The organism is Bradyrhizobium sp., assembly GCF_047605465.1.
In the GTDB taxonomy this organism is placed as follows: Bacteria; Pseudomonadota; Alphaproteobacteria; order Rhizobiales; family Xanthobacteraceae; genus Bradyrhizobium.
This window is the reverse complement of record NZ_JASGFS010000017.1, coordinates 1-57671: the sequence shown is the minus strand read 5'-3', so window position 1 is coordinate 57671 and position 57671 is coordinate 1. Positions and strand designations below refer to the sequence as shown.

General features: G+C 64.7%; 54 protein-coding genes (1 of these 54 running past the window's edge). 25 read left to right on the top strand and 29 right to left on the bottom strand.

All coding sequences use genetic code 11. From position 1 onward, the window contains the following. From QM712_RS16110 to QM712_RS16095, 4 genes are all read right to left on the bottom strand, one after another. Positions 1-1120, bottom strand: the 5' portion of a protein-coding gene (locus QM712_RS16110) for a hypothetical protein (RefSeq protein WP_415024100.1). 281 nt of this gene lie to the left of the window's left edge; only the first 1120 of its 1401 coding nucleotides appear in the window; it begins with the start codon at positions 1118-1120; the stop codon falls past the left edge of the window. Between the two features lie 161 nt (positions 1121-1281). After that, on the bottom strand, positions 1282-2658 hold the full coding sequence (locus QM712_RS16105; protein WP_415024099.1) for an ATP-binding protein: 1377 nt from the start codon (positions 2656-2658) through the stop codon (positions 1282-1284). Positions 2659-2772: 114 nt separating this feature from the next. Beyond that, positions 2773-3447, bottom strand: coding sequence for a response regulator transcription factor (locus tag QM712_RS16100; protein WP_275194347.1), 675 nt, complete (start codon positions 3445-3447; stop codon positions 2773-2775). Positions 3448-3671: 224 nt separating this feature from the next. Next, positions 3672-3827, bottom strand: coding sequence for a hypothetical protein (locus tag QM712_RS16095; protein WP_415024098.1), 156 nt, complete (start codon positions 3825-3827; stop codon positions 3672-3674). Positions 3828-4052: 225 nt separating this feature from the next. Here QM712_RS16095 and QM712_RS16090 point away from each other — a divergent pair, with 225 nt between their 5' ends. The 4 genes from QM712_RS16090 (at position 4053) to QM712_RS16075 (ending at position 6079) form a co-directional block, all read left to right on the top strand. Next, positions 4053-5039, top strand: a complete 987-nt coding sequence (locus QM712_RS16090) for a Ku protein (RefSeq protein ID WP_415024097.1) — start codon at positions 4053-4055, stop codon at positions 5037-5039. A gap of 56 nt (positions 5040-5095) precedes the next feature. Continuing rightward, complete coding sequence (locus tag QM712_RS16085) at positions 5096-5332, top strand: hypothetical protein (RefSeq protein ID WP_415024096.1); 237 nt, start codon at positions 5096-5098, stop codon at positions 5330-5332. A 197-nt stretch (positions 5333-5529) separates the two neighbouring features. Continuing rightward, positions 5530-5712, top strand: a complete 183-nt coding sequence (locus tag QM712_RS16080; RefSeq protein ID WP_415024095.1) for a hypothetical protein — start codon at positions 5530-5532, stop codon at positions 5710-5712. A gap of 202 nt (positions 5713-5914) precedes the next feature. After that, complete coding sequence (locus QM712_RS16075; protein WP_415024094.1) at positions 5915-6079, top strand: Flp family type IVb pilin; 165 nt, start codon at positions 5915-5917, stop codon at positions 6077-6079. Between the two features lie 183 nt (positions 6080-6262). Here QM712_RS16075 and QM712_RS16070 read toward each other — a convergent pair whose 3' ends face one another. The 7 genes from QM712_RS16070 to QM712_RS16040 all read right to left on the bottom strand — a co-directional run bounded on the left by QM712_RS16070 (position 6263) and on the right by QM712_RS16040 (position 14415). Continuing rightward, positions 6263-7135, bottom strand: coding sequence for a TonB family protein (locus QM712_RS16070; RefSeq protein WP_415024093.1), 873 nt, complete (start codon positions 7133-7135; stop codon positions 6263-6265). 4 nt (positions 7136-7139) lie between these two features. Further along, on the bottom strand, positions 7140-7598 hold the full coding sequence (exbD, locus tag QM712_RS16065) for a TonB system transport protein ExbD (protein WP_415024092.1): 459 nt from the start codon (positions 7596-7598) through the stop codon (positions 7140-7142). A gap of 4 nt (positions 7599-7602) precedes the next feature. Next, on the bottom strand, positions 7603-8562 hold the full coding sequence (exbB, locus tag QM712_RS16060; RefSeq protein WP_415024091.1) for a tonB-system energizer ExbB: 960 nt from the start codon (positions 8560-8562) through the stop codon (positions 7603-7605). Between the two features lie 36 nt (positions 8563-8598). Next, positions 8599-9207, bottom strand: a complete 609-nt coding sequence (locus QM712_RS16055) for a biliverdin-producing heme oxygenase (RefSeq protein ID WP_415024090.1) — start codon at positions 9205-9207, stop codon at positions 8599-8601. A 19-nt stretch (positions 9208-9226) separates the two neighbouring features. Further along, a complete protein-coding gene (locus QM712_RS16050) occupies positions 9227-12718 on the bottom strand; it encodes a TonB-dependent receptor domain-containing protein (protein WP_415024140.1) in 3492 nt (1163 codons plus the stop codon). 180 nt (positions 12719-12898) lie between these two features. Further along, on the bottom strand, positions 12899-13846 hold the full coding sequence (locus tag QM712_RS16045; protein WP_415024089.1) for a FecR family protein: 948 nt from the start codon (positions 13844-13846) through the stop codon (positions 12899-12901). Positions 13847-13917: 71 nt separating this feature from the next. After that, positions 13918-14415, bottom strand: a complete 498-nt coding sequence (locus QM712_RS16040) for an RNA polymerase sigma factor (protein WP_415024088.1) — start codon at positions 14413-14415, stop codon at positions 13918-13920. Positions 14416-15219: 804 nt separating this feature from the next. Between QM712_RS16040 and QM712_RS16035 the strand changes: the two genes are divergently transcribed. Together QM712_RS16035 and QM712_RS16030 are read left to right on the top strand one after the other, a co-directional pair. Then, positions 15220-16908, top strand: coding sequence for a thiamine pyrophosphate-requiring protein (locus tag QM712_RS16035; RefSeq protein WP_415024139.1), 1689 nt, complete (start codon positions 15220-15222; stop codon positions 16906-16908). Between the two features lie 61 nt (positions 16909-16969). After that, on the top strand, positions 16970-18646 hold the full coding sequence (locus tag QM712_RS16030) for an alpha/beta hydrolase (RefSeq protein ID WP_415024138.1): 1677 nt from the start codon (positions 16970-16972) through the stop codon (positions 18644-18646). 7 nt (positions 18647-18653) lie between these two features. Here the strand turns inward: QM712_RS16030 and QM712_RS16025 are convergent, their stop codons facing one another. Further along, the gene (locus QM712_RS16025; protein WP_415024087.1) at positions 18654-20240 is read right to left on the bottom strand and encodes an MDR family MFS transporter; all 1587 of its coding nucleotides are present in this window, start codon (positions 20238-20240) and stop codon (positions 18654-18656) included. Positions 20241-20405: 165 nt separating this feature from the next. Beyond that, positions 20406-20921, bottom strand: a complete 516-nt coding sequence (locus QM712_RS16020) for a YcgN family cysteine cluster protein (RefSeq protein ID WP_415024086.1) — start codon at positions 20919-20921, stop codon at positions 20406-20408. Positions 20922-21214: 293 nt separating this feature from the next. Here QM712_RS16020 and QM712_RS16015 point away from each other — a divergent pair, with 293 nt between their 5' ends. The 3 genes from QM712_RS16015 to QM712_RS16005 are packed head-to-tail and all read left to right on the top strand — an operon-like array spanning position 21215 to position 24672. Further along, entirely contained in the window at positions 21215-23503 is a 2289-nt protein-coding gene (locus QM712_RS16015; RefSeq protein ID WP_415024085.1) for a transglycosylase domain-containing protein, read from the top strand. A 9-nt stretch (positions 23504-23512) separates the two neighbouring features. After that, on the top strand, positions 23513-24091 hold the full coding sequence (locus tag QM712_RS16010; RefSeq protein ID WP_415024084.1) for a DUF1214 domain-containing protein: 579 nt from the start codon (positions 23513-23515) through the stop codon (positions 24089-24091). Next, entirely contained in the window at positions 24088-24672 is a 585-nt protein-coding gene (locus QM712_RS16005) for a DUF1254 domain-containing protein (protein WP_415024083.1), read from the top strand. The genes QM712_RS16010 and QM712_RS16005 overlap by 4 nt, the downstream gene beginning before the upstream one ends. Before the next feature lie 12 nt (positions 24673-24684). On the opposite strand, the gene QM712_RS16000 is transcribed toward QM712_RS16005, so the two are convergent. After that, positions 24685-26232, bottom strand: coding sequence for a hypothetical protein (locus QM712_RS16000; RefSeq protein WP_415024082.1), 1548 nt, complete (start codon positions 26230-26232; stop codon positions 24685-24687). Positions 26233-26501: 269 nt separating this feature from the next. On the opposite strand from QM712_RS16000, the gene QM712_RS15995 reads away from it, so the two are divergent. Both QM712_RS15995 and QM712_RS15990 read left to right on the top strand, forming a co-directional pair. After that, a complete protein-coding gene (locus QM712_RS15995) occupies positions 26502-27398 on the top strand; it encodes a GNAT family N-acetyltransferase (protein ID WP_415024081.1) in 897 nt (298 codons plus the stop codon). Positions 27399-27506: 108 nt separating this feature from the next. Beyond that, on the top strand, positions 27507-27800 hold the full coding sequence (locus QM712_RS15990; protein WP_415024080.1) for a hypothetical protein: 294 nt from the start codon (positions 27507-27509) through the stop codon (positions 27798-27800). 56 nt (positions 27801-27856) lie between these two features. On the opposite strand, the gene QM712_RS15985 is transcribed toward QM712_RS15990, so the two are convergent. The 4 genes from QM712_RS15985 to QM712_RS15970 are packed head-to-tail and all read right to left on the bottom strand — an operon-like array spanning position 27857 to position 32732. After that, entirely contained in the window at positions 27857-28621 is a 765-nt protein-coding gene (locus QM712_RS15985; protein WP_415024079.1) for a hypothetical protein, read from the bottom strand. A 2-nt stretch (positions 28622-28623) separates the two neighbouring features. Next, positions 28624-28824 (bottom strand): hypothetical protein, encoded by a 201-nt coding sequence (locus QM712_RS15980; protein WP_415024078.1) that lies wholly within the window; start codon positions 28822-28824, stop codon positions 28624-28626. A 12-nt stretch (positions 28825-28836) separates the two neighbouring features. Beyond that, positions 28837-29280 (bottom strand): Ig domain-containing protein, encoded by a 444-nt coding sequence (locus QM712_RS15975; protein ID WP_415024077.1) that lies wholly within the window; start codon positions 29278-29280, stop codon positions 28837-28839. 29 nt (positions 29281-29309) lie between these two features. Then, positions 29310-32732 (bottom strand): CHAT domain-containing protein, encoded by a 3423-nt coding sequence (locus QM712_RS15970; RefSeq protein ID WP_415024076.1) that lies wholly within the window; start codon positions 32730-32732, stop codon positions 29310-29312. Positions 32733-32874: 142 nt separating this feature from the next. Between QM712_RS15970 and QM712_RS15965 the strand changes: the two genes are divergently transcribed. After that, the gene (locus QM712_RS15965; RefSeq protein ID WP_415024075.1) at positions 32875-33846 is read left to right on the top strand and encodes a dienelactone hydrolase family protein; all 972 of its coding nucleotides are present in this window, start codon (positions 32875-32877) and stop codon (positions 33844-33846) included. Here the strand turns inward: QM712_RS15965 and QM712_RS15960 are convergent. Both QM712_RS15960 and QM712_RS15955 read right to left on the bottom strand, forming a co-directional pair. After that, entirely contained in the window at positions 33816-34577 is a 762-nt protein-coding gene (locus tag QM712_RS15960) for a hypothetical protein (protein ID WP_415024074.1), read from the bottom strand. The genes QM712_RS15965 and QM712_RS15960 overlap by 31 nt on opposite strands. 8 nt (positions 34578-34585) lie before the next feature. Continuing rightward, the gene (locus QM712_RS15955) at positions 34586-34774 is read right to left on the bottom strand and encodes a hypothetical protein (protein WP_415024073.1); all 189 of its coding nucleotides are present in this window, start codon (positions 34772-34774) and stop codon (positions 34586-34588) included. Positions 34775-35025: 251 nt separating this feature from the next. Here QM712_RS15955 and QM712_RS15950 point away from each other — a divergent pair, with 251 nt between their 5' ends. Next, the gene (locus tag QM712_RS15950) at positions 35026-36000 is read left to right on the top strand and encodes a DUF2336 domain-containing protein (protein ID WP_415024072.1); all 975 of its coding nucleotides are present in this window, start codon (positions 35026-35028) and stop codon (positions 35998-36000) included. Positions 36001-36025: 25 nt separating this feature from the next. On the opposite strand, the gene QM712_RS15945 is transcribed toward QM712_RS15950, so the two are convergent. The 4 genes from QM712_RS15945 to QM712_RS15930 form a co-directional block, all read right to left on the bottom strand. After that, positions 36026-37996 (bottom strand): oleate hydratase, encoded by a 1971-nt coding sequence (locus QM712_RS15945; protein ID WP_415024071.1) that lies wholly within the window; start codon positions 37994-37996, stop codon positions 36026-36028. Positions 37997-38155: 159 nt separating this feature from the next. Beyond that, positions 38156-38500 carry a DUF1491 family protein gene (locus QM712_RS15940; RefSeq protein ID WP_415024070.1) on the bottom strand — a complete coding sequence of 115 codons (345 nt, stop codon included), beginning with the start codon at positions 38498-38500 and terminating at the stop codon, positions 38156-38158. 58 nt (positions 38501-38558) lie between these two features. Then, the gene (locus tag QM712_RS15935; protein WP_415024069.1) at positions 38559-39260 is read right to left on the bottom strand and encodes a peptidoglycan-binding domain-containing protein; all 702 of its coding nucleotides are present in this window, start codon (positions 39258-39260) and stop codon (positions 38559-38561) included. Continuing rightward, a complete protein-coding gene (locus QM712_RS15930) occupies positions 39253-41094 on the bottom strand; it encodes a PAS domain-containing sensor histidine kinase (RefSeq protein ID WP_415024068.1) in 1842 nt (613 codons plus the stop codon). The genes QM712_RS15935 and QM712_RS15930 overlap by 8 nt, the downstream gene beginning before the upstream one ends. Positions 41095-41501: 407 nt before the next feature. Here QM712_RS15930 and QM712_RS15925 point away from each other — a divergent pair, with 407 nt between their 5' ends. Both QM712_RS15925 and QM712_RS15920 read left to right on the top strand, forming a co-directional pair. After that, positions 41502-41939, top strand: a complete 438-nt coding sequence (locus QM712_RS15925; RefSeq protein WP_415024067.1) for a DUF5330 domain-containing protein — start codon at positions 41502-41504, stop codon at positions 41937-41939. A gap of 68 nt (positions 41940-42007) precedes the next feature. Then, positions 42008-42436 (top strand): SufE family protein, encoded by a 429-nt coding sequence (locus tag QM712_RS15920; protein ID WP_415024066.1) that lies wholly within the window; start codon positions 42008-42010, stop codon positions 42434-42436. A 181-nt stretch (positions 42437-42617) separates the two neighbouring features. Here the strand turns inward: QM712_RS15920 and QM712_RS15915 are convergent, their stop codons facing one another. Beyond that, the gene (locus QM712_RS15915) at positions 42618-43034 is read right to left on the bottom strand and encodes a MucR family transcriptional regulator (protein WP_415024065.1); all 417 of its coding nucleotides are present in this window, start codon (positions 43032-43034) and stop codon (positions 42618-42620) included. Positions 43035-43196: 162 nt separating this feature from the next. Next, positions 43197-44051, bottom strand: a complete 855-nt coding sequence (locus tag QM712_RS15910; protein ID WP_415024064.1) for a DUF308 domain-containing protein — start codon at positions 44049-44051, stop codon at positions 43197-43199. 310 nt (positions 44052-44361) lie between these two features. Here QM712_RS15910 and QM712_RS15905 point away from each other — a divergent pair, with 310 nt between their 5' ends. Then, positions 44362-46011, top strand: a complete 1650-nt coding sequence (locus QM712_RS15905; RefSeq protein ID WP_415024063.1) for a glycosyltransferase family 39 protein — start codon at positions 44362-44364, stop codon at positions 46009-46011. 172 nt (positions 46012-46183) lie between these two features. Further along, a complete protein-coding gene (locus QM712_RS15900; protein WP_415024062.1) occupies positions 46184-46963 on the top strand; it encodes a class II aldolase/adducin family protein in 780 nt (259 codons plus the stop codon). Between the two features lie 317 nt (positions 46964-47280). Here QM712_RS15900 and QM712_RS15895 read toward each other — a convergent pair whose 3' ends face one another. From QM712_RS15895 to QM712_RS15885, 3 genes are all read right to left on the bottom strand, one after another. Then, on the bottom strand, positions 47281-48678 hold the full coding sequence (locus QM712_RS15895) for a M20/M25/M40 family metallo-hydrolase (RefSeq protein ID WP_415024061.1): 1398 nt from the start codon (positions 48676-48678) through the stop codon (positions 47281-47283). Between the two features lie 40 nt (positions 48679-48718). Further along, a complete protein-coding gene (locus QM712_RS15890; RefSeq protein WP_415024060.1) occupies positions 48719-50047 on the bottom strand; it encodes a glycosyltransferase family 87 protein in 1329 nt (442 codons plus the stop codon). A gap of 162 nt (positions 50048-50209) precedes the next feature. Continuing rightward, positions 50210-51832, bottom strand: coding sequence for a helicase HerA-like domain-containing protein (locus QM712_RS15885; RefSeq protein WP_415024059.1), 1623 nt, complete (start codon positions 51830-51832; stop codon positions 50210-50212). Between the two features lie 341 nt (positions 51833-52173). On the opposite strand from QM712_RS15885, the gene QM712_RS15880 reads away from it, so the two are divergent. From QM712_RS15880 to QM712_RS15845, 8 genes are all read left to right on the top strand, one after another. Continuing rightward, the gene (locus QM712_RS15880) at positions 52174-52539 is read left to right on the top strand and encodes a DUF2267 domain-containing protein (protein WP_415024058.1); all 366 of its coding nucleotides are present in this window, start codon (positions 52174-52176) and stop codon (positions 52537-52539) included. Positions 52540-52563: 24 nt separating this feature from the next. After that, entirely contained in the window at positions 52564-52971 is a 408-nt protein-coding gene (locus QM712_RS15875; RefSeq protein WP_415024057.1) for a DUF4332 domain-containing protein, read from the top strand. Between the two features lie 109 nt (positions 52972-53080). Then, on the top strand, positions 53081-53941 hold the full coding sequence (gene folP / locus QM712_RS15870) for a dihydropteroate synthase (RefSeq protein ID WP_415024056.1): 861 nt from the start codon (positions 53081-53083) through the stop codon (positions 53939-53941). Continuing rightward, positions 53938-54306: a dihydroneopterin aldolase gene (gene folB / locus QM712_RS15865; RefSeq protein ID WP_415024055.1), complete on the top strand. Its 369-nt coding sequence runs from the start codon at positions 53938-53940 to the stop codon at positions 54304-54306. Before folP ends, folB begins: the two co-directional genes overlap by 4 nt. Next, complete coding sequence (gene folK, locus QM712_RS15860; protein WP_415024054.1) at positions 54306-54797, top strand: 2-amino-4-hydroxy-6-hydroxymethyldihydropteridine diphosphokinase; 492 nt, start codon at positions 54306-54308, stop codon at positions 54795-54797. The genes folB and folK overlap by 1 nt, the downstream gene beginning before the upstream one ends. A gap of 81 nt (positions 54798-54878) precedes the next feature. Then, entirely contained in the window at positions 54879-56750 is a 1872-nt protein-coding gene (locus QM712_RS15855) for a methylmalonyl-CoA mutase family protein (protein WP_415024053.1), read from the top strand. Then, a complete protein-coding gene (locus QM712_RS15850; protein WP_415024052.1) occupies positions 56747-57211 on the top strand; it encodes a GFA family protein in 465 nt (154 codons plus the stop codon). Before QM712_RS15855 ends, QM712_RS15850 begins: the two co-directional genes overlap by 4 nt. Before the next feature lie 34 nt (positions 57212-57245). Beyond that, the coding region (locus tag QM712_RS15845) for a methylmalonyl-CoA mutase family protein (RefSeq protein ID WP_415024051.1) at positions 57246-57671 on the top strand (426 nt) is incomplete at its 3' end.

Genomic DNA, 57671 nt, shown 5'->3' with positions numbered 1-57671 from the left:
CGATCAGGGCCGCGGTTTCCTCGACCTCGGTCGTGTCGATCCGTGCTCCCGGCGGAATATCCTTCTCCGCCCGCTGGCGCAGAATGCGGCGAACGCGGCCGGGAACGCTGTCGATCTCCGACTGCAGCGCATTGGAGATGTCGGCCCGGATCGAGGTCAACTGCTTGCCCCAGGCGGAATCGTTGCGCAGGTCGAGTTCGGTGCGCAGGCCCCTCACCCCGTCATGCAGCGCCTTGAGATTGTCGGCGACATTGTCGAAGTGGCCGCGCTTGATGTCCATGCGCAGCATCGCGGCGAGGCAGGACAGATCGTGCAGGGCGATCGTGACGGCCACGCCATAGGGCGTCGCCGCGACGCGGATTTCGTCGTCGGACGCGGCGATCTTGATGGCGAGACGGATGATCTGCCACGGTGCCGTCATCCGTTGCACCACCATCGACAGCGCAAGCGGCAACACCTGCGGAGCCTGGAGCGCGGGGATATTGAGCGCGGCCGTGACCGATGCGATCTGCGATTCGCCGAAGGCGCGCAGGAACCGCGGCAGCTTTTCGTTCAGGGTCGCGAGGGCCTCGCGAACCTGGAGCACGGCTCCGATCGAGTAGAGATCCTCGATGACGTTGGGCGGACCGACGCGGGCGAGCGCGCGCGACTTGTCGCCGCCGCCCGGCCCGATCAGTTCAAAGATGGCATCGGCCGCCACGGCCTGAAGCTTCTGCGCCAGAGCTTCGACCTGCCCCGCATTGTCGCCCGGCATGCGCGACAGCGCGGTCTCGAATTCGTTCACCTTGTCGGGGGCGCCGTCGCGGCCGAGCCATTGCCAGATCGGGTGCAGCGAAGAACGGCGGATCTGTCCGACCCGGATCGGAACGCCGGGTTCGACCAGGAAAGGTTCCAGAACCTGGAACAACAGCCGCGACAAATCGTCGGTACGCGGCGGCGCGGCCTCCTCGACCTCGGTCTTGCGGACGATCTTGCGCAACTGCTCGAGCACGAGGGTTGCCACCGCCGTGTCCTGGCCGCGCTCCAGCGCACGCTCGAACTCCCGCATCAGCAGCGCCTGCGACTGCGGCGGGAGCTGCGCGAGATATTCTCTCAGCCGCTCGATCGATGTCTGGCTCATGCGCCCGGATAATGCACGGTAAAATGGCGGACGTGGGATGCGTCCGGGCGCGATCATAGGAGCGCCAGCCTTAAGAAGCCGTTGAGGAAGTTGCTTCGAATACCGCCACTCACCTGCGGATCGGGCACGACCGGTCCTGGAACCCGTGCCAAATCAAGGCACTAGATTCCCGGGAGAAGCAGTTCGGCCCGCAGGCCCCCGATCGGCGCGCTCCCGAGCGAGAGGCTGCCGCCATAGAGCGAGGCGAGATCGACCACGATGGACAGCCCGAGCCCCGATCCGGGCTTGGACTCGTCGAGCCGCTGGCCGCGCCGCGAGACCTGGGCGCGCTCGGCCTCCGACAGGCCGCGTCCGTCGTCGTCGACGATGATCCGCAAGCGTGGGCCGGCGCCGGGCTGGTCCGGCGTCTCCACCAGGACCTCGATGAAGACGCGCGAGGCCGCCCATTTGCAGGCATTGTCGACGAGGTTGCCGACCATCTCCTCCAGGTCCTGCCGCTCGCCACGAAATCTGGCGGACGGCGCGGCCTTGGCCTCGACCACGATGCCGCGGTCGCGATGGATCTTCTCCATGGTCCGTCGCAATGCTTCGATCGCGGGCGCGACTTCGGTCACGGTCGCCACGACCGAGACCCTGGCCGCGATGCGCGCGCGTTCCAGATGATGGGCGACCTGATCGCGCATCACGTCGGCCTGCTCCATGACCTTGGCGGCGAACGGATCGGCGGCGTGTGCGCCCGCCTCGTTCACGATGACCGAGAGCGGCGTCTTGATCGCATGCGCGAGATTGCCGACATGCGTGCGGGCACGCTCGACGATCTCGCGATTGGCATCGATCAGGGCATTGGTCTCGCGCGCCAGCGGCGCGATCTCGACCGGGAATTCGCCTTCGAGCCGCTCGGCCCGTCCCGAACGGATGGCGGCGATGGACTCCGAGATGCGCTTCAACGGAGCCAGACCGAAGCGGACCTGGAACACCGTGGTCAGCAGCAGCACGATGCCGAGCGCGGTGAAGGTGCCGCCGAGATAATAGTCGAAGCTTCGCGTCTCGTCGAAGATCTCGGTGGCATCGCCGGCGACGCTGACGAGATATTTGCCGTCGGCGCCGAGATCGACCGGACGTTCCACCATCCGCAGATTCTGCCCCTCGGGTCCGTCGACATAAGCGAGCCGGATGCCGGCGGCGGTGAGCTCTGTGCCCTGCTCCTCCAGCTTCGGCAGCTTCTTGTCCCAGAGCGAGCGCGAGGAGCGCACCTCCGGCTTTTCGGTGTCGGTGCGGGTGATCTGCCAATACCAGCCGGACAGCGGCAGCTCGAACAGCGGCTCGCCGAGCGACTGGAACTGACGGTCCGGCGGCTCGTCCGGGGTCGCGACCTCCGCGATCAGGGTGCGCAGATAGAGATTGAGGCGGCGGTCGAACGCGCGCTCGGTCGCGTTCTTGTAGACCGAGGACAACACGACGCCGGTGATCGCCAGAATCACCACGAGCCATGCCGTCGCCGACAGGAACAGGCGGTTGGCAAGCGAGCTAGCGGCCATCGGAACGATCCCGTGGGGCGCAGGATGTCAGGTCGTCTGAGATCATGACCCGACCAAGGCCCCTTGCCGGGCCGCCCGTCAAGCCCGGGAGGTGTCAAGTTGGGGACGGACGCGTCAGGCGCCGGGCGCGGCCGGCGGGGTCAGGAGATAACCCAGGCCGCGCACCGTCTGAATGATGTCGACATCCAGCTTCTTGCGGATGCGGCCGACGAACACCTCGATGGTGTTGGAGTCGCGGTCGAAGTCCTGATCGTAGAGATGCTCGACCAGTTCGGTGCGCGACACCACCCGCCCGGAATGGTGCATGAGGTAGGCCAGAAGCCGATATTCGTGCGAGGTCATCTTCACGGGATTGCCGGAGACGCTGACCCGGCCGGTCCTGGTGTCGAGCGTGACCGGGCCGCAGCTCAGCTCGCTCTGGGCATGGCCGGTCGAGCGGCGCAGCAGGGCGCGGATGCGTGCCAGCACCTCTTCCAGGTGAAACGGCTTGGCGACGTAATCGTCGGCGCCGGCATCGAAGCCCTGCACCTTGTCGCTCCAGCGGTCGCGCGCGGTCAGGATCAGGACCGGCATGGTGCGGCCGTTGCGGCGCCAGGCCTCAAGGACGGAGATGCCGTCCTTCTTCGGCAGGCCGATGTCGAGCACCACGGCATCGTAGGGCTCGTTGTCGCCGAGATAGTGTCCCTCTTCGCCGTCGAAGGCGCGATCGACGACATAGCCCGCATCGGTCAGCGCCTTGGTGAGCTGGCGATTGAGATCGGGGTCGTCCTCAACAACGAGCAGGCGCACGCTTCTCTCCAAAGATAGACTGCACAATCGACCGCCAGAGATGATCAATTCCGGCGTGAACTGAATATGAACGCGGGGAACCGCCGGACGTTACTTTTTGGTCATATCCACCCGCCCAGCGCAACTGTGCCCGCCAGGCGGCCGGACGAGCCGGCCGCATGACGGGCACAATGTGCCGCTTTGCGCGGCGAGTCGGAAGGTCCGAATACCCGGCCGGTCTGCCGTCAGGTCCGGAAAAACACGAACCAGATGACGGCGAGGATCAGGATCGCAAGCCCGGTCGAGATGGCGAGCAGAGCCGCCACCGAGGGCCCGAGTTCGCCCTGACGTGCTTCGGTCGGCGTTTCAACGATCTGACGATGCTCTCGCGTAATTGCCATGGTGACCTCAATCTCTGGCTGTCGCGCCCAATCGCCGCGACCTCCTCGCGGCCTTCTGTCACGAGCCAACGCCCGATTACGGACGATGTTCCGAACACGGGTGGGAACGGCGAGCGTCCGGGCGGCGGTTAACGCAGTTGCCAGATTCCGCTGCCGCGCTTGCTATGATTCGCAGTGCCCCGGTGGTATCCTCATCAGCTGTGCCCGTTGCGTTTGGAGTAGCCCATGGCCCCCCGCGCCAATTGGAAGGGTTTTCTGCGTCTGTCGCTCGTGACCTGTCCGGTCGCGCTGTATCCGGCCACTTCGGATACGGAGAAGGTCTCGTTCAACCAGATCAACCGCAGGACCGGCCACCGGATCAAGTACCTCAAGGTCGACGCCGAGACCGGGGACGAGGTGACCTCCGACGACATCGTCAAGGGCTACAAGGTCGACACCGACACCTATATCGAGATCAGCAAGGACGAGCTCGACGACATCGCGCTCGACTCGACGCACACGATCGAGATCGACGAATTCGTGCCGAAGACCGACATCGACAACCGCTATCTGATCCGCCCCTACTACCTCGTGCCGGACGGCAAGGTCGGGCATGATGCCTATGCGGTGATCCGCGAAACCATCCGCAGCATGAACAAGGTCGCGATCGGCCGCGTGGTGCTGACCAACCGCGAGCACATCATCGCGCTCGAGCCGCTCGAGAGCGGCCTGATGGGGACCCTGCTGCGCTATCCGTACGAAGTGCGCAGCGAGAAGGACTATTTCGACGACATCCAGGACGTGAAGCTCACCAAGGACATGCTCGACCTCGCCAAGCACATCGTCGAGAAGAAGTCCGGCGCGTTCGAGCCCGAACTGTTCGAGGATCACTACGAGACCGCCCTGATCGATCTCATCAACAAGAAGCGCAGCGGTGCGCCCATCGCGGCCAGGGCGACGCCGAAGGCCGGCGGCAACGTCATCAACCTGATGGATGCGTTGAAGAAGAGCCTCGCAAGCGAGAAGGATGCGGCGCCCGTCGCGAAAGCGGCCAAGGAGCCCGCCAGAGAGACCGCCAAGGGCAAGAAGCCCAAGAAGCGCATCGAGGGCCAGCGCGAGATGCTGCTGCCCATCGCCGGGAAGGGCGGCAAGGAAGCTGCGGGCAAACAGGCGGCCCCCAGGAAGGCCGACAAGCCGGTGCGTGCCCCTGCCCGCGCCAAGAAGGCCGGATAGCGGCGGCTCCGGAGCAAGACGCGTCGTGAGCTCATCGAGGGAGCGGCCGGCCTGACATGCCCTGGTCGGCAGCGTTCGACGATCCCATCGCCCTGCGCAACGGCCGCAAACTGCTCACGCTGCAGCAGGCGGCCGACTACATCATGCAACTGCCCGAAGCCGCACAGCGCGAACCGCGCTGGCAGACCGCCATCGAAACCCTGATCAATGCGGCAGAGACCGGCGGCGGCTGGCTGCTGTTCGCCCGCATCGCGATGTTGCGCGCGTTGAACGCGGACCGCCGGCACGAGTGATCCCCCACGTCCTTTGTCACTATCCTTGCCGGCACGTTGACGAACAGCCTCAACAAGACGTTAAGCCACGCTCCGAATTGCAGCATGGCTGATCCATCGTGCCGCACCGGGTATTCTTACGGGAGGTAAAATTAACACTCGATTCCCCCTACCCGCACCATGGTCGCGCCATCGATTGAGCCAAGGTTGCCGTACCCGTGCCGCAGCAAAAAGTCAGAAAAAACTACATCGGCATCGTGAATGACGCAGCCGACGACAAGCGGACCGCCGACACGACCGCGCGGCCGCGCCCGCGCGTGATGGGCTATCTGGTCGGTCGCCTCACGGAGGCCCTGAAGCGTCATCGCGAGGGCGCATCGAGCCGTTCGATCACCTCCTGAGGCAAGATACTGCCACGCACCGGATGCGTCGAATCCACCTGAATTGGGTCAGGAAACCTTAAGTTAATGGATGCCAACATATAGCGCAGCAGACGAAAACTGCATCGCCTGCCATTTTGACGCGAGCGAAAAAGTTAGTGGATCAATTTACACTTCCGAAAACGGCGCGAGTCTACGCTGCCCGGATGAATAGGAGTTGGCGATGAATTTGCTCAAGTCTTTCCTTGCCGATGAAAATGGCGCCACCGCTATCGAGTACGGCCTGATCGCCGCCGGCATTGCGCTCGCGATCGTGACGGTCGTGAACAACACGGGGAGCGTGCTCCTCAGCAACAAGTTCAACTCGATCAGCTCGGCGATGAAGTAACGATCGCCTCCGGCGGTCCGACATCCCTCTCCGGATGATTCAGGATAATCCCCCGGCCGCCCCGCCGGGGCATGCTGCGTCGGTATTGGCGGGCCTCCCGTCGTCCTCACTTCACATTTCAATCTGCACATTCACGCTCGCAAGTCTCGCCGCGCGATGTCGCGTGCGCTCTCTTCTGCAGCATCATTCTCCGAAACTGACCGGCACATCGAGCAGGATGCTGCTCCCGCCTCCGACATTCGCGGGCGGTGCAGGCAGCGGGCTGATCCGACGTGCCAGCGCGACGGCCTCCTCGTCGAGGGCCGCATAACCGGACGAGCGCGCGAGGCGCGCGGAGAGTACCCTTCCCGAACGGTCGATCACGAATGCAACCGTCGACGTTCCGCGGCCACCGCCAGACGGCACCCGCTTGTGCCGGTTCAACAACGCCATGATCGTGCTGCGCCAGGTCGCGGGTGACGAGGACGACGACATTCCCGCCATGGCCGCGGCGTTCGTCGGCGCATGCTGAACGTCGAGGGCCTGTGGCGCGGCCGTCGCCGGTGCGCTTCGTGCCGAGCGCTGGCTTGGCTTCTTCCGCGCGTCCTTCGGCTTGTCGGGCTTGCGCGGCTTCTCCTTCGGCTTGTCCTGCGACTCCTGCGGGGCAGGCGTCGGCGGGGCAAGCGTCACCTCGGATTTTTCCTTCTCGGGCAGTGGCGGAATTTCAACCTTGGTTTCGGGCATCACCTCGACTTCGGGCTTCTCCTGCTCGACCGGCTTGTCTTCCTGCTCCGATGGAGTCGTCACCTGCGACATCTCCATCTGCGGACCGAGCGCGACATCCTGAGGCGGTGTTTCCGGCGCCACCGGCACAGGCGAGAGTTCGATCATGACGGCGGCCGGCAGCTCGCTCGGCGCGACCTCATCGCCGGACCAAGTCAACGCCGTGTAAGCGATGGCACCATGGACGACGACGACGCAGAGCCCCGCGAGCGCCCAATGCACCAGCTGCCGGGAAACCGCTTGTCCATCCCTGTGATGGACCGGCCGGAGAACTGCCACGGGTTCGAACCGCATGCCGTTACTGCACCGGATTCGCTGCCGGCTGGGCGGAGGCCGCGACCGGTTCGAGGCCGACGAGCGCGATCTTGAGATAGCCGGCCTCGCGCAACAGATTCATCACAACCATCACCTCGCCGTAGCTCACGGCCTGATCGGCGCGCAGGAATATCCGCTCCTCGGTATCGCCGTTGGTCTTTCCATCCAGCGCGGACTTGAGCGCTTCCCGCGCGAGAGGATCGTTGCCGAGCGCGAGCGTCAGGTCGCTCTTGACCGTCAGGAAGACCGGCTCGCTGGGGCGCGGCTGCGGCTGGCTGTTCGACGTCGGCAGATCGACGGCGACATCGACCGTCGACAACGGCGCCGCGACCATGAAGATGATCAGAAGCACGAGCATGACGTCGATGAACGGCGTGACGTTGATCTCGTGGTTGTCAGCGAGGTCCTCGCCCGCCGAGCCGGCCTTGAGGCTTCCGGCCATCTGCTCACTCCGCGGCAAGACGCGCCGACGATGCGACGGAAACACTCCGCCGCATGTCGAGATCGCGACTGACCAGACGCTCGATGCCGGCCGAAGCATCCCCGAGAAGCCGTCGATAGCCGGTGATCGCCCGCGCGAACACGTTGTAGATGATGACGGCCGGGATGGCGGCGACGAGCCCGAACGCGGTCGCGAGCAGCGCCTCGGCGATGCCGGGCGCCACCACCGCGAGATTGGTGGTCTGCGTCTGCGAAATGCCGATGAAGGAGTTCATGATGCCCCACACGGTGCCGAACAGGCCGACGAAGGGCGCGGTCGCGCCGATCGTCGCCAGGATGCCGGTTCCCATCGCCATCCGCTGACCGGCTTCGGCCTCAACGCGCGACAACCGTGACGTCACGCGCTCGTTCACGCCACTGCCGTCCGTGTGATCGAAGGCCCGAACCGAGATCCGAACCTCATCCGCCGCCTCGCGCACCAGAACCGTCGCCGTGCCGCGGTCGTTCGCAAGCAATTCGGTTGCCTCGACCAGCGTCGCCGCAGACAGGATCTTGACGATACCCTGGCGCAGGCGGCGTTTCGCGCGAGCCAGTTCGACCGCCTTGGCCACCCAGACGGTCCAGGTCATCAGCGAGGCTAACACCAGACCCACCATCACGATCTTGACCACCCAGTCGGCGGACAAGAACATTCCCCACGGCGACAGGTTGTGAGGCAGGTCTGTGCGGGATTTCGTCTTGGCATCCCGTGGCGGCAAAGCCGCCGGAACCGACGTCGCCGCGGGCGACGGCGATTGCGACGCGTTGGAGACGTCGGCGGGGACAGCCTCTCCTTCAGCCGGGCTCGTGCCCGTGCCCGTTCCAGGTGGCGATACCGCTTGCGCCAGCACAGAAGGCATACCCTGCGTCACGATCAGGAGAAGCGCGACACTCGCTGCTGCCAGGACCTTCTTCATGAACATCATCGTCCTATCCCCTCTCCTCGATCGCAGCGCCGCCGCTCACGCCACAAGGACGTCACGAATCAGGGCCTGAACCCGCGCAAAGGCCGCGTTGGCACCGGCGATCGCGAGATCCTCCTCTGCATCGGCCAAGGGCACGGCGTCGAGCGCTGCCGTAAACGTCTTCCATTGCAATCCGCGGCCTTCGGGTGCAGCGGCGAGATGGCGAGCGCCGAAGCCCTCGGACAAGCCGAGCTTCGCGGCTTCCTTCAGCAGAAACGCCGCCCCGAGATTCGATCCTTCCGCGACATAGAGCCAGCCGAGCGCCGCCGGCAGGTCGAGCTTGCGGCCGGCGACGAAAGCCGGCGGATCCTGCGCGGCCGGCACATCGATGCCGAGATCGGAGAGATCCTGTTCGATCAGGCGCAGCCGCCGGCGGCCACCGAGATCGGGCAGCAGGTGTTCCAGCGCCGGATCGGCATAGAGCGCGTCGACCTCGCGATGAAACCGATACTGCACCGTCACGAACCGGCCGTAACGCTCCCGGTCGGCGAACGGCGATGCATCCATGATCGAATGATCCAGACGATCGTGCCGTTCGTTCGTTGCGGCGCGGAGCCGCCTCGCACGGCTCCGTTCCCGCGTTGAGTCAAGTTCGATGATCGTCATTCGTGGCCCTTTCGCCAGACTAGAAGCGGTAATTCAACCCGACCCTGAGCATCGGAATATCGACCTTGCTCAGCAGCTGGCGGCCGCTGACCACAGTCGACGTCACGGGATTGCCGAAGCTGTTCGCGACCATGACGCCGGCTCTGGCTTGCGGGAAACTGAACTTGGCTTCATCGAAACGGGCGAGCAGATATTCGCCGGTCACCGACCACGACTTGTTGAGCGAAAACTCGCCGCCGCCGCCCAGCACGTAGCCCGTACGCGTCAGGGCCGCATTCTCCGTGAATGCCACGAGGGAGGAATCCACCGCCGAGCAACAGCCTGGGATCGACCTGGTGGCAACGTATTGCGTCCGCTCTTCGTTCTGACGCATGAACGCGGCGCCGCCGGTCACATAGAGCATGAGCCGGTCGTTGAACGCGTAACCCAGGCGGCCGCGGACGGTCGCGATCCAGTCGATGCTGCTCTTCTGCACGGCCTCGAACGCCCGGTCGTAGAACAGGTTGGAGCTGTTGTTGTCGGTGCTGCCTTCGTTGGCGAACGTCACCTGAGAACCGGATATCTCCGACTTGGCGAAGTCGGCCGCAATGCCCGCCACGATACGATTTCTGAATTGATAGTCGTATCCCGCCTGAACACCAAAGGAGACCGCCTTGATGTTCTGGTTCGGTGCCTCCGTCGCGGAATAGCGCGTGATCGATCCGTCAAGCGCGGTGGACCCGCCCCTGAGCTCGGCGAAATTGTAAGCCGAATTGAAGCCAGCGTGGAATCCGGTCCAGTTGCCGATGCCTTGCGACGGACTGAACAGGCCCGTGAACGAGGCATATGAAACCGGCTCGTTGCCGCCGAACTTTCCGGTGAAACCGAGGCGCGCGGTTCGTCCGGGGCCGGGCTGCTGCACGAGGCTGAGCGGATCGACGTAATACTGATCGGTCACGTTCTCGACGGTTGCCCACAACGTGATGTCCTTCGACAGTTTGTATTCGGCGAAGAGATCCAGCATCCAGTACGGCTGCCAGTCGATCGGGGTGATGATCCCGGCCGCGCCATACACCACCGGCTCATGGCCCACGGAACGCGGACCCGTATAGCTCACGCGGCCGCCCACCGTGAGATCGTCGTCGAGCAGCTTCTGCGACACGGTGAGATTTGCCGAGTACTGCGGCGGGACCTGGTTGGTCGCGTAGTCCGACGACAGCGTCTTGTTCGAACAGGTGCTCGCGGTCGGGCAGAACTCCACGTTGAGATAATAGTTCGCGGCCAGCTCCGCCGAGAAACCTCCGATTTCGTAGCGGCTCGACAATTCGAGGCCTTCGAACCGCGCGCGATCGATGTTGTAGATCTTCAGCCCGGAGATCGGCGTGCCGGATGCGAGGTAGCTGACGACCGTGTACTGGCGGGCGACATAGTCCTTCACGTCCCAATTGAAGTAGCCGAACTTCAGCATGGCCTTGTCCTTCGACGCGAACACGTCGTCACGGACGAAGTTGAAGCCGGCTTCCCAATTGTTGGACCGCTCGGGACGAAGGTTGGTATTGATGTTGAGTGTGTAGGCCGCAACCGACTCGAACAGCGTCGGCATGCGCAACGCGCTGGAATAGTTCGCGTAGAATTGCGCCCCCTTGACCGGCTCGATCACGACGCCCGCCGAAGGACTGTATCCGTCGCTCGACCGCGACGGCTTCGAGTTCCGCTGCAGATCGTTGGCGACACTGCTTCGGTCGAGGGACGAATATTGCGAGTAGCGCAAGCCGGTGTTCAGTGTCAGCCAGTCCACCGGCTTGTAGGCGACCTTGCCGAAGCCGCCGGTTTCTTCCCTCGTGCCGTTCCGGCTCGGAATCCCCAGGTTCAGTTCGTCGGAGAACGGAAGCGGCTTGGTCGCTTCGTTGATGTAGGAGATGCCGTAGTCGAAGTCGAGCGAACCGAACCGCTCGAACGCGAAGTGCGACTTGTTGCTGACGTCGCCTCCCCACATGACGCTGTCGTTGCCGGGAAGGTAATTATAGGGAAGACCGTAAGTCTCCGGCCTGCCGAAACCGAGACTGACGCGCGGCGGCGTGCGCTGGGTGAGGCTCGTGAACCAGAAATTCGCCCTGAGATCGACAAGCGCATTGTCATCGGGCTTCCACCGATAGCGCGCCGTTCCGGTATCGACCTTGGTCGAATTCTCCTGCCATTGCTGCTGGGATTGGCTGAGCGGGCTTCCGAACAGCGAGGCGAGCATGTCGCCCGACGTGCTGCGATAGCCGTTGTATCCGATCTGGAGACTTTGCCCGTTGTCGTCGCGAACGGTGGCCTTGGCGAGATAGGACTCCGTCTGGAGCTGGGTGTTCAGAACCTGCTCGCCGGCGCGATAGCTGGAAAGACCTCCGTTCTGATACACGTGGGCATAGGAGATCGGGCTCGGCGGATAGTAGCAGAAGCCGCTGGGGTAACAGAGCGGCTGCGGCCCGGTGTCGATCACGCTTGCGCCGGGTCCGTTCTTGCCCGCGAAATAGTTGCCCTGCTTGCGGAACGCATAGCCCCAGAGCAGATCGTAATTGGCCTCCTTCACCGCCGCCACGGTGCTGAATGAACCGCTGGTCGGCGTGAGGAAGCCCGGGCGGTCGAGACCGGATTCCGAGGCCGTCGGCACCGGATAGGGTTGAGGATCGCTCACATAGGGCTTCGGCCAGGTGTAGCCGCCACGATCGCCGGGCCGCGGCGTCGTCGTATTCGTGCCGAAGCCGCTCTTGACCCACACGCCCCAGGTCTCTCCGGGCTTGACGACGTCGGCGGCACTGAGCGTGCGCATCGACACCGTGCCGGCAATGCCGCGCGAGCTCGCGTCGGACCCCTTGCGGATGTCGACGCCGGCCAGCAGGTCGGGATCGACGAACGTGCGGTTCGAGATGCCCTGATAGCCCTGATAGACCTGCACGCCGTTCTCGGCACCGTCGATCGTGACGGCAACGCGCCCCATGCCTTGCATGCCGCGGACGTTGACGTCGATCGATCCGGCGCCATTGCGCGCTTCGCCCGACATCACGCCCGGCGTACCGCGAAAGATGTCGGCCGGGCTCGAACCGCGGAACCGATCGATGGTTTCCTGCGAGATGTGCGCGACCGGCGCCGGCGTCGAATAGGGAGCGTCCGCCGCCGGGACGCCGCCACCGGAGACGTGGACCGTGTCGAGATGGATCGCTCCCTCAACCTGCGTCGCGCCCGTCGCAGCCGAAGCCGCGCTGGTGAGCGTGACCGACGAAGGTCCGGTGAAGCGATAGGAATAGCTCGTGCCCGAGAGGAGACGACGAAGTCCCTCCGCGGCGGTCAAATTGCCGCTCGCGCCCTGCGAACGCTCGCTCGACGCGATGATGCCGCCCGACGCGACATTGAGGCCCGTCGCCCGCGAGAACGCGACGATGGCGCTCGCAAGCGGCTGCGGCGGAATCGAGAATGCGACCGTCTTCTGATTGCGCTGAACGCCATCCTGCGGCGCCTGCGCCAGCGCCGATGTGCCTGACAGGAACATGGGACTCAATGCCGCAGTCCCCAACAGCGCCGCTCGCATACAAGGCTGCGCCAAGACCGCTCGCCACCGAACCCCACCCATCATTCCACTCCGTCAGATCGCGCCGGAAAGCGCTTCAACTCAATGACGAACGGGGGATCGGGATTCTTGCCGCTTGTTAATAAATTGTTTCTGTCGTGCTCACGATCGGGCGGTGAGAATCGTAAGTAGCGGCGTCACGCGTGTCAGCGAGAGCGGCAGCGCGTCCTGAAGCTGAAGCAGAGCACCGTCGACATCGTCGAGACCCGCGATCAGCGTCACCGGCTGCTGGGCAAGAGACCGGTTCATGATGACGACACGGCCGATCTGCCAGCGGTTCAGCACGCGAACGACCTTCTCGAGCGGCGCATTGACGAAGACGAGACGCCCTTCCCGCCAGGCCAGGAGTTCGGATGCGTCCGCAGCGACCGGCGCACTGATTTTCTCCGCGTCGAAAACCGTCTGCATGCCGGCTTCGACACGCAACGCCTGCTCGCCGGCGTTGACGCGTACGGCGTGCTCCGTCACGGTCACGACCGATCTGTCGCCATCCTCTCCGACCGCGAACGCCGTGCCCAATGCCGTGATGCGGCCCCGCGGAGCTTCGACGACGAACGCTCGCCCGGCTTTCGGGGCCACCTCGAAATAGGCCTCGCCATAATGCAAGGTGACACGGCGTTCCGGACCGTCGAGGCTCGCGGACAAGGCCGTCCGCGTCGACAGTTCGACCCGGCTTCCGTCAGCCAGCGTCACGGTACGCCGCTCTCCCGTGCCGGTACGGTAGTCGACCATCGCGTAACGATAGGCCCACAATGCCGTCGCGGCGAGCGCCACCGACATCGCCCCCTTCCCGAACCTGCGCCGCGTGATGCCGCGACGACGCCGGCGCACCTCCGGCAGATCGGACAACCCGCTCCAGAGGCTCTCGACCTCCTGAAACGCGACCGGATGGGCCGCGTCGCGCCGAAGCCAGGCACGAAAAGCCACTCTGTCTCGTTCGGACACCCGCTCGCTGCGCAGCAGATTGAACCAGACCACGGCCTCCCGCGTGGGCGGATCGGCACGATCCTCCAGACGCGGGTCGAACCAGCTCGGTTTCTGGTCGTCCATATGTGCATACGCCTCGTCTGTCCTAAGCCCAAGACGAATAGCGAGGCGGATTTTTTGAATCCATCGAAAATTTATTGTCGCGCGTAGTCGAGACTGGTCCTGAGCAGGATCATCACGCGGTTCATCTGGCTGAACGCCGTGTTGGGGGAGATCCCGAGCCTCTTGCCGATCTCGGCGAAGGTCATGCCGTCCAGTCGGGCGAAGAACACGAACCGGACCGCCGCTGGTATCTCATTCAGCGCAGCCTGCACGATCGCCAGCTCCTGGCGAGAGATGACCTGGCGTTCCGCTGACGGCAGATCGTCGACGGCCGCGGCAAGCGCGGCCTCCTGGTCCACCGCCATCGGCAGAAATCGCTGCCGGCGGCGCCAGTCCGTCGACAGGTTGGCGGCTGTCCGGAAGAGATAGGCGGCTGCGTTCTTGACGCTGGCATCGGGCGGCGAACTGAGAAGACGCAGGAACGCTTCCTGAGTCAGATCCGCTGCGAGCTCAGGCGAAATGCCCCGCTTGCGCAGGTAACCCTGGACCTCGCCCTGATGCAGGCGAAAGAGCGCCGCGATGTCGATCATCTGGTCGCTCGCAGGGACGTCATTTGCCGCCAAGCGGCACGGGCGGAGCGACCAACATGGCAACAGCGCCTCAGCCCCGTCGGCTGGTGCGAGTTGATCGTCTCCATGTTGAAATGATGCGGCACGCAAGAAGTCCGGATACGATGACTGCCTCGCCATTCTTACAGGCGAGACCAATACCGCCGCAAGATCATCAACTTAGATACGCTCCAATCGGCGCCCGGGACGTTTGCGATCGTGCTCGCGCGAAGCATTGCGCGCACCGCGGCCCGAAAGATCGTCATCCTCCGCACGGCTGATCCACCCGCAACCACGTCGGGGCGCCTTAGCCTTCCCGAAATTCCCGACATCGGCGCCCGATCGCGGACCCGTGAAGAGACTTCGTCGATCACGCCGGACGAAACCATTACCCCAGGATCGAAGCCGCTTTCGGGCGACCGCGAAGTCAGGACAAAACATCGACGCGCTAGGGTTGCGGTGTTCCGATTGGGAGACGCACCATGCGTTCGCTTCAGCCTTTCATCGTTCCGGCAGTCATCCTCTGCTACTCGGCATTGAGCATCGCCACCCTCGTGACGATCGGGGCCTGGTGATCATTGGGTCATGTTCATGCGTGAAGAATTTACATCGCTGGCCTTTCTCGCAGTGACGGTCGCGGGGGTTGCCCTGCTCGGATCGGGACTGCTTGCGCTGGTTCTCGTGGGATAGACCGCGGCGCCGCCCAAGCGCCCCAGGGAATCCAGCGTGCATGGCTGGCTTCCCGCGACGCGCGGCGGCCGCGCTTTACGTTCAACCAAATTCCTGATCCTCTCTCCGCAATCGGCCGGCTCAACCGGCCCGCCCTGGGAGAGAGATGTCATGAAGCTCGGCACCGCGATCGCGGAAATCATGAAGCGCGAGGGGATCGAGATCCTCTGCGGCTATCCCGTCAACCACCTGATCGAGCACGCGGCGAAGGCCGACATCCGCCCGGTGATGGTGCGGCAGGAGCGCGTCGGACTGCACATGGCGGATGCGATCTCGCGCGTGACGTCGGGGCGCACGATCGGTGCGTTCTGCATGCAGCATGGCCCCGGCGCCGAGAACGCGATGGGCGGCGTCGCGCAGTGCTTCGGCGAATCCGTCCCCGTGCTGGTGCTGCCGATGGGCTATCAGCGGCGGCTGTCGCATATCGAGCCGAACTTCAATTCCAGCGAGGCGATGAAGCCGTTCGCCAAATCGTCCGAGCCGATCATCCTGGCGACTGAAGTCGCCAACATCTTCCGCCGCGCCTTCACGAAACTCAAGAACGGCCGCGGCGGTCCCGTGATCGTAGAGATTCCCTCCGACATGTGGAACGAGGAAGTGCCGGAGCCGCTGAACTACACGCCGGTGCTGCGGACGCGCTACGGCGCCGACCCCGTGCATGTGAAGCAAGCCGCCCACCTGCTCGTCAGCGCCAGGCGCCCGGTGATCTATGCCGGCCAGGGCGTGCATTACGCGCAGGCCTGGCCGCAATTGAAACGGCTCGCCGAGCGGCTCGCCATTCCCGTCACCACCAGCCTCGGGGGCAAATCGTCGTTCCCGGAAACGCATCCGCTGTCGCTCGGCTCCGGCGGCCTCGCGGTGCCCCGCGCCGTCCCGAAATTCCTGGCCGAGGCCGACGTCATCTTCGGGATCGGCTGCTCGTTCACGGAAACCAGTTTCGGCATCGCGATGCCGAAGGGCAAGACCATCATCCATTCAACGCTCGATCCGAACCACCTCAACAAGGACGTCGAGGCGAAGATCGGCCTCGTCGGCGATGCCGGTCTCGTGCTCGAAGCGCTGCTGGAGGAGATCGGCAAGACCGTGACGGCAGACCGCGATGCCTCGGCGGTCGCGGCGGAGATCGCGGCGTCCCACAAGGAATGGCTGGCGAAGTGGATGCCGAAGCTCACCAGCAATGATGCGCCCTTGAGCCCCTACCGCGTGCTCTGGGATCTCCAGCACACCGTCGACATCCACAACACCATCATCACGCACGATGCCGGCAGCCCGCGCGACCAGCTCTCGCCGTTCTGGAAGGCGGTCGAGCCCCTCTCCTATCTCGGCTGGGGCAAGACGACACAGCTCGGCTACGGCCTTGGCCTCGCCATGGGGGCCAAGCTTGCCAAACCCGACAAGCTCTGCATCAATGTCTGGGGCGATGCGGCGATCGGCTTCACCGGGATGGATTTCGAGACGGCGGTGCGCGAGCGCATCCCGATCATGTCGATCCTGCTGAACAATTTCTCGATGGCGATCGAACTGAAGGTGATGCCGGTCTCGACCGAGAAATATCGCTCGACCGACATTTCCGGCGACTATGCCGCGATGGCGCGCGCCTTCGGCGGGCACGGCGAGCGCGTGACCAAGCCGGAGGACATCATCCCGGCCATCAAGCGCGGCATCGAGAAGACGAAAGAGGGCGTGCCGGTGCTGCTGGAGTTCATCACCGGCAAGGAGACCGAGGTTTCGCGGCCGGGCACGTAAGTCCGGGGCAAGGTGGGCAGTGGGCATCGTCAAGCAGTGGGTGTGGATCGTCAGGCGGCAGATGCTGTCGCTGTCCGGCGTCGGCATTTTCCTGGGCGCGTTGTTCTTCGCGGCCGCATTGACGCCGACGCTGGTGCCGAGGAGCTACCTGACGCAGGGTGCGCTGGCCGGCACGTGCTTCGCGATCGGCTACCTCGCCGGCATCCTCTGGCGCTGGCTGTGGCATTATCTCGAATTGCCCGAGCCTTCGGCGCGCGCGCGATCGAACGCCAATGCGCTGGCCACGGTCGTCTGCCTGCTGGTCGTCGTCGTCTTCCTGCGCCAGGCCGCCGAATGGCAGAACTCGATCCGCGCCGTCATGAAGATGGCCCCGGTCGAAACGGCGCATCCGCTCAAGGTCTGCGTCATCGCCCTGGTCACGTTCGTCGTCCTGCTGGTGCTCGCGCGGCTGTTCGTGCTCATCGCCCGCTTTGTCGCCGCGCGCACGAGACGCCTCGTGCCCCGCAAGGTCGCAAACGTCGTCGGCGTACTGCTGGCAGCGCTGCTGTTCTGGTCGATCGCCAACGATCTCCTGATCAGCACGGCGTTTCGCGCGCTGGATTCATCCTTCCGCGAGTTCGACGCCCTGCTCGAGCCCGAGCGGCCGCAACCGACCGCGCCCGGAAAGACGGGAAGCGCGGCGTCGCTGGTGAAGTGGACGGAGCTCGGGCGTGCCGGCCGCGAATTCGCTGTCTCGGGCGCGAGCGCGGCGGAGATCAGCGCCGTCACGGGGCGGCCCGCGCAGGACCCGGTGCGCGTCTATGTGGGCCTTCGCGGCGCCGACAGCGCACAGGCGCGCGCACGGCTCGCGCTCGATGAGCTGAAGCGCCAGCACGGCTTCGACCGAGCGATCCTCCTCGTCATCACCCCGACCGGGACCGGCTGGATCGATCCCGCGGCCATGGACGCGGTCGAACATCTCCATGACGGCGACGTCGCCAGCGTCGCGATGCAGTATTCCTATCTCAACAGTCCGCTGTCGCTGCTGTTTCAACCGGAATACGGCGCAGAGGCCTCCCGCGCGCTATTCTCCGAAATCTACGGATACTGGACCACGCTTCCCAGGGACAAGCGGCCGAAGCTGTATCTGCATGGCCTCAGCCTCGGCGCGATGAACTCGGAAAAATCCGCGGAGTTGTTCGAGACGATCGGGGATCCGATCGCGGGCGCGCTCTGGAGCGGGCCGCCTTTCGAGAGCCGCATCTGGCGCTCGGTCACGGCCAACCGCAACCAGGGCTCCCCGGCGTGGCTGCCGGAATTTCGCGACGGCCGTTTCGTGCGGTTCATGAATCAGAATGGACCGACGGTGGCCGCCGGCGCGCCATGGGGCGCGATGCGGGTCGTCTATCTGCAATACGCAAGCGACGCGATCACGTTCTTCAATTACCGGGATGCCTATCAACGTCCCGCCTGGATGGAGGCGCCGCGCGGTCCGGACGTTTCGCCGGAGCTGCGGTGGTATCCGGTCGTCACCATGCTTCAGATCGCCGTCGACATGGCGGTCGCGACCAGCACGCCGATGGGTTACGGCCATGTCTACGCACCCGAGCATTACGTGGATGCGTGGGCGGCCGTGACCGACGTCAGGAACTGGTCTGCCGAAGCACTCGCCCGGCTCAAGGAGCAGCTCGCGGCGAAAGCACGGAAGACGAGTGCCGGCCGCGCCGAGGACGATCCCTACGCCGATCGCGGTGGGTAAAAGCGCCCTACTCCGCCATCTCCACCGGCTGGGTCACCGAAGGACCGGCCAGCGGCTTCTCCTCCATCGCGATCAGGCAGAGCGATGCGGTCGCCATCAGCGCCGTCGCGGCACCGAACACGTAGCGGAACGCATGACGCATGTCCTCCGCGGGAAGCGTGACCGCACCGGCCGCGTGATGCTCGCCGGCAAGCGGGATGTCCGCGCCGAGCGCGATGAGCAGGATGGCGGCGAACGCAGCGACCGTGAATGACGACATCAGCGAACGGAAGAAATTCATCGCGCCGGTGATGGTCCCGACCTGCGGACGGGCAACCGAATTCTGCAGCGAGACCACGCAGACCGGGAAAGTCGTACCCAGCCCGAGCGCGAACGCGGCCATCAGCGTGAGAAGGCCCCACAGCGGCAATGTCGTGACGGTGAGCCCCAGTGCGCACAGCGCGGCCCAGGAGGTGCCGACGATCGCGACACGCTTGTAATGCTTGGCGCGCGCCATGGTGCGGCCGGCGATGGCCGCGCCGCAGGTCGAAACCGCGGCGAGCGGGATCAGTGCAAGTCCCGCCTCGCTGGCGCTGAGGTGATAGACCGACTCGTAATAAAGCGGGAGCTGGACCGTGAGGCCGGTGATCGCACCGAGGCCGCAGCCGCCGGCCGTCAGCGCGAACGGAGCGACCGATCCCCTCAGCAGCGGCAGCGGCAGGAACGGCTCATCGGCCCGCCGCGCATGCCAGACGAACGTGACGGCGAGCGCGACAGCGCCACCGACCATCGCCAGAACCGTCGGCGACAGCCACGGATAGCGCGTGCCGCCCCAGGTCAGCACCAGCATGAAGACGACCGCGGACGCCATCAGCAGCACGCCGCCGAGCCAGTCGACCTTGCGCTTGCGGTGGAACACGGGGATCTTGCTCATCTTGGGCAGCAGCAGCGCGAGCGCCGCGGCCGCGAGCGGCAGATTGATCCAGAAGATCATCGACCAGTGCAGATGCTCGGCGAAGACGCCGCCGATGACGGGGCCGAGGATGCCGCCGACCATCCAGACGCTGGAGAAATAGGCTTGATACTGGCCGCGTTCGCGTGGGCTCACGACGTCGGAGATCACGGTCTGCACCACCGGCATGATGCCGCCGCCGCCGAGACCCTGAAGGCCGCGCGCCAGGATCAGCATCGGCATGTTCGGCGCAATGGCGCACAGCACCGAACCCACGATGAACAGGCTCAGCGAGAGGATGATCATGGCCTTGCGGCCGTAGATGTCGCTCAGCGTCCCGAACACCGGCGCAACGGCGGTCGAGGCGAGCAGATAGGCCGTGATCACCCAGGACAGATTGGAGACGTCCTGGAACTGGCGGCCGATGGTCGGCAATGCGGTGGCGACGATGGTCTGGTCGAGCGCCGCCAGGAACATCGTCAGCATCAGGCTGATGACGATGGTCCGCACTTCGTCCGATGACAGGGGTGCGGGCGGTGAGATCGGGGGAGCGTCGCTGACGCTGATGACCTCGCTGGGAAGAAGGGACAATTCCTCGGCGATGTCGTCGGGCAATGTCTGAGTGTCGGCAGTATGGCTGCTCTGCCGTTCGAACTTGTTCATTTCGGGCGTATCGACGTCGTATTGCGGCGCAACGCCGCGAGGGATTCGTTCTATGTCCCCAATGTAGACAGTAAATTTCTTCTCGGGCAGGCGCCGCGGCGCATGGGTGTATCCCACCCGGGGGTCATCCCGAAGACGTGATCCGCGCCGGAGCCGGACAATCGATCAGTCCTTCGGACGCCGCTTCAGGCGTGCCCGTTTCGGCAGCATCGCCGGCCATTGCACGATGTGATCCTCAAGATCCTCGTCCGGGATCTCCTCCTCGCTGCCCTCGACCCGCCCCCGAACGGAGACACCGGCCTCATGCACCGTGTTTGGATCGCCGGACACCAGGGGATGCCACCAATAGAGATCGCGCCCCTCGGCGACGAGCTTGTAGCCGCAGCTCGGCGGCAGCCAGTTCAGGGTGCGGACATTGGCCGGTGTCAGGCGCACACAATCCGGAACCTTGTCGGAGCGATTCGGATAGTCCTTGCAACCGCAGGTTCCGGCATCGAGCAGCTTGCAGCCGACATGGGTGAAGTAGATCTCGCCGGTATCCTCGTCCTCGAGCTTGTTCAGGCAGCAGCGCCCGCAGCCATCGCACAGGCTCTCCCATTCGCCCTCAGACATTTCCTCCAACGTCTTGGTTTTCCAGAAGAATCCCTCCTGGCCTGAAGGTCGTTTGGGAGCTGCGGTCATGCGTCTCAACAGGATTCGAAAGAGCTAGGGCTCGTGCCATCTACGGCGCGCGGCCAGGGGGCTGCAAGCAACGCTCCCGAGAGGCCTGTCATAAACCGGGGTCAATTAGGCCTATTGTTCAAAATCGCGAGCGCAGCCATTGGTTTATAGGCCACGCTCGGCTAGAAGAACAGCGAGTCCCCCTCGGATGCGAAACGGGCGCCTTGGGTTTGCCGCAACACTCCCGCAAGACGTCTCGATGCCGCCCCCGCAGGGTGCTTGAACGCTTTCGAACCGAGTCTCAAGGGTTCTAGGTGGCCGAGAACACACCATCCGATTGGAAGACCCGCGTCCGGAATTTCTTTCTGGACCTCGATGCGCGCATCGACTCGTCGCTGTTCTCGTCGGCCAAGGGCATCCGCGAGCTCTATGAGCGCTATTCGACCTTCATGGACCGCTTCTATGTCGGGCGGTGGAAGCGCTGGGTGTTCATCGAGCCGTTGTCCGAGGCTGCGACCCTCGGCCTCGGCGGCCTGGTGCTGCTGCTGACGCTCGCCATCCCCGCCTTCCGCGAGACCGCGGACGAGGACTGGCTGAAGAAGTCTGATCTCGCCGTCACGTTCCTCGACCGCTACGGCAACCCGATCGGCAGCCGGGGCATCAAGCACAACGACTCGATCCCGCTGGAAGATTTTCCGGACGTGCTGATCAAGGCGACGCTCGCCACCGAAGACCGCCGCTTCTACGACCATTTCGGCATCGACATCGCCGGCACCGCCCGTGCTCTCGTCACCAATGCCCAGGCCGGCGGCGTCCGCCAGGGCGGCTCCTCGATCACGCAGCAGCTCGCCAAGAACCTGTTCCTGAGCAACGAGCGCACCATCGAGCGCAAGATCAACGAGGCCTTCCTCGCGGTCTGGCTGGAATGGCGCCTGACCAAGAACGAGATCCTCAAGCTCTACCTGGACCGCGCCTATATGGGCGGCGGCACCTTCGGCGTCGACGGCGCCGCGCATTTCTACTTCAACAAGTCGGCGCGCGACGTGACCCTGGCGGAAGCCGCGATGCTGGCCGGCCTGTTCAAGGCCCCGACCAAATACGCGCCCCACATCAACCTGCCGGCGGCCCGCGCCCGCGCCAACGTCGTGCTCGACAACCTCGTCGATGCCGGATTCATGACCGAGGGTCAGGTCTTTGGCGCCCGCCGCAATCCGGCCTTCGCGGTCGACCGCCGCGACGAAGCCTCGCCCAACTACTATCTCGACTATGCCTTCGACGAGATGCGCAAGCTCGTCGACACCTTCCCGAAGTCCTACACGGAACGTGTCTTCGTGGTCCGCACCGCGATCGACACCAACGTGCAGAAGGCCGCCGAGGACGCGATCGAGAACCAGCTCCGCCAGTTCGGCCGCGACTATCACGCGACGCAGGCCGCAACCGTGGTGTCCGATCTCGACGGCGGCATCCGGGCCATGGTGGGCGGGCGCGATTATGGCGCGAGCCAATTCAACCGTGCGACCGACGCCTACCGCCAGCCCGGCTCGTCGTTCAAGCCCTATGTCTACACCACCGCGTTGCTGAACGGCTTCACGCCGAATTCGATCGTGGTCGACGGCCCGGTCTGCATCGGCAATTGGTGCCCGCAGAACTATGGCCATTCCTACTCCGGCTCGGTGACGCTGACGCAGGCGATCACGCGCTCGATCAACGTCGTGCCGGTGAAGCTGTCGATCGCGATCGGCCAGAAGGAGCAGCCGAAGGCGCCGAACCCGGCCAAGATCGGCCGCGCAAAGATCGTCGAGGTCGCCCGCCGCTTCGGCCTCAAGGCGCCCCTCCCCGACACGCCGTCGCTGCCGATCGGATCGGACGAAGTCACCGTGCTCGAGCACGCGGTCGCCTACGCGACCTTCCCCAACCGGGGCAAGGCCGTGACACCGCACTCCGTGCTCGAGGTCCGTACCGGCGCAGGCGACCTCGTCTGGCGCTGGGACCGCGACGGCCCGAAGCCGCGGCAGGCGATTCCGGCCTCCGTCGCCGCCGACATGGCGGGCATGATGAGTCACGTCGTCAGCGAAGGTACGGCTCGCCGCGCCGCGCTCGACGGCATTCCGACCGCGGGCAAGACCGGCACCACCAACGCCTATCGCGACGCCTGGTTCGTCGGCTACACCGGCAACTTCACCTGCGCGGTCTGGTACGGCAATGACGACTATTCGCCGACCAACCGCATGACCGGCGGCTCGCTGCCGGCGCAGACCTGGCACGACATCATGGTCACGGCGCATCAGGGCGTCGAAGTCAGGGAAATTCCCGGCATCGGCATGGGCCAGAAGCTGCCGCCGCAGCCGATGGCGGCCCAGGCCAACGCGGCGCCGAAGGTGCTCGAGACCAAGCCGGGTCCGCCGCCGGTGCTCACCAAGCGCGGTGCCGACATCCTGGTGCGCGTCGAGAAGATGCTCGACGATGCCGCCAAGACCGCAACCAAGTCGGCCGCCGACGACACGACGCCGGCCAAGCCGGCATCGTCGACGAGCGCTCTCGCCTTTCCGCAGAACTATGCGGCGGAGGACAATGCCAACTCATCCGCCCCGCGCAAGAACTGATCGTATCCCGTGCGGCTGATCCTCATCACATTGACGGCGCTCCTGCTCGCAACCGCCGTCGGCGTCGGTGCGACCTGGATGACGACGACACGCGGCACCGAGATCGGCACGCTGACCATCGGCGCCTGGACCGCGCGTCCCCGCACCGGCACCGCTGACGTCGATCCCTATTCGCGCGCCACCATCGTGCGCAACGGCGAGTTGCCGATCGGCACCGGCGACGGTGTCGCCTTCACCGCCACAGCCGACGACAAGAAGAAAACGCTCGACGGCCGCTGCGACGTCGTGGTCTCCGGCGTGACGCCGCCCGCGCGGTTCTGGACACTGACGCTCTACGATCGCAAGGGCCATCTCGTCGCCAATTCACTGCAGCGCTATGGCTTCACCAGCCAGGAGATCGTGCGGCAATCCGACGGCTCGTTCGAGATCCGCATCGCCTCGCGCTCGCGGGCCGGCAACTGGCTGCCAACCGGCGGCATCGAGCGTTACGCGCTGATGCTGCGCCTCTACGATACGCCGGTGGGCGTTGCGACGCGCACGCAGCGCGATGCGCCGATGCCCAAGGTCACGACGGTGGGCTGCTCATGATCCGGCTCCTGTTCACGATCGTCGCCGGCATCGTGTTGGGCCTCGTGGTCCATCTCGTCAGCGTCCTGGCGCTGCCGCGGATCGCGACGCAGGACGCCTATTCGCGGCTGACGCCGATGACCAAGCTCAACGCCGTCACCCAGCTTCCCCTCGCCGATCCCAGCACCTCACCGATGCCATTCATGGATCCGGCCTTCGCGCTCGCGATCTGCCGTTACGATCTGTCCGGCGGGCCGATCAAGCTCACCGTACCCGTCAGCCAGGCCTATACGTCGGTGTCATTCTATACCCGCAACGAAATCGCCTATTACGCGATCAACGATCGCTCGGCCGGCAAGAAGGTGATCGAACTCGACCTGATGACCGAGGCGCAGCACAACGATCTGCCCGAGGATGAAGAGGTCACCGCGGCCGACCGGCTGATCATCGACTCCCCGAGTTCGACCGGCCTGATCGTGATGAAGGCGCTTGCGGCCGAGCCGGGGCTGATGCCGCAGGCTCAGGCCTCGCTCGCCACCGCGACCTGTGCCACGCAGACCGAGCCTCCGGCCAAGGCAGAAGCACCGCGCGGCCGGCGCTGATCGCGGTCCGGCTCAGCCCTTCCCGGTCGAGCCTCGGGACTGCTGGTCCCGCCCCTCGGATTGCGGGGTCGCATCCGGCCTGACGTAAACGCTCTCGTAGGCACCCGTATAGTCTTCCTTCCAATGCCTCTTCTCGACGAGAAAGCGCCTCAACTCGTCGTGGCCTTTGACCCATAAAACGGCGTCGATGTGGTATTTCTCGAGGACTGCATCCCAGTCCGACTCATCGATTTTCCACCTGACCAGCTTGAAATAGTCGCGCAGCAGTTCATCCGGATAAGCCGTCGCCGCGCGGCCATCCACGAACACCGGCACTTCCCCTTGCGTTCGGAAGATCAAGAGGCCGCCCGTATTCCAGTGATTCAAGACCCTGGCATGCGAGAGGTGCGCCCTGAGATAGCCGGCATCCCGCTCCGACAGCATGTCCGGCAAATCGAGCGCCGGCTGCACCCGCATCGCCGTGATCGGAAGTGCGCACGCGCCGATGATCGCGGCCGCCCACAATGCCCCCTGGACCTGGGGAGGCGCCGGCCATCTCGCGAGAAGCCGATCAAGGTGAAGGGCCAGCGGGATGGTCGAAAAAATGAAGAAGAAGGACATGTACCTGAACTGGTAGAGTCCCAGCCCGAGGAAGATCCAGGACAGGATGCGCGGCTCGAGGCGAGCTCCGTTCACGGCGCCGCGGCTCAGTTCGAGCGCCACGAACACGAGAACATAGACAAGTCCCGGAATGCTCCCGGGTATCTCGATGTTGCGGTAGTACGGAAGCCATTCCGAGATGTTCGCCTGGACGAAATGACCGAGCGTCGCCGTCACGCCTTCGTAGATGTGCCATCCCAACGGGTTGATGAAGGTCGCGGCGAGACAGCCGATGCCCGCGAGAGTGAAGGCCTTGGCGTTCCTCCAGTCCCGTTCGAGCAACGCGACGCAACCAAAGACGGCGATGATCGGAAAGCCAAGCACGAAACCGCCGTGAAGATTGACCCAGAAGACCATCATCAAGGGCAGCAGCAACAATCGCGTTCGGCGCAGACACTGCCTGTAGAACGCGACGCAGAACAACATCGTCGCAACGTTCGGAGATGCGGCGAGATAGATATTGGGGGCGGTTTCATAAGCGGGATACAGGATGCAAGCCGCAAAGACCGCAACGCAGGTCGCGATCGGCGAGGCTCCGCTGCCGAGGCAAGCAGATGTCAGATATCCGACGATGATAGCGCCACAAGTCACGACCAGACAGACAAGGCCGACGAGTCCGGCACGTTGGTACAGCAGGCTGGCGACGACGTCCCACAGCCAGGAGAGATTGTACCAGCGCTTGTCCCCGAGGGTGAACGCCCAGGGATCCTGGTATGGAATGTTCGCCTCATGCCTGATCAAGTCACCAGCGGCCAGATGCCACCCGAGATCGTAGTGACTGAGCAAGAGCGTCGCGTTCGACACATAGAACACGCACAGGAACGAGATCAGGAAGACATACGGTCCTGACTTCTGCAATGCCGGCGCAACGGCCGCGAAGGATTGAGCGACCGACTGCTTGCGGGAATTCCCTTCGTGCATGCAAAAGCTCGCGCGCCATGAGAGGCGCGCATCCGGGGTGGGAAGAACGTCGCCAAATGTCTTTCAATCGAATAAGCGGTACGATCTAAGGGCGAGTAAATTCAAGTTGTGCAACTGCGGTTCCACAATTGGAACGGATGCGCTAGTTAACAGGCTATGAGCGTGCACGGTGTGAGTCCCTGTCATTCGGGAACCCGCGTCACGACGACCTATGTGAAAGGTCCGATGTGAGAGCTAACATCGCGGTGGCTCTTACCTGGGGAACCCTGATGTCAGTCATTGTCAGGCCGATCCGCGCGGAGGAACTGCCGCGCGCCCAGGAACTCATCGTCGAGAGCATCAACGACCTGACGCAGCGCCACGGGTTCGGCGCACTGGCCTCAATCAGGCCCGCAAGCTTTCAGCTTTTTTCCCTTAAAGACGATGCTCGCGGCCTCTGGGTCGCGGAATCCGACGGCGCAATTGTCGGTTCTGCCTTCAGCTGGGTGTGCGGCGAACTGTGGTTCCTCGCCGAGCTGTTCATCGCACCGCAGATGCAAGGAAGCGGGATCGGGCGAGAACTGCTGCGGCGAACCCAGCTCCATGCCGATCAGGCCGGCGCCAGGACCAGAGCGCTCATCACCTTCACATTCAACACGGTTTCGCAGGGACTCTATCTTCGGCACGGAATGTTTCCGCGCCTCCCGATCTACATGATGAGCGGCGAACGCAGCACCTTTGCCACGACGGGTTTCGAAACGCCGCTGAACCACCGAATGGCCAGCCCGGCCGATCTCGCCACGCTGGCAGCCCTTGATCGCGGTGCGTTGGGCGTCTCGCGCGAAAAGCACCATTCATATCTGCTGGCCGATCCCGCCATGAAGGCATTCCTGTTCTACGAGGGACAAGACTGCACGGGATATGCGTATGTCGCATCCACCGGCCATGTCGGGCCTGTTGCCGTGGCCCGGCCGGATCGCATGGGCGAAGTGCTCGATACCGCACTCGCAATTGCGGCCCAAGGAAACTCCCGACAGATATCCGCTTTCCTGCCCGGCCATTGCGAATCTGCACTTCACATCGCCGCCCGACATCACATGCGCATTACACTTCCCATGGTACTCGTATCCGACCGCGAGTTCGGCGACTGGAAACGCTACCTGCCGCGAAATCCGGGATACATGTAGGGAACCGGCCGGTTCCACGCCGACGACGGCCGCCATCGCGTAGTCAAACCGCCAGGCAATAGGCGCGACGCACATCAAGACTTTGAACAGCCGGCGTTGCGCGGCGGAATGCCGGGGCTGGCCGATACGAGCCGTCACCATTGCCTGAACGATGCGGCGTCACCAGTCGCCGGTTTTGTATTGGCGCATCATTTGCATCGCGCTGACATTTTATTGGATTGGATTGGAAATTTCATGATCCAGACCGCCAGTGAACAAGCAATCCTATTCGGCCTGATTTCAATCTGCCTTGGTGCGTGTCTCGTCTGGGCATTGTGGGAGATCGAAGCGGCACGCGAACGCCGGCAACGACATCACGAGTTCATCCGCCAGGCGCGGCGCTCCGTGACGCCGGGTCGCTAGACTGCGTCCGCAGATCATCACGCGAGCCATCCCAGCCCGCGCCGGCACCGCATGAACTACCCGAGCAAGCCCTTCAGGCCGGCATAGAGCGACCCGACGGCCGTCGCGGCGACGCCTGCGAGCGGGCCGACGGTCTGCATCAGGTCCTGAATCAAGCGTGCGCGACGACGGAGTTGCTCCTCACCGACATGTTGTCCGAGCAGGCGCGCGACCCTGAAGGCGAATGCGTTCGGCTTGCCGCCCTGGCTGAGCACGCGCGGCAGCACCTGGAAGATCACGACGCCCAGGATGTTTCCCGACACGAAGGCGAGCAGGATGCTCGCTCCGTACTCGAACACCTCGCGCCATTCGACCCAGACCGTCGGCAGGATCGGAACGCCGTCATGAAGGCCGGTCACCGTCAGCATCGCGAGAATGCTGACGCTGGCAGCCAGGAACGCCAGCCCGAACGCGCCCAGCGCCGAGACCCTGTGCAGCGGATAGGCCAGCAGCCCGAACAGCAGCGGAATCACGATCGACGCGAGCCGGAGCGGGATCTGCGAGAGGTTGAATGTGATGGTCACGAGAACATGCGCGGCCGTCAGCAGGATCGACGGGATCAGGACGTAGAGAACGGCATGCGTTCCGAAGTAACGCAGCGGATTCTTGTAGCGTTCGAGCCGGACATTGACCCGATCGAGATCACGCCGCAGCTTGTCGAGGTCGGCAACGATCTCTTCGATCTCGAGCAATGTCGGCCGCACGACGCGCAGATCGCGCGAGCAGTGCTTGCACGCGATGGCTTCGTCCTTGATCGTCTCTGCGCAGAACGGGCACTCCATCGCTACCGCGACTTCCTGCGCCGCATCATGAAGGCCTCGACCTCGTCGCGGGCGCGCTTCAGTTCGTGGCGCAGCTCCTCGCGCTTGCGCAGGAGATCGGCGCGTTCCGCAAGCAGCGTCGCGGGCACCGCGACGTCACGCCCGCAGGAAGCACAGACCAGCGCACCGTCCGCGCTTTGCGACTGGCAGTAGGGACAGGTCACGTCAGGAACACCTCATTTGGGCGCGACCTTCAGGGTGAAGATGGTCGTGCCCGGCCGGCCGTCGCTATCCTTGATGTCGACGCGGACCGTATACTCGCCGGGCGGCAATTCCGCGTCCTGCATGTTGATGCCGTCGGCCTGGACGAACGGCTTGACCCGCTGCGTCAGGTCGACATTGGGCGAGCGCAGGAAGATGACCTTGACCGAATCCGGATCGATCTTGGCGCCGCCGAACGACTCGAACTTCAGCACCAGCTTCAGAGGCGAGCTGACGGAGTCGCTCGGCGAGACGAACTCCACCTTCGGCCCCCGCATGATGCCGCGCCGGTCCGCCGCGACGGCTCCCTTCGGCGGCGGCAAATGGGCTTCCTCTTCCGTGATCAATTGCGTGGCGCGCACCGATCCCGACAACAACAGACCTGCGGCAACGAGGCCCAGAAAGATGGTCCGCTTCATTTTCCGTACTTCCCTTCCCTCGTCATTCCTCAACGCACACCGCCATCGCCGATGATCGTGTAAGGCGCCCAGAACAGCGGATGAGCATAGCCGAACTCGGTCTTGCCCTCGCTGTTCAGATAGCCGGGACCATCGACCAAAGCCATCATCGCCTGGCGCAGCGCCTCGCTTCTCGACAGCTTCGGATCGTCCGCCTGCCGCTTGAACAGGTCGGTCACGAGCTGCCGCGCCGATTGCGAATGCACCGACCAGTTCGTCACCAGCAAGGCGCGCGTTCCCGCGTAGAAGAATGCGCGGCCGAGGCCGGATGCCGCTTCGGCGCCCGCACCCGCGCCGGCGCCCGTGTTGCAGGCGGACAGGATGACCCAGTCGGCGTCGAGCTTGAGGCTGAGGATTTCCTCCATGGTCAGGAGACCGTCACCGCCCTCGCCCGTCACCGACGGCGACGACAGCGCGAGCGCCGGTTGCGTCAGCCCGTTGAGTTCACCAGGCACCAGCCCGTGCGTCGCGAAGGCCAGGATCCGGAAGCCGGACAGATTCATGGTCTTGACCGCGCTCTCGGTCGCGTTCTTGCCGAGGAACAGCACCTTCGAGGGATCGGCCTGCAACGCCAGCGCGATCGACTTCAGTTCGTCGGCGGTGTCCGGAAGGCGTGGCAGGAGGCCGAGTTCGGCGCTGTCGACGCCTTCGAGCTTCGGGCTGTTGCGACGCTTCAGCGGCATCCCGCGCGTCACGTTTCCGCCGACGTCGGCGACCTGGACCTTGTCCCCCGCACCTTCCGCTTCGGCCTGCTGCTCCTTGTTGAAATAGGGATCGCCGAACGCCACGAGGTCGCCGCGGCCGGGTTTGCCCGGCGGCAGCTGCCGCAGCGTGCGCAGAGCCGCGGCCGACGGCACCGTCGACACGGCATGCGTCCGCGCGAGCCACGGCACGTTGCGGTAGCCGATGAAGAGCGGATCCTCGTCCGCGGCCACTTCCGCGGGCGCGGTCGGCAGCAGCGAGAGCGGAAGCAGGCCGAGCGCGCCGTTGGTCACCACGATCAGGTTCCTGGCCGGCTTCCATCCGCTCTCGACCGGCTTCAGCAGCAGCTCGTAGAGTTCATAGCCGAGCTTGAGATCGAACGGCGGAATGTCCGAGATCATCGCAGCCTGCGGCTCGAGCGCCTCGCGCAGCTTGCGAATCTTGGTCTCGACATCGCCGATCTTGGCCTTGACGGCGGCGAACGCGACCGGCCCCGACTTCGGCACGGCCCAGACGAAACTGCCGTTCTGACCGAAATAGAAGGACAGCATCGCCTCGTTGTCGGCGAGCGTCCCGCGGATCTCCGCAACGCTCGGCGGCTTGGGCGAGACGAGATCGGCATAGATCGGGAATTTCTGCTTGATCTCCTGGCGGGCCTTGTCGCGTTCACCGCGCAAAGCCGCGATCGATGCCTGGATCTGCTGGACGCCCTTGTCGTCGCGCTCCGCCGAGGGAAGCGCCAGCACGTTGTTGAGCGTGCCGAGCTGGGCGTTGACCTGCTTGGTCAGGTCCTGCTCCTTGCGCACGAGTTCGGCGAGCGCGGGATCCTTGGCCGCGGCGCGGGCGCTCGACGCCGCCAGGGCCTGCTGCACCGAGCGGCCACGGATGGCATCGGCGAGACCGAAGGTCTCCTCGCCGACCCCGCTGCCGGTTCCCTCGGACCGCGCGAGCAGCAGGAGATAACTCTCGACGATCGTCTGCAGCCGCTCGCTGCGCGCCGCCACCACGCTCGTATTCTCGTCGTCGGCGTTCTCGTTGGCGTTGGCCATCATAATCGGGATGGCGGTCTTGAATTCCCGGATCGCATCGGCATCGCGCTTGGCACGCATCAGCCCGACCGCGAGCGTGCCGCGTGCGGAAGCGGTATCGGGATGGTTCTCGCCGACCCGCGCGATCTGCTTCTTCACCAGCTGCTCGGCGGCGGCAATGCCCGCATCGAGCTGTCCGGAATTATAGAGCGACAGAATGCGGCCCGGATTCAGCTCGAACACCTGACGGCGCTGCGGCTCCCAATTGGCGGTCGCCTGGTCGATCCTGGCGAAGATCTCGTTCGCCTCGGCGTTCTTGCGCCTGAGATTCAGGATGCCCGCGAGCTGGGAGAGCCATTGCACCGTGGCCTGGGAATCATCGGGTATCCCGACCGTCTTGTTGATCTCGAGCGCGACACGGCCGAGCTGCTCGGCTTCTTCGTAGCGGCCCTGGTCGACGAGAATACCGGCCAGACCCATCACGAAGCGCGGGGTGACGGGATTGTACTTGCCGGTGTCCTTGAGACGCGACAGCAGCGCGCGGCGCGCGTCGACCTCGGCTTCGGCCAACCGTCCCTGCCGCGCCTTCATGCGCGCCTGGTTCAGCACCATGGTGTCGACGACCTGGAGCAGCACCGTCTCCGCAGGCGGATTGTCGGACTCCAGAACGCCCTTGTTGCCGGCGATCTTGCGCAGCTCGGCGGTGCGATAGGCCGCCTCGGCCTCGGCAAACTGTCCGCGCGCCTCGAAGATCATGGCGCGGGTCAGCTCGATCTCACCCTCCCAGCTCTGACCGAAGCGGGCATAGGACGTGCGCCACCCGGGGAGCCCGCTGGTTCGCGCCTCCTGGATCTGCGTCAGGCTGCGGCGCAGATAAGCCTCCGCCTGCGCGACGTCACCCATCTGGATCGCGATGGCCGCGATCGCACGATTGGCGTTGAACACGTATCCTTTCGCACCCTGCGCGCCGGCAGATTCGCGCAGCAGCCTCTGCACGATCTCCAGCGCACGTTTGGGGTCGCCCGCGCTGGCATATTGCTGCGACTGGAGCTGCATCATCCGGCCCATCATGCTCGCGCTGACGGCACCACGCCCCGTATCCACGGCCTTGTTGACGTCGGCGGTGGCGTCGGCGAGCCGCCCGAGTTGCGAGCGCGCATTGGCGCGGTCGAAATAGAACTGGGCCAGTTCCTGGCGCGATTCCTTGCCGGTCGGCGTGTCATCGGCGTCCGACTTCAGTTCCGCGACCGTCTTCGCGTCGACCTTCTCACCATCGAGAATCGCCGTGATGTCGGAGATGCTGCGGGGAGGCGCGACGAAATCCTTCGGCAGGACGGCGCCGGCGTCGAGCTTCGGCACGGCGACCTTCGGAACTTCGACGGCGACGTTGGCGCGACCGTTGGCGGCATTCAGCGCCGCGATCACACAAGCCTTCACCTGGGGCGAGGCCTTGGCGCGGCAAGCTTCCAGATTGGCTCCCCCGGCGGCCCGCCCTCCGCTCGCATGCATGCAGGCCTGCACGATGGGCTTGCCGATCGTCATGCGGCAATTCTCGATGGCGGCTTCCTTGGTCAGGGCGGCGGCCGATCCTGTCGATCCCAGCAGAAGCGCGAGTGCCAACAGCTTTTTCGGAAGAGCGAAGTCGAGACGGCTCCTGACCGGACTCGTGGCGTCTAGGCTCATATCGTGGGCCTTTGGGTCATAAAATGGCTTGAAGTAACGGCGCAATCCTAGCCTTATGGCCCGGGAGAACAAGCGCCAATCAACGCGGGCCGGGGTTATGCGCAAAAGGGTTAGCGGCGCCAGGCGCGAGTTCCCGAGACCGATGCGGCTGCTGCGCATGTTGATCGGGCTGCTCACGCCATTGGCGCTCGGCTGGGGCTCAGGTGGTGCGGACGCGCTGGACGGCCCGCAACCGGCGACCGCGGTATGGGATGCCGGGGCGATCTTCCGCGGCGCGACCTTCGCGCCGGATCTGGCTCTTCCCGACACCGCGGAGACCGTCGACCAGTTCACATCGCCGCGGATGGCCATGCTCAAGCCGGCCGGCTCCGGCCCGTTTCCGGCGATCGTGCTCGCGCATCAGTGCAGCGGTCTCAATCCAGCCGTTGCGGCGTGGGCCCGCGCCGCCGTCATGCACGGCTATGTCGTCCTGCTCGTCGACAGCCTGGGACCACGCAACGTCAAGACCGTGTGCTTCGGTCCGAGAAACGGCGTGAACTTCTTCCGCGGCGCGAGAGACGCGCTGCAGGCCGCAGAGCATCTTCGCGAGCAAAGCTACGTCGACGGCAAGCGCGTCGCCTTCGTCGGCTTCTCCTGGGGCGCCATGGTGGGACTGCTCGCCGCGAGCCCGCATTACGTCGGCGCATTGCAGTTCAAATCAGGATTTGCGGCGGTCGCAAGCTTCTACCCCGGCTGCTTCCGCATCACGCCGAAGGACCGTCCGCCGTTCGATCTCGTCAATCCGGATATCTCGCGGCCGCTCCTCGTGCTGATGGGCGATGCGGACACCGAGACCCCCGCGTCGGAATGCATCGACAGGTTCGGACCTCTCAAGGAGAGCGGCGTTCCGCTGGAGTGGCATCTCTATCCCGGCGCGACGCATTGCTGGGATTGCCAGCAGCTCGATGGCTTCAGCAAGATCGACGTCCGCGGCCATCACGTCGACTATCATTTTCGTCAGGATCTGACCGACGATTCCCGTCGCAGGCTTTTCGAATTCCTCGACCGCGTCATGCCGGAGCCGGCCATGGCCGGCTCAGGACATCAACCCTTCACGGCGACCGCGCGTCCATAAGCCGGCTGCGCCTGCACCGGCGGATTGGCGGTCTGTGCGGCGAGCTCGCCAATCAGGCGGTCGGCGTCAGCGGCCATGCCGTCGGGCGCCTGGATCACCAGCCGCTCGAGCGCCCAGCGGTATGACGAGACCCGCTGCTCCAGGCATTGCTGCACCCACTGCACGATCAGCGAGTTCTCCTGCATGCGCTCGATCGCGTCGGCCTTCTCCTTCGGGGAAATTTCCGAGACGCGCGCCATGCTGGCATCACGCTTCCGATCGAGATCGATGACGCGGATCGCGCTGGCGAAGAACGGCTCGAAGCGGGTGATGTCGTTGCGCACGTCCTCGATCAGTTGCGCGTAGCGCGACGAATGCGAGCGATGCGGCTCATCGATCAGTGTGCGTCCGTACATGGTCCGGTCGAACACGACCTTTTGCCGCCATGGCGACGGCAACGCCTTGTAGTCGCCGAACACGCTCTTCCAGGCCGGCCGCGACAGCGGCGGCTCGATCAGCGGATAGGCAAGGTCGCGAAGCTGACGCTCCTCGTCGGTGAGCTGGAACTGGGAGGGTTTGAGGCCGACGCTGGACGTGACCTCCGCACCGAGCCAGCGATGCATGTCGTCGCTGCGCATGTCGGCGCGCGTACGGCCGAAATCGCCGCCGCTGCAGGCTCCGAGCGCAGCGCCCGCAAGAGCCAGCAGGGCGACCGATACGACGGGACGGATAAGGCGGAGGGTTTCCGGCATGGCGCAGGTCAGCGACGGCGGCGGCGGCGCCCCGGCGCTGTGCCCGCTTCCGGCCCGCGGTCGCCGCTGGTTTCGTCGGTTTCGCGCTCGATGCGAATCACGGGGAGGATCAAGACCGTTGCCGTTTCCGCAGGCGAGGCCGCCTCCCCCGACGAGCTCACCCGGCGACCGGCCGGAAATTCGATGATGGTCCCCATGTCAGCTCTCTTCAATTGCCGCGCGATCGAACGCTCCCGTGCAACATGGGCTCATTAAGATCAGGACATGGTTAACGGGATGTAAACGAGCCGGGCGGACCGTAGCCGCACGGGCCGGCCGCGTCGTGCCGTTGCGGCACGAAAACACCTGGAATGACGCGCTCCGTTTCACATCTCGTTTTCCTTAACGAGCCTTAAAGGGAACCAGCGATAGACTTGCGGAAACCATCCTCCGAGTTGCGTAAGTCTCAATGGCCAAGTCGCTGTTTCCCGGATTCGACGGGTTGATGACCCTCTCCCGCCGAGAGGGCGTCGACATTCGCCCGACGCTGCTGCGCGTGCTGACCGATCTCTATGTCCAGGCCAGCACCCACAGCGACGACGAGCAGCGCCAGTTCGTCGAGCTCGTCACCCGCCTGATCGACCAGGTCGACGATGCGACGCGCGCAGCCGTCAAGGCGCGGCTCGCGATCTATCCGTCGACACCTACGCCGATCATGCAAAAGCTCGGCCTGACAGCGGCACAGGAAGGTCGCAGAATTCCGCTCGCACGGGAAATCCCCACGCCGGCACCGGCCCCCGCCCCCGCACGCACGCCGACCGGCGCCGAACTGCGGATGGCCGCGAACATGGCGATGCAGCCGAAGGACGCGGCCGAGATCCACGACATGTTCTTTCGCGCCAGCGCATCCGAGCGCGCGCAGATCCTGCACAATCTCGCCGAGACGCCGCTGAAGGCCGCGCCCCGCATTCCGACCGTGAGGGCCAAGCGCGCTATCCAGATCCTGGAGATGGCGGCGATCGCCAACGACGTCGCGAATTTCACCCTCGAACTCGGCGACAGCCTGATCCTGCCCTCGCGCGTCGCCGCGGAGATCGTCGACGATCCCGGCGGCGAAGCGCTGGCCGTCGCCGCCCGCGCGCTCGACATGCCGAGCCCAAACTTCCAGCGCATCCTGCTGTTCTTCAAGCCGGAGATCGGCACTTCGGTGAACAACGTGTACCGGCTGTCGCGACTGTACGACCGGCTCAGCGACCGCTCCGCGCTGGTGATGCTGGCAGCCTGGCGCGGCTCCACGCTCGCCGTCACGCGGGCGAAATACCAATCGTCACTTCATGACAGCGAACGCCAGCGCGCGCGCGGCGCGTCCAGCCCATCACGGCCGGCCGGGCAGCCAGGCTCCGTCCCGGGCATACGCACCGGCACGGGCGGGTCCGACCGCTAGGGGCGCGGATCGGCGCGAAGCCGCATCAGGTTTTGCGCGCAGCGATGTTGTCACGGATCCGTTCGAGCCAACCCGTGACGGCACCCAGCACTTGATTGCTTTTGCCGAGAACCCCCATCAACTCACCTTCGACCATTTCGCGCCTCTTCCCCTCGGGTTCGGGCAGCGGCGGCAGGATGTGCGCGTAATAGGTCTTGTCCAATAGCCGATGCAGCAGTCGTTCACCCGGGAAGGGCTCGCCGTTGTTCAGCGCGCGGGCTGCCTTCAGGATGTTGCGGATGTCGTATTGCGTCGGGCTGATGTCCGGAACCTGCTTCGGCAGGTTCATCAACGTGTACACCGCGACGCGCGCCGTCCGGATCGAACTGTCCATCGTGAAGATGATGTCGTTCGACGTTTCGACGAATTGTCCCATCAGGCCGAGATTGGTGCAGCCGGCAGGCACGACGTGTGGCCGGTCGCCCGCCGCGCGGGGCATGAACATCGCGGTGATGTAAGGCATCAGCGCGAGCCTCACCTTCGTATTTGCGGCCACTTCCTCAAGCTGCGCCTCGATGCCGAGATGATAGCAGAGTTCGGCCAGGATCTCGCGGCCGGTGCAGGCGGGCATCGGCTTCTTCACGAAGTTGCCCTCCTTGTCCATCAGCAGGGCATAGACCCAGACCACCAGAGCGTCCTGCGGCTGGGTCGGGAAGTGCGGCTGGCGATTGCAAGTGAAGCTCATCACCCAGTTCGAATCGGTGAAGGTGATGATGCCCCCGGTCACCGTCTTTCCCGAATAGGGGTCGTTGACCGAAAGCTCCCTCAGCTTGTCGACGAACGGCGACGGCTTGCAGGTCAACGTCACCGATTCCCACATCGACCCGTCGACATCGCCGTAGAACTTCTCCGGCTTGCCGAAAACGGGAGACTTCTTGGCGAGGTTCTTCCAAAGAGCCCAGTCGCTGTCGTCGCCAGGCTCGTGCTTGCCGCGCTCGAGGACCGGGGCATGATCCATGTCGCCATAGGCCGTGCCTTCGGTCATCGACCCCGTCAGGGCGTAGACCCTGTCCTGCGGACCGACGGGAATGGTGGTATCGACGCCATTCACCTTCGCCCGGATCGCGGTCACGGTACGCGCATCGCCTTCGACGCTCATGTCGAGATCGTAGGCGCGCGTATCGAATTGCACCTTCACGCCCCGCTCGCGCAGATGATTCACGAGCGGTCGGACAAAGCTGTCATACTGGTTGTACTTGGGGAAAACGAGGGCCGACAGATCCGTCAACCCGTCGATCGCATCGAGAAAGCGATGCATGTAGAGCTTCATTTCCAGGAGGCTCTGCCAGTTCTCGAAAGCGAACATCGATCGCCAGAGATACCAGAAATTGGTCTCGAGAAAGCCGGGGCTGAAATACTGCTCGATGGTAATGTCGTCGAGGTCTTCCTTGCGCTTCAGCAGCAGCCTGATCAATTCCCACTGCTGCGGTTTCGACAGGCCGAGCGTGGAAAAATCGCGGATCTGCCCACGCTTGTGCATCAGCCGCGATTTGGAGAAATTCGGGTCGTTGTCGTTGACGAGGCGGTACTCGTCGAGCACGCTGTAGCCTGCGGGCAATTCGAGTGCCTGCACGTCCTGGAACATGTCCCAGAGATTGTCGTAGTTCCAGTTCATTTCGCGGCCGCCGCGAATGATGTAGCCGTTGTCGGGATCGCCAGCGCCGTCGAGCGATCCACCCTCGACATGCAGCGCATCGAGGATCGTGATATCCTCACCCGCCATGCCGGCGTCGCGGATCATGTAGAACGCGGCGGCAAGACCCGCGATACCGCTGCCGATGATCCACGCCTTGCAGCCCTGCACCGGACGGGGCGAAACCGGGCGATTGCGCATATAGGCGCCCATCATGTCGGGAGGCGGCAAGGTGTTGCGCGCGCTGTTGTGCCAGAAGGCACCGGTGGTGTCGTTCTCCACCTTGAACGTGTTGCCGGGATTGCTTCGCGTTGCGTTGGCCATGGCGGCGTTCTCTCGAACCAAGTTGAAGATTTCAGCCTGGTGAGCTTACCGAACTTTTATGTCCGTTGGTACCGACGCCAGTGCTGCATGTCAGGCATTCGACACGCGGAAATGATTCCGTTTGGCTTCAATTGCGAGAGAATTTGCCGGACGTGGTGCTCAAGCCCGCGCCAACTCCAGGAAGTGCCGCCCCGCGCGATCTTCCGTCTCGACGATCCAGGCATCCGGATCGAAGCGGATCTCCTTGGTGAGACGTTCCTCCACCGCGGACTCCGGCATCGCTTGCGGCGCGGCAGGCACGAAGAAGCGATCGATCGGCCGGCCGTCGTCATACACGGTCTGCGGCGCCGGCACGTAGAGCATCGCGTTGCCGTCGAGCAGCGAAACCTTCACGAACACCGCGCCCGCTTCTTCGGCGCCACGACGCCGAACCGCGCCGAACACGCCCTCGGTCTGGCACCGGCGCAGATAGGCAGCCACCCAGATGTTTGATTTCAACCGCATCGATCGCACGATAGGCCAGCGCCGGGATCAGCACCAGCCTCCACGCGCGCCATGAAGGTCATTCGACGGGATGACCGATCGCGGCGCCGAGTTCGCGCAGCAGGCGGTCGGACACCTGACCCGTGACCTGCATCTTGTGCTCGCGCTCGAACTTCTGGATCGCGGACTGGGTCTCGCCGCTCATCGTGCCCGTGATCTTCAAGTTCCCGTAGCCGTATTCGGACAGCGCGCGCTGCACACCTGAGATACGCCGCGCGGCAGGGCTCTGCTGCACCGGAATGGGTGCGGGCGGACGCGCAAGGGCGACGGAAGACGTCGTCGATGTCGTCTGCTTGACGAGGTTGGTCAGGGGATCGCCGGATCTCGGCGTCGATGCCGTCGCATCGACGGGCTTCTCGGGCGCCTTCTCCGCCGGCTTCGGCTCGGCGCGGAACTCCGTCGGTTTCGGCTCGAGCGGCGAGGTGTCGGCGCCAACGGGACGCGGACGCGGCAACGGGCTCGGCAAGCCGGCGGATGATGGCGCCGGCAGATTGATCACGGTGCCGAACATCGGCGCCGGGTGCCGGCCGGTCTGCAGGAACAGCGCGTTGGCGACGATCGCACTGACGGCGGCAACCGCGACGAGCCCCGCCAGCGTGTCCTTGGGGCTGTGCAGCAGGACGCGCATAACCAGATTGCGCTCGGTCTCGACATCGATGACCGAAGCCTTGGCGCCACGGCGGCGCGGAGCAGCTTCGCCTTTTGCAGACTTCTTAGGCACTTTTCTTCACCAGAGCAGGTTGATCCTGAAGTTCTTGGCGCGGCGCCGGCATCAAGGTCGCGATCTTGCCGTCCGGCACTGTTCTATCGGAAGCCATGGCTTGCGGCGTATAGACGAGCGGCAGCTTGACGGTGACGGCAGTCCCCTCGCCCAACCTGCTTTGTACAGTCAATTCGCCGAGATGCAACGCCACGAGACTCTTCACGATCGAAAGGCCGAGGCCCGTGCCCTCGTGGCGGCGTTGATAAGTCTTGCCGGCCTGGAAGAACGGCGCGCCGATGCGCTTGAGATCGTCCGGCGCGATGCCGACGCCGGTGTCGCTGACGCGCAGCGTGAGCTGCGATCCGGACGCCGATGCGGCAACGGCGACCTGACCGCCGCGCTCGGTGAACTTGATGGCGTTGGCGACGAGGTTGAGCACGATCTGCTTGAACGCGCGCGGATCCCCGGTCATCAACGGCAGGTCCTGCGGCGCATCGGTGATCAGGTCGATGCCGTTCTCCCGCGCCTTCAGCGCCAGCAGGTTGCAGCAGTGCAGCAGCGATGCGCGCGGCGCGAACGGCTCCGATGCAATCTCGAAATTGCCCGATTCCATCTTGGACATGTCGAGAATACCGTTGACCACCGACAGGAGGTGCTGACCGGAATCGTTGATGAGTTGCGCATACTCCTTGCGCTGGGCGGCCCCCAGCATCAGGTTCTGCTCCTGCGCGATCATCTCGGAGAAACCGATGATGGCGTTGAGCGGCGTACGCAGTTCATGGCTCATGGTGGCGAGGAAGCGCGTCTTGGCGGCATCGGCAGCTTCCGCGGCGCTGCGTGCCTGATCGAGCGCCTGCTCCCCATGCTTGCGATCGGTGACGTCGCGCATCACGGCAACGACGTCCGGTTCACGGACGGCATCGCGGCCCGCATCCTGTTCGAGCGGCCGGCAGCGCATCTCGACCCAGATGAAATCGACCTGGCTACGCTCGGCACCCGGGTACTCCCGGCGCAACCGGAACTCGACACTGCGGACCTCGCCGCGCGCAGCATCGGACAGCGCGGTGAGATAGGCCGGGCGATCGGCGACATGCACGCGGTCGAACAGGCCGTGCCCGAGCAGTTGCGCGACGGGCATGCCGAGCATGGTCTCCGCCGCGGGCGAGATGAACTGCACGGCGCCGTTGCGCTGGTGCCGCGATATGACGTCGCTCATGTTGCGCGCGAGCAGCCGGTAGCGCTCTTCCTCGCGGGACAGCAGGGTCACGCTGGTGCGTGCGAGCGACTCCGCTCCGAAGGCGAGACCCGCGGCGTAGAGCGTCGCCGACGCGACGCCGAACGCCATCATCACGCCGCGTTCCGCGGCACTCGGCTCTCCGACCGGCAACCAGCCGAACTGACTGAGCACGATCAGCACACCCGCGCAGGACAGCGCGAGGAGCGAGGCAAAGGCCGCGACGCGGCGCGAGGCCGACAGCGCAGCTTCGAGGGGAACCACGACCAGCCAGACCGCGGCAAAGGATTCGATTCCGCCGGTCGTGACCGCGATCGACATGATCAGGCCGGCAAGCGCCAGCGACGACAAGACATGCGCGCCTTCGTAGCGTCCGGTGCGCGACAGGAACCAGGACAGGAGAATCGGCGCGATCAGCCAGGCGAAGGCGGCGACTTCGATCGCACTCGGCGCGCCGCGCATGGCGAGATAGACGGGGAATGCGGCGAAGGCCGCCAGGCTGCCCAGCAGCCGCGGCGCGATGAAGGCACGATGGCGCGCCCGTGCCAGCGCATCGTAGCGCGCGGAGGGATGCAGAAGCGCATCGAGACAATCGCGGATAATACTCAAAACAGTCACGGGTCTCGCGCTACGGCTCACTCGTCGAAAAGACGCGCCGGAACGCCTCCTTGTCGTTGAGCCACCGTGTCAGAGCGACCTTAAACGAACGCTAAGGCCACTGCGCCTGCCGCCGAACACGGCGTCATCGCGAGGCATTTTAGACGATTTGGCGACGTCATCGGCTCGAATGGTGAACGCAGGGTTTCGAGCGGGCCTCATGGTTTCGAATTGGTGGATTTGTGGGCCGGCGGGAAGCGCGGGCGGCAAGCGTCAATCGAAAATTTACGAGAACGGGATTTGCGAAGATTCTTGCGCAAATTTTCCGCGAATTAAGCTCAAGGCAATCACTTGCGATTTATCGAAGGTTGCTAGGTCGAACGCCCTGCGGGGTCTGCCGCGGCGGGATCTAACACACAGGTCGCAAGATGCGCTTTCTGCTCCGCATCACATTCTGGCTCGGGCTGGTGCTGGTGCTCCTGCCGCGGGACAAGACGTCCGACTCGGAGAAGCTGCCGCAGATCGGCGCTGCCGACGCGGTGCAGGCTGCGACCGCGGCCGTCTCCGACATGAGCCAGTTCTGCAAGCGCCAGCCCGCGGCCTGCGAGGTCGGCGGACAGGCCGCGACCATCATCGGCCAACGCGCGCAGGACGGCGCGCGCAAGATCTACCAGATCATCAACGACAAAAAAGAACAGATCGAGAAGAACGAAAAGAGCGAGAAGAACGAGAAGAAGGCCCCGGACCACACCGGCTCGATCACGGTGGCCGGCGAAGGCGATGCCACCGCGAGCGAGGCGGCGCACGACACCCTGACCCAGGACGACCTCGCACTGGACTGGCGCGGGCCGGCGCCGGCGAATTAGGGCCCAAACCCTATCGATTTCATGCCCTCGCGTCCTTATATTGGCCCGAACAGGAAGTATGGGTCGATATGACGACGATTGACGAAATCAGGGACAATTTCGAGGTTCTGGACGATTGGGACGACCGCTACCGGTACGTCATCGAGCTCGGCCGCACGCTGGAACCGATGCCCGAGGCGGAACACTCCGCGGCCAACAAGGTGCAGGGCTGCGTCAGCCAGGTCTGGCTCGCCAAGCATGTCGATCGCGGCAACGGCGCGCCGATCCTGAAATATCTGGGCGACAGCGACGCGCATATCGTGCGCGGTCTCGTCGCGATCCTGCTCTCGCTCTATTCCGGCCGCACGCCCCAGGAAATTCTCGCGACCGATGCCATCGCGGTCTTCGACGAATTCGGCTTTCGCGAGCATTTGACGCCGCAACGCTCCAACGGCCTGCGCTCGATGGTCGAGCGCATTCGCGCCGATGCGAAAGAGGCGCTCGCGGACGCTTCCTGAACTTTTGCGTAGTGAGGAGCACTGCCCGGTCAGCGCGAGCGCGGCCCAATCATGGGCTCGCACGTCTGGACGATGCTCGGCGTCGCCGGACCCATCCTGAAGGTCCCGCTCTTGCCCACGGCCATCCTTCGAGACGCCCGCTTTGCGGGCTCCTCAGGATGAGGGACGGTGCGCGCGGCTTCTACTTCCGTTTCCGCTGCTGCTGCCCCAGCCCCATCTTCTTCGCCAGTTGCGAACGGGCCACCGCGTAGTTCGGCGCGACCATCGGATAGTCGGCGGGCAGGCCCCACTTCTCGCGATACTGCTCGGGGGTCATGTTGTACTGGGTGCGCAGATGCCGCTTCAGCGACTTGAAGCGTTTGCCGTCCTCCAGGCAGACCAGATAATCCGGCGCGATCGACTTCTTCAGTGAAACGGCAGGTTTCGCAGGTTCAAGCGGGGCGGCCTCCATGCGTCCGGACGAGACGCGCACCAAAGCGCCGTGCACCTGGCTGATCAGGTTCGGAATCTCGGCGGCCGGCGTCGGATTGTTGCCGAGATAGGCCGAGACGATGCTCGCCGTCAGTTCGATGAAATTCTTCGCGCCGGCATCCGACATGGGCTTGGCCTCCCTCCATCCTGGTCCCGCCGCACTGGATTTTCGACGTGGAAGTATTTCCAGCCAGCAATATTTCCGTCGGAAACGCGACGACTGACGAATATGAGCTGATTACTGGTCTCGTGACAAGAACGGCGGAGCTTTACTTGGTCGCAGGCGACCTCAGGACCGCTGGTCGAGATGCGCGCGCAGTTCGTCGATCGAGGCGAAGCGCATCATGCCTTCCGGCATCTGCGCCTCGATCGAGCCGTCGGAGTAGAGCGAGTAAGCCATGCCGTCGACAACGCCGGACTTGAGCACCGTCACCGGCGATTGCTCGGCCGGGGGAGCAGGCTCGGGTGCTGGCGGCGGGGCGGCCTCGGCGAAGGTCGACGGGGTGCGGACCGGCGGACGACGCGGCGCCGGCGGGTCCGGAGGCCGCATGCGGTCCGGCTTCGGCCAGGCATCATCGAAGCTCGCAAATGGCGCTTCGGACTCGGTCGGCTCGTCCTGCGCCTGCGACGATTCCCCTTCGGTACCCTTGGCCTGAGCGCGCTCGCGCTCCTTGCGCGATGTCGAGGCGAACAACAGGTTGCGCCGGCGCGGGGCTTCCGGGGCGGGTGGCGGCGGCGCTTCCGGCTGGGCCGGCGCTTCGGCGCGCGGACGGTCGCGTGAAGCTGCCTCATCCTGCCATGGCGGCGGGGCGACGGTTGCGGCTTCAGCCCTCGTCGCCGGGGCAGCCATCGGTTCGGGCGTTGCCGGCAACGCGGATCCAGGCATCACGGCTCCCGGCGGCAGGACCGGCCTGACCCGAACCTCCGAGGGCGCGGACGCGCCGGCCAGGCGGCGGGCAATGGTCTTGAGTTCCACCACCACGACGTGGAGCCCGACCAGTAACATTCCGGAGCAGACGCCGATCGTACCGGAGATTATGAGGGTGCTGCCGACGCTGAACTCTCTGACAGTAAAGCCAAAAAGGACCGCAAGGAGGCCCGCCACGACGGCGAAAATCCCCGCGATCAACAATGCCAAGGCCATAGAAATCACCCCCGGCCGCGCATCAGCACGCGGCACCACTGCGCCACGATACCGTCATATTGCGTACCTCGCCAACGAACAATGGCCGTCACCGTTCCTTAAAGGAAGCAGATCAGGGACTTATTCACATTCCCTTCAGCATGGACTCGTTAGCTGTCAGGGGCTGCCAGGGTGTCGGATTTGCTGCGTCGCACAGGAAATTAGCTATAATGCCCAATTACTTGGTAATGGAACTGCGCTATAGGCATCCAGGGGAGCAGGCCCTTGCGCACCGGCAGGGCCATGAGGGGATTCCGGGTCAGCAATAGCCATGACATCCATCACGACTTCGGCGATCGACACGCCTGCGCGGCGCTCGATTGAGCGGACTTGCGACGACCTCGCCATGCTGGTGCTGGCCGCCGTCGCCGTCATCGCGGGCCTGACCTTCCGTGACTACGGACTGGGCTGGGACGACTACACCCACGCCGAATATGCCGACCTGCTGCTGCGCATGTTCGGCTCCGGCTTCAAGGACACCGCCGCGCTCTCCTTCGCCAACCTCTATATGTATGGCGGCGGCTTCGACATGGCCGCGGCGCTTCTGCACAAGATCATTCCGCTCGAACTGTTCGAGACGCGCCGCCTTCTTGGCGCGATCGTCGGCGTGATCGGTCTTGCGGTCACGTGGCGGCTCGGCCGCCGTGTCGGCGGTCCGCTCGCGGGCCTCGCGGCGCTGCTGCTGCTTGCGCTCTGCCCGACCTTCTACGGCCACATGTTCATGAACCCGAAGGATGCTCCCTTCGCGGTCGCCATGATCATCCTGATGCTGGGCCTGGTACGGCTCGCGGAGGAATATCCGCAGCCCTCGCCGCGCACGATCCTGATCGTCGGCCTCGGCGCCGGACTGTCGATCGGCTCGCGCATTCTGGGCGGCCTCGCGCTGGTCTACGCCACGATCGGCTTCATCCCTCTGCTCCTTGAGGAGCTGCGCACCGAAGGCCTGCGCGAGTCGGTTCGCCGCTTCGCCCATGTCGTCTACGTCCTGCTGCCCGGCCTCGTGCTCGGCTATCTCGTGATGGGGCTGATCTGGCCGTGGTCGATCATGGAGCCCGGCAATCCCTTCGAGGCCCTGACCTACTTCTCGCATTTCTTCGAGAAGCCCTGGAAGGAGATGTTCGACGGCGCGATCGTGTCGGTGCCGGACATGCCCTGGTCCTATTTGCCGACGCTGTTCGCGCTGCAGCTTCCCGAAGTGTTGCTGGTGCTGATGATCGGCGCCGTGATCGCGACCTTCGCCATGCTGCCGCGCCGCGGAGTTCCGGCCCGCCGCAAGACCATCCTGCTGATGCTCACGCTCGCCGCGACCCTGCCGCTCGCGATCGCGATGGTGAAGCGGCCGGCGCTCTACAACGGCATCCGCCATTTCGTCTTCGTGGTGCCGCCGATGGCCGTGCTCGGCGGCGTGGCGTTCGCCTGGATCATGGAGCGCCTGCGCGCCAATCACCGCCCGTGGCAGCCGGTCGTGCTCGCGACCTTCTGCTTCGGCCTTGCATTGCCGCTGGCCGAAATGATCCGGCTGCATCCGTATCAATACACGCACTTCAATCATATCGCCGGCACCGTGCGCGGCGCCGACGACCGCTTCATGCTGGACTATTGGGGCCTTGCACTGAAGCAGGCGTCTGACGAGCTGCGCGCGCAGATCGTCGAGCGCCAGGAAGTGCCGCCGCGCAATCGCAAATGGAAGGTCGCGGTGTGCGGCCCGCAGCGTCCGGCGCAGGTCGCGCTCGGGCCCGACTTCACCATCGGCTGGGATTCCAATGCGGCCGATTTCGCGATGACGCTCGGCGAATTCTATTGCAAGGGCCTGACCGCGCCGGTCATGGTCGAGATCAAGCGCGACGACGTGGTGTTCGCGCGGGTGTACGACATCCGCGGCAGCAGCATCTCCAGCCTGCTGTCGATCCCCGCGCCGTAATATTCTTGCCGGATCGGCCGCCAACGCAGCCGAAATGCCGCCCGGGCTCCTGGCAGGTAGCCCGCGGCTCCATGCGGGCCACGCTGAACTGCCGCGCTCAATGCGCCTTGCCGCCGGCCCGGACCGAGACTAGGCTCCCTCTCCGCAACAACGATGTTCGGAGAGATGTGCCATGTCGCCAGCGGAAGCGCGCCTGAGGGAAGTGCCATCGAATATGACGGAGGCCGAGTGGCAGCAGCGGATCGATCTGGCCGCCTGCTACCGCCTCATTGCGCTGTACGGCTGGGATGATCTCGTCGACACCCACATCTCGGCGCGCGTTCCCGGTCCCGAGCATCACTTCCTCATCAACCCCTATGGGCTGATGTTCGACGAGATCACGGCCTCGAGCCTGGTGAAGGTCGACCTGCACGGCAACCAGCTCACCGAAAGCGAATACAGCATCAACCCGGCCGGCTTCACCATCCATTCGGCGATCCACGAAGTACGCGAGGACGCGATCTGCGTGCTGCATCTTCACACGCTCGACGGCACCGCGGTGTCGAGCAGCGCCGAGGGCCTGCTGCCGCTGAACCAGACCGCGCAACTCGTCACCCACGACCTCGCCTATCACGACTACGAAGGCATCGCGCTCGACCATGACGAACGGCCGCGGTTGCAGAAGGACCTCGGCGACCACAACCACATGCTCCTGCGCAACCATGGCACGCTGACGGTCGGCCGCTCGGTCGCCTCCGCCTTCGAGCGCATGTATCACCTGGAGCGTGCCTGCTCGATGCAGGTCCGCACCCGGGCGCTGGGCACGCCGGTCTATCCGGTGGACGATGTCGCGATCGACAAGAACGCCGAGCTGCTCGCGAACCGCGACCGCGCCGAGCTGCGCGCCACCAACCTCGTGTGGCCGCCCCTGCTGCGCAAGCTCGACCGGGAACTGCCGGGCTACCGGTCTTGAGATTTTCACGAACTTGAGGTAGTTTCTGTTCCGAACTACCTCTGCACGTTCTGGAATGAAACGCCGTCCAATCCCGGGCGGCGTTTTTATTTTGGGATGGTCGTCACCCGTGACGCCGCCTCATCGCGGGAAGCGACGCGACGAAACAATCCTGGCTGTCAGCGCCTTAAGATCCTGGATTGCGTCGCTTTGCTCGCAACGACGAAGGAGGGATTTCGCAGGGGGGCAAAGACGCATCGCACCGTGCCCACCGCCCAGCAAGACCGACAGGGTCGTGGTGAGCACGCTGCGCTTTGCCCATCCTGCGGCGCCTCGATCTACTTCACCTCGGCCAGCGCCGCGAGAATGCGTGCCCAGGAGCGGATGCCCTTCTGGAAGCTGCGGAGGTCGTACTTCTCGTTGGGCGAGTGGATGTTGTCGTCATCCAGGCCGAAGCCGACCAACAGCGAGTCCAGGCCAAGCGTGCGCTTGAAGTCGGCGACGATCGGGATCGAGGCGCCTGAGCCCATCAGCACGGTCTCCTTGCCCCATTCCTCGGTCAGCGCCTTGCTGGCGGCCGCGAGCGGCTTCATGTTCCAGTCGAGCGCGACGGCGGGCGCGGCGGAATGGTCGCCGAACTCGACCTTGCAATCCCCGGGAAGCCTGGCCGTGACGTAGTCGCGGAACGCCTTGCGGATCCTGGCGGGGTCCTGGCCCTCAACCAGACGGAACGAGACCTTCGCCGAAGCATGCGACGGGATCACGGTCTTGGAGCCTTCGCCGATATAGCCGCCCCAGATGCCGTTGACGTCGCAGGTCGGGCGCGAGGAGGCCTGCTCGATCAGGAGCCGTCCCTTCTCGCCCGCTGGGATCGACAGGCCGAGCGGCTTGAGGACGGTTTCCGGCGTCGCATTGAGCTTCTTCCACTGTTCGAGGATGTCCGGCGGCAGATCCTTCACGCCATCATAGAACCCGGGGATGGTGATGCGATTGTCGTCGTCGAACAGTCCGCCGAGAATCCTGGTCAGGACCCGGATCGGATTCATGGCGATGCCGCCGAACACGCCGGAATGCAGATCGCGGTTGGCGGCCGTGATCTTCAGCTCCTCGTACAGCAGCCCGCGCAAAGACGTCGTGATCGCCGGCGTGTCGCGATCCCACATGCCGGTGTCGCAGACCAGCACGTAGTCGGCCTTGAACTCGTCCTTGTTGGCCTCGATGAACGGCACGAAGTTTTTCGAGCCGACCTCCTCCTCGCCTTCGATCAGGAAGGTGATGTCGATCGGCAGCGAACCCGTCACCTTCTTCCAGGCGCGGCAGGCTTCGACGAAGGTCATCACCTGCCCTTTGTCGTCCTCGGCGCCGCGTGCGACGATGATCTTGCGGCCGTCGGGGTGGTCTGTGACTGCGGGCTCGAACGGCGGACGATGCCAGAGATCGAGCGGATCGACCGGCTGCACATCGTAATGGCCGTAGAACAGCACATGCGGGCGCCCGGCCCCTGCCCCGGTCTTGCCGACAACGGCGGGATGGCCGGCGGTCGGCCTCACCTCGGTCGCAACGCCGAGGCTCGCGATGTCCTTGGCCAGATGCTCCGCCGCCACCTTGCAATCAGCCGCGAACGCCGGATCGGCGGAAATCGACTTGATCCGTAACAGCGAGAACAGACGCTCCAGGCTGTTGTCGAAATCCTTGTCGATATGGTCGAGCACGGACTGAAGCTGCGCGTTGGACATGATGGTGTTCCTGACTTTTGGGTCGAGAGATATCGAGGTCTCAAGATGCCCCGGGTTTTAACCCCGCCGCGGCGCCGGGGCCAGCCGCAAGCGGTGGATGACGGATGTGCCAGGCGAGCGTACCGGCGAGAACGGCGGTGGCGGCGAGGTTGTTGCCCCAAGCCTGAATGACGGTTGGAAACGGCGGCAACGACAGCAGCATCAGAATGCCCGCGCTGCCCAGCGCAATCCATGTTCCCACGCGCACATGCGCGCGTCCGTCGAAGGCGGCACGATGCATCAGCACCGTCATCGGGAAGAACAGCCATATGAAATAGTATTGCCGCGCCAGCGGCGAGGCCACCGTCATCAGGCAGAACAGGATGGCAAGCTCCTCGGCGTCGGAACGTTCCGTTCGCCGCGCCTGTGGGGGCATGACCGCAACGAAGCTGAGCCCGAGCATGATGGACAACGCAAGCACGATCCAGTTGGCTGTCCCGTAGCCGACGTCGATGAGATTCATCGTTCCCGGCGGCTTGTTCGGGTCTTCCAGATTGTAGTTGATCGGGCGCACCAGCCGGTGCGTGACGGCAATGATGGACTGGTTGACCCACGACCAGTTCTGCTCGTCACGCTGGCCGAAACCCTTTTCCGAGCTCGATCCGACCATGCCCTGATACCAAGTCGCAAGCTCCGCCGCGTTGCGCTCGAAGCCGCGAATGGGCGCCGGCGCGACATAGAGAAGGATGCCGGTGAAAGCGATCATGCTGACGGCGGCGGCCCACCTCCGCCGCCAGAGCAGATAGGGCAGCGCCGCGACCGGAAAGACCTTGATGGCGGTCGCGAGCGCGAACATGAAGCCCGCGAGCCACGGCCGCTGGCGCAGCAAGCTCCAGAAGCCGCAGAGCATCATCGCCAGCAGGACGAGATTCGGTTGGCCGAGATCGAACATGTCGAACACGAAGGTCACGGTGACGAAGGCCGGCAAAGCCTCGAGCCATGGGCCGGGCTTGCGGCCCGAGCCAGTCATGACATTGGACAACATCCCCGTGTACCACCATGCCACCGCATTCAGGAGCGACAGGACGATGTAGAGCGGGATCTTGCCGAACGAGCTCGGGATCGCCAGCAGGATCGCCGGCAGGGGCGGATAGATGAATTCAAACTGCTGACGGGGATCATCGGGATAGAGCGACCCACCGTGGAGCACCTGCTGCCCGGCCCAATACCACAGCGCATAGTCCTTGGTCTTGCCGTGGCCGAAGATCTCGGGAACGAGGACGTCGGCGGTCAGCAGCACACAACAGAGCAGGAAGAGAAGATCGAGCGGCGCGCGCAGCGACAGGGCTCGAGGGGCACCGGGTTTGGCGAGGGTATCGGTTGAGGTCACGGCGCGGTCCAGTCCGAGGACAGATAGCACGTAGCAGACCGACGGACGCTTGGAGAGCCCCCTCACCCGAATTTGTGCCCGGCGCGCATCCCCGCCTCTGCCCGAAAGCGGGTCAAGAAGGAGCGTGCTCGCGCGCCGATTGCCCCAATCAGGGCCTTCTGCCTAGCGCCGCAGCAATCCGCCGAGCGCGCCGCGGACGATCGCCCGGCCAACCGACCCGCCGATCTGGCCTCCGACCGATTTGCCGAGATCGGCCACGACACCGCCGACCACCTTGCCGGTGACCGTGCGCGTCACGTCGCGTGCGATGCGCTGGCCGGTGGTCAATCGACCGCGTCCGGTGTTGGTACCGAAGATGGTGCCGACGATCGAGCCGATCTGGCCGAGGATGCCGCCTCCGCTTGCACCCGCCGAAGCGTCCGCGGTGGCCGCAGTGCCGGCGATACGCTTCTGAATGATCTCGTAGGCGGACTCGGAGTCGATCGCGGTGTCGTATTTGCCCTTCACCGGGCTCGCGTCCATGATCGCCTTGCGCTCCTCCGGCGTGATCGGTCCGATGCGCGCCGATGGCGGGCGGATCATCACCCGTTCGACCATCGCGGGCGTGCCGTTACCTTCGAGGAAGGATACCAGCGCTTCGCCCTTGCCGAGCTCCATGATCACCTTGGCGGTGTCGAGCTTGGGATTGGGCCGGAAGGTCTGAGCCGCGGCGGTGACGGCCTTCTGGTCGCGCGGGGTGAAGGCGCGCAGGGCGTGCTGCACCCGGTTGCCGAGCTGACCGAGCACACGATCGGGCACATCGATGGGATTTTGCGTCACGAAATAGACGCCGACGCCCTTGGATCGTATCAGGCGCACCACCTGCTCGATCTTGTCCATCAGGGCCTTCGGTGCATCGTTGAACAGCAGGTGCGCCTCGTCGAAGAAGAACACCAGCTTCGGCTTGGGCGGATCGCCGGCCTCGGGCAATTCCTCGAACAGCTCCGACAACATCCAGAGCAGGAATGTCGCGTAAAGCCGCGGGCTCTGCATCAGCTTGTCGGCGACGAGGATGTTGACCATGCCGCGGCCGTCGCGGTCGGTCCTCATGAAATCCTTCAGCGTCAGTGCCGGCTCGCCGAAGAACTTGGTGCCGCCCTGGTTCTCCAGCACCAACAGCTGGCGCTGGATGGTGCCGACGGTCGCCTTGGTGACGTTGCCGAACCCCTGGGCTGCCTTCCGGATCGGCGCCAGCGGGTCTTCCTCCGCATCCGGCCCCTTCTTGCCGGTGTCGGGCACGATCGCATCCAGCAGCGCCCGCAGGTCCTTCATGTCGATCAGGGCAAGACCGTTGTCGTCCGCGACGCGGAAGGCGACGTTGAGCACGCCCTCCTGCACGTCATTCAGATCGAGCATGCGCGCAAGCAGAAGCGGCCCCATCTCGGTGACCGTGGCCCGCACCGGATGTCCCTGCTCGCCGAACACGTCCCAGAATACGGTCGAGAACTGGTCGGGCTGGAACGTCAATCCCATCTCGGCCGCACGCTTGACGATGAAATCCTTGGCTTCGCCGACCTCGGAGATACCTGAGAGATCGCCCTTGATGTCGGCCGCGAAGACCGGGACGCCGGCGCGCGCAAATCCTTCCGCCATCACTTGCAGCGATACTGTCTTTCCAGTTCCTGTCGCACCGGTGACGAGGCCATGGCGATTGGCAAGCGCCAGCGTCAGCCATGCCTGCTCGTCTCCCTTGCCGACGAAGATCTTGTCGTCGGTGTCGCCGAGCGTGCTGTCCTGTCGCGTCATTATTCTCTCTGCCTGTTTCGCGTATTGAAACTCAAGTGCACCAGTTCCGTAGTTTAGCGCATGTTGCGCGCCGATAGTACCGCTCAACGCGGCGAAGACGTGCGACATTATCGGAGAACAAGACGATGACGTCGGCCGAAAACAGGAACAACGAATTCGCACCGCCGCAATTTCCTGCCTGTTTCGTCTCCGCTCTTGCATCGCTGCAACACTTTTCGCGCGTTCTAGGATGAATCCCCCTGCCGCGCGCGTTCATCGCTTGTATTTCGCATCGCACCGGCCCAAGATCATTTTCAGAAAGCAAAACTCCGGCGTGCAAACCGGCTGAGGGGCGGGCCAATATGGACGAGTTGATCGGACGCCTGGCGGCGAACGCCAGCATAGATAGTGCTGTGGCGGAGAAGAGCGTCGGCATTATCCTGGGCTTCCTGCAGAACGAAGGCCCCTCCGACAGCGTCCAGGCCCTGATCGACCAGATTCCCGGCGCAGAAGCGGCGATCGCGGCGTCCAAGAACGGCGGCGGACTGTCGCGGTTGATGGGCGGTGGCCTGATGGCCGTCGGCACGCGCCTGATGAGCCTTGGACTTGGCATGTCCGAGATTCAGAACGTCGCCCGTGAACTTTTTCGCTTCGGCCGAGACAAAATCGGAGCGGATCAGATGGGCAAGATCGTCGCGGGGACGCCCGGCCTCAGTCAGTTCGCCTGAAGCGGGCATTTCGTACCGAGCATCATGACATATCCCATCTCCGAGATTGAGGGCCTGTCGGCCTTTGCCGCCAACAAGTTGAAGGCGCAGGGTATCCGCACCACCGACGCGCTGCTCGAGGCGGCCAGCACCGTGAGGGGCCGCAAGGCGCTTTCCGCCAAGACCGGCATCAGCGAGCAGCAGCTGCTGGAATGGGCCAACGTCTCCGACTACATGCGGATTCCCGGCATGGGCAAGGCCAAGGTCGGCCTGGTCCGCGCCGCCGGCGTCACCACGGTGCGAGAGCTGGCTTATCGAAATCCGGCGAGATTGGCCCAGAGCATGCGGGAGGCGAACGACAGGAAGAAGCTCGTTCGCATCCTGCCTTCGGAGAAATCGGTCGGCGACATCATCGCCAAGGCCAAGAAGCTGCCGCCCAAGATCACGTATTAGGACTGCGTCCGGGCGCGCCTGCAGAGCCGATCCGACGCAGCGCACCTCGGGCGGAAAGACGCCCTTTCCCGTCTTGACTCACCCTCTGCGACCGCGCAAAGCGAGCGCCATGAGCGCCTCGCCATCCCCATCCGTCGCACCCGCCGGTTCTGCCGGGGCTGACGTGCTGCGGCCGCTGCTGGGACGACCGATCCCGGCGGTGATGGGCGTGCTCAACGTGACCCCGGATTCCTTTTCCGATGGCGGTGAATTCATCGCGCCCGAGCAGGCGCTCGAGCGGGCGCGGGCGATGATTTCCGCCGGCGCCGACATCATCGACATCGGAGCCGAATCCACCCGCCCCTACACCGGCGCCCGGCCCGTTACGGCGGACGACGAGCTCACCCGCCTGAAGCCGGTTCTCGCCGCCGTGGTCGCGCTCGGCGTGCCGGTGTCGATCGACAGCATGAAGGCTGAGGTCGTGGCCTTCGCGCTCGACCAGGGGGCCACGATCGCCAATGACGTCTGGGGCCTGCACCGCGACCCCGCCATGGCGCCGCTGGTCGCGGCGAAGGGCGTCCCCGTCATCGTCATGCATAACCGCGACAAGGCCGATCCCGCGATCGACATCATCGCGGACATGAAAGCGTTCTTCCAGCGCTCGCTCGACATCGCCGCGCAGGCCGGCATCGCGCGCGACAAGATCGTGCTCGATCCCGGCATCGGCTTTGGCAAGACCGCCGAGCAGAGCATGATCGCGCTGGCACGGCTCAACGAGTTCGACATGTTCGGCCTGCCGATCTTGGTCGGGGCCTCGCGCAAGCGCTTCATCGCCTCCGTCTCGCCGTCCGAGCCGAAGGAGAGGCTCGCCGGCTCGATCGCCGCGCATCTCGTTGCGGCACAACGCGGCGCAAAGATCATCCGGACCCACGACGTCGCCGACACCCTTCAGGCCCTGCGCGTCGCGCACGCAATCGAGAGCAAGCAATGACCGATACGATCTTCATCACCGGCCTGTCGATCCATGCCCGCCATGGCGTGATGGATCACGAGACCGAGGTCGGCCAGCGCTTCGTCATCGACCTCGAACTCTACACCGACCTGTCGGAACCTTCGCGCACCGACAGGCTCGCCGATACCGTGTCCTATGCGGAGGTGGTGGCGACCACGACCTCCGCCTTCAAGAACACCAACTACAAGCTTCTGGAGCGGGCCGCCGGCGCGGTGGCCGACGCCATCCTGTCGCACTTCCCGCGCATCCGTGCCGTGAAGATCACCGTGCACAAGCCGCATGCACCGATCGCCGCGATCTTCGACGACGTCGGCATCGAGCTGACGCGCTCGCGGCATCCCTGATGGGAAACGTGCTGATCGCACTCGGCGGCAATGTCGGCGACGTCCGCGCGACATTCCGGAAGGCGATCGCCCATATCTGCGGGATGGCGCAAGCGGCACTGATCGCGCGCTCGTCCGACTATGCGACACCGCCCTGGGGTGACGAAGAGCAGGCGCCCTTCATCAATGCCTGCATCGAGATCGAGACGGGGCTCGATCCGCATGCCCTGCTGTTCGTGATGCAGAAGGTCGAGCAGAAATTCGGCCGCACGCGGGACAAGGAGCGGCGCTGGGGACCGCGCACGCTCGACCTCGACATGATCGCCTATGACGATGTCACCCTGCAGAAGCCCGACCTGACGCTGCCGCATCCGCGCCTGTTCGAGCGGGCCTTCGTGCTGGTGCCGCTGGCCGAGATCGCGCCCGACCGCGTCATCGGCCGCATTCGTGTGCGTGACGGGCTCGCCAGCGTCTCGACGCAAGGCATTGAGCGGCTTCCGGATACCGGTTAACCAAAAACAACCGTTTGCAGGGGCCGCCCGCCGTGGCAATTTCGCCTGCGAACAACAAGACGTTTGGGAGCCCCACGCCGCATGACCTCCGCGACTGACGACCTGCCGCTGGCGGCCGATTTTCCCAAGGCAACGGCCGAAGACTGGCGCAAGCTGGTCGATGGCGTGCTGAAGGGCGCGCCGTTCGAGAAGCTGGTCGGCAAGACCTATGACGGCTTGAAGATCGATCCGCTTTATCCGCGCGCCAAAGGCGTCGCGCCCGTCGCGGGACGCCCCGCGGCCGCGCCATGGCAGATCATGCAGCGGATCGACCATCCAAACGCGAAGGCCGCGAATGCGCAGGCGCTGACCGATCTCGAGAACGGCGCGACGGGACTTGTCCTGGTGTTTGCCGGCAGCAGCGGCGCCCATGGCTTCGGCCTGGAACCGACCGCCGACGCGGTCGCAGAGGTCTTGAAGGACATCTATGTCGATGCCGGCATCGGCATCGAACTTCAGGTCGGTCCACAATCGCGGATGGCGGCGATCCATGTTGCGGAATATGTGAAGAGCAAGGGCGTCGATCCCGCCGCCTGCGACATCCGTTTCGGCCTTGATCCGCTCGCGGCCTGTGCCGTGTGGGGCCACAGCCCGTATCTTTGGGAAGAGATCGTTCCCGCTCTCACCGACGGCATCAAGGGTCTCGCAGGGCTCGGCTTCAGGGGACCGTTCGCCGTGGCCGACGGACGCATCATCCACGATGCCGGCGGATCGGAGGTCCAGGAGCTCGCCTTCGTGCTCGCTTGCGGCGTCGCCTATCTGCGCGCGATCGAAGGCGCCGGCGTTCCGCTGGAGCAGGCACAAGTCATGGTCTATGCGCGGCTCGCCGCCGATGCCGATCAATTCCTGACCATGGCCAAGTTCCGCGCGCTGCGCCTGCTCTGGGCGCGTATCGAGACGGCCTGCGGATTGACGCCGAAGCCGCTGTTCATTGCAGCCGATACCGCGTGGCGCATGCTGACGCAGCGCGATCCCTACGTGAACATGCTGCGCGCGACCATCGCGACATTTGCGGCGGGGCTCGCCGGTGCCAATGCGATCACCGTGCTGCCGCATACGCTGGCACTCGGCCTGCCCGATCCATTTGCGCGACGCGCGGCGCGCAACACGCAGCTTCTGCTGCTGGAAGAGAGCAACCTCGCCAAGGTGAGCGATCCCGCGGCCGGCGCAGGCGGCATCGAGACGTTGACGGCGCAGCTGTGCGAAGCGGCCTGGGCGCTGTTCCAGGAGACGGAGAAAGCCGGCGGGGCCTTTGCTGCTCTTCAACAAGGCCTGTTCCAGAGCAAGGTTGCCGCCGCGCGCAAGGCGCGCGAGTCCAACATCGCAAAACGCCGCGACGTGCTGACCGGAGCCAGCGAGTTTCCAAACCTGCACGAGAGCGAAACGGCGGTGCTGAAAGCGACACCGGTCGCACTCGCACCTTACGGCGAGCAGAAATACAAATTCGATGCCCTGCCGCCGATCCGGCTGGCGCAATCGTTCGAGAAGCTGCGCGACAAATCCGATGCGACGTTGAAGGCGCGCGGCGCGCGGCCAAAGGTGTTCCTGGCCAATCTCGGCACGCCCGCAGACTTTACGGCGCGCGCGACGTTCGCCAAGAGCTTCTTCGAGGCCGGCGGAATCCAGGCCGTCGATAGCGAGGGTTTCGCGGATCCAGCCAAGCTCGCCGCGGCCTACAAGGCGTCCGGTGCGGAACTCGCCTGCCTCTGTTCCAGCGACAAGGTCTATGCCGATCACGCCGAAGCCGCGGCGAAGGCGCTGCAGGCCGCCGGCGCGCACCACATCTATCTCGCAGGGCGTCCGGCGGAGGCCGAGGCGGCCCTGCGCACGGCCGGCGTCAGCGGCTTCGTGTTCGCCGGCGGCGATGCGCTTGCCACGCTTCAGGACGCCTATCGACGGATGGAACAGGCATGACCGATGCGAGCAAACCCGTCCTCACCGGCGGCTGCCAATGCGGCGCGATCCGCTTCGCCGCGACGGCGACGCCGAACCGGGTTTCGATCTGCCATTGCCGGATGTGCCAGAAGGCGAGCGGCGCTCCTTTCGCATCCTTCGCCGACCTCAACAGGGCGGATTTCGCATGGACGAAAGGACAGCCTTCGTTTTTCCGCTCCTCCTCGATCGCCGATCGCGGCTATTGCGCCGCCTGCGGCACGCCACTGAGTTTCGGCCGCATCGACGGCGACCGGATCGAGATCATGACGGGCGCCTTCGACCGGCCTGACCGCCTGGTGCCGACCCGGCAGTACGGAACCGAGTCCCGGCTCGGCTGGGTGGTCGGGATCTCCAATCTGCCAAGCCAGACCACGATCCAGAACTACGGGCCGGAGAAGATGGCGACCATCGTCAGCCATCAGCATCCGGACCATGATTGAGCGCCGCACGCGCAGCTATGATATGGTTGGAACCATGAGCCGCATCCCCAATTTCGCCGATGTCGCCTTCGAGCGCGTCGCAGCCTCCGCCCCCGCCGGCAGCGCCGAACCGTGGCTGACGCCGGAGGGCATCCTGGTCAAGCCCGCCTACGGCGAGGCCGATCTCGCGGGCCTCGATTTTCTCGAGACCTATCCGGGCATCGCGCCCTATCTGCGCGGCCCGTATCCGACCATGTACGTCAACCAGCCCTGGACCGTCCGGCAATATGCCGGCTTCTCCACGGCCGAGGATTCCAACGCGTTCTACCGCCGCAACCTTGCGGCGGGCCAGAAAGGTCTTTCGGTCGCCTTCGACCTCGCCACCCATCGCGGCTATGACAGTGATCATCCGCGCGTCGGCGGCGACGTCGGCATGGCGGGCGTGGCGATCGATTCCATCTACGACATGCGCACGCTGTTC

Excerpts from the sequence above, each read along its gene's own strand:
- QM712_RS16105 (WP_415024099.1), bottom strand. The coding sequence starts at position 2,658 with ATGGCCGCTAGCTCGCTTGCCAACCGCCTGTTCCTGTCGGCGACGGCA.
- QM712_RS16095 (WP_415024098.1), bottom strand. The coding sequence starts at position 3,827 with ATGGCAATTACGCGAGAGCATCGTCAGATCGTTGAAACGCCGACCGAA.
- QM712_RS16090 (WP_415024097.1), top strand. The coding sequence starts at position 4,053 with ATGGCCCCCCGCGCCAATTGGAAGGGTTTTCTGCGTCTGTCGCTCGTG.
- QM712_RS16085 (WP_415024096.1), top strand. The coding sequence starts at position 5,096 with ATGCCCTGGTCGGCAGCGTTCGACGATCCCATCGCCCTGCGCAACGGC.
- QM712_RS16075 (WP_415024094.1), top strand. The coding sequence starts at position 5,915 with ATGAATTTGCTCAAGTCTTTCCTTGCCGATGAAAATGGCGCCACCGCT.
- QM712_RS16070 (WP_415024093.1), bottom strand. The coding sequence starts at position 7,135 with ATGCGGTTCGAACCCGTGGCAGTTCTCCGGCCGGTCCATCACAGGGAT.
- exbD (WP_415024092.1), bottom strand. The coding sequence starts at position 7,598 with ATGGCCGGAAGCCTCAAGGCCGGCTCGGCGGGCGAGGACCTCGCTGAC.
- exbB (WP_415024091.1), bottom strand. The coding sequence starts at position 8,562 with ATGATGTTCATGAAGAAGGTCCTGGCAGCAGCGAGTGTCGCGCTTCTC.
- QM712_RS16055 (WP_415024090.1), bottom strand. The coding sequence starts at position 9,207 with ATGACGATCATCGAACTTGACTCAACGCGGGAACGGAGCCGTGCGAGG.
- QM712_RS16050 (WP_415024140.1), bottom strand. The coding sequence starts at position 12,718 with ATGTTCCTGTCAGGCACATCGGCGCTGGCGCAGGCGCCGCAGGATGGC.
- QM712_RS16045 (WP_415024089.1), bottom strand. The coding sequence starts at position 13,846 with ATGGACGACCAGAAACCGAGCTGGTTCGACCCGCGTCTGGAGGATCGT.
- QM712_RS16040 (WP_415024088.1), bottom strand. The coding sequence starts at position 14,415 with ATGATCGACATCGCGGCGCTCTTTCGCCTGCATCAGGGCGAGGTCCAG.
- QM712_RS16030 (WP_415024138.1), top strand. The coding sequence starts at position 16,970 with ATGCTGTCGCTGTCCGGCGTCGGCATTTTCCTGGGCGCGTTGTTCTTC.
- QM712_RS16025 (WP_415024087.1), bottom strand. The coding sequence starts at position 20,240 with ATGAACAAGTTCGAACGGCAGAGCAGCCATACTGCCGACACTCAGACA.
- QM712_RS16020 (WP_415024086.1), bottom strand. The coding sequence starts at position 20,921 with ATGACCGCAGCTCCCAAACGACCTTCAGGCCAGGAGGGATTCTTCTGG.
- QM712_RS16005 (WP_415024083.1), top strand. The coding sequence starts at position 24,088 with ATGATCCGGCTCCTGTTCACGATCGTCGCCGGCATCGTGTTGGGCCTC.
- QM712_RS16000 (WP_415024082.1), bottom strand. The coding sequence starts at position 26,232 with ATGCACGAAGGGAATTCCCGCAAGCAGTCGGTCGCTCAATCCTTCGCG.
- QM712_RS15995 (WP_415024081.1), top strand. The coding sequence starts at position 26,502 with ATGTCAGTCATTGTCAGGCCGATCCGCGCGGAGGAACTGCCGCGCGCC.
- QM712_RS15990 (WP_415024080.1), top strand. The coding sequence starts at position 27,507 with ATGCCGGGGCTGGCCGATACGAGCCGTCACCATTGCCTGAACGATGCG.
- QM712_RS15985 (WP_415024079.1), bottom strand. The coding sequence starts at position 28,621 with ATGGAGTGCCCGTTCTGCGCAGAGACGATCAAGGACGAAGCCATCGCG.
- QM712_RS15975 (WP_415024077.1), bottom strand. The coding sequence starts at position 29,280 with ATGAAGCGGACCATCTTTCTGGGCCTCGTTGCCGCAGGTCTGTTGTTG.
- QM712_RS15970 (WP_415024076.1), bottom strand. The coding sequence starts at position 32,732 with ATGAGCCTAGACGCCACGAGTCCGGTCAGGAGCCGTCTCGACTTCGCT.
- QM712_RS15965 (WP_415024075.1), top strand. The coding sequence starts at position 32,875 with ATGCGGCTGCTGCGCATGTTGATCGGGCTGCTCACGCCATTGGCGCTC.
- QM712_RS15960 (WP_415024074.1), bottom strand. The coding sequence starts at position 34,577 with ATGCCGGAAACCCTCCGCCTTATCCGTCCCGTCGTATCGGTCGCCCTG.
- QM712_RS15955 (WP_415024073.1), bottom strand. The coding sequence starts at position 34,774 with ATGGGGACCATCATCGAATTTCCGGCCGGTCGCCGGGTGAGCTCGTCG.
- QM712_RS15950 (WP_415024072.1), top strand. The coding sequence starts at position 35,026 with ATGGCCAAGTCGCTGTTTCCCGGATTCGACGGGTTGATGACCCTCTCC.
- QM712_RS15945 (WP_415024071.1), bottom strand. The coding sequence starts at position 37,996 with ATGGCCAACGCAACGCGAAGCAATCCCGGCAACACGTTCAAGGTGGAG.
- QM712_RS15940 (WP_415024070.1), bottom strand. The coding sequence starts at position 38,500 with ATGCGGTTGAAATCAAACATCTGGGTGGCTGCCTATCTGCGCCGGTGC.
- QM712_RS15925 (WP_415024067.1), top strand. The coding sequence starts at position 41,502 with ATGCGCTTTCTGCTCCGCATCACATTCTGGCTCGGGCTGGTGCTGGTG.
- QM712_RS15920 (WP_415024066.1), top strand. The coding sequence starts at position 42,008 with ATGACGACGATTGACGAAATCAGGGACAATTTCGAGGTTCTGGACGAT.
- QM712_RS15915 (WP_415024065.1), bottom strand. The coding sequence starts at position 43,034 with ATGTCGGATGCCGGCGCGAAGAATTTCATCGAACTGACGGCGAGCATC.
- QM712_RS15910 (WP_415024064.1), bottom strand. The coding sequence starts at position 44,051 with ATGGCCTTGGCATTGTTGATCGCGGGGATTTTCGCCGTCGTGGCGGGC.
- QM712_RS15905 (WP_415024063.1), top strand. The coding sequence starts at position 44,362 with ATGACATCCATCACGACTTCGGCGATCGACACGCCTGCGCGGCGCTCG.
- QM712_RS15900 (WP_415024062.1), top strand. The coding sequence starts at position 46,184 with ATGTCGCCAGCGGAAGCGCGCCTGAGGGAAGTGCCATCGAATATGACG.
- QM712_RS15895 (WP_415024061.1), bottom strand. The coding sequence starts at position 48,678 with ATGTCCAACGCGCAGCTTCAGTCCGTGCTCGACCATATCGACAAGGAT.
- QM712_RS15885 (WP_415024059.1), bottom strand. The coding sequence starts at position 51,832 with ATGACGCGACAGGACAGCACGCTCGGCGACACCGACGACAAGATCTTC.
- QM712_RS15880 (WP_415024058.1), top strand. The coding sequence starts at position 52,174 with ATGGACGAGTTGATCGGACGCCTGGCGGCGAACGCCAGCATAGATAGT.
- QM712_RS15875 (WP_415024057.1), top strand. The coding sequence starts at position 52,564 with ATGACATATCCCATCTCCGAGATTGAGGGCCTGTCGGCCTTTGCCGCC.
- folP (WP_415024056.1), top strand. The coding sequence starts at position 53,081 with ATGAGCGCCTCGCCATCCCCATCCGTCGCACCCGCCGGTTCTGCCGGG.
- folB (WP_415024055.1), top strand. The coding sequence starts at position 53,938 with ATGACCGATACGATCTTCATCACCGGCCTGTCGATCCATGCCCGCCAT.
- folK (WP_415024054.1), top strand. The coding sequence starts at position 54,306 with ATGGGAAACGTGCTGATCGCACTCGGCGGCAATGTCGGCGACGTCCGC.
- QM712_RS15855 (WP_415024053.1), top strand. The coding sequence starts at position 54,879 with ATGACCTCCGCGACTGACGACCTGCCGCTGGCGGCCGATTTTCCCAAG.
- QM712_RS15850 (WP_415024052.1), top strand. The coding sequence starts at position 56,747 with ATGACCGATGCGAGCAAACCCGTCCTCACCGGCGGCTGCCAATGCGGC.